Below are 52,496 nucleotides of genomic sequence, written 5' to 3'. Positions count from 1 at the left end.
CAACTTTGCGTCGTAGATCCACGGAATAAGCAGCGCCCATGATGGCCTCCTCAAGGTGGCGAAGCTCATGGTTAGACCGCTTTAATTCCTCTACATTCCTCCGTCTAGCATTCCGACAACCGCGTTAAGGCAGATCCAAACAATGAAGGCTGAGTTGGAGGTGGATGACGAAGACAGTTGCACGAGATGACGATTAATGGACCTTCATTTCTGATGAGCTATCGCATGAGCCTACAACTGTTACCACTTAGGCCGCTTGCCATCGGAGCTTATCGAACCGCTATCCCAAGCCGTATAGTGATAGACGTTACTCTTCTAATATTAAAGCGTGTCATCAATCAAGCCAGATGACGGCGGCAGCGATATGGATCGCACCGAGGAAATTGTAGGCGGTCTTGTCGTCGAGGGTGGCAATGCTGCGATATTGCTTGAGCTTGTTGAGGAATTGCTCAGTCAGGTAACGGGTCCGATAGAGGTGCTTGTCATAGTCGCGTGGGTGTTTGCGACAGCGCTTGAAAGGGATTACGACGTTCTTGCCAGCGTCGCACAAATGATTAATTACCTCACTTGGGCATCGTAGGCTTTGTCGGGAATGATTGTGGCCCTTGGCGTGTCGGGTAGTAAGGCATCGGCCCCTCCAGGTCATGGGCATGTCCCGATGTCAGGTGAAACTCGGTCGGATTGCCCAGCACAACAACAGTGGCGTGGAGTTTCGTGCTCAGCCCGCCACGGCTGCGGCCAATCGCTTTGGCTTGGGCGCCGCCTTTTTTGCGTCGGCGCTATGTTGATGCGCGCGCACGATAGTGGAATCAATCATGGCGTATTCATTGTCAGCATCAGCCGCCAGCGCCTCGAAAGTACGTTACCAGACGCAGCTCTTGCTCCAGCGAGAGTGCAGGGTATGGATCACTCGAAATTCACCGAAGCGCTCCGGTAAATCACGTCATGGGATGCCTGCAGGGTAGCGGTACAGAACCGCTTCCACAAACAGGCGATTATCTTTGGCCGTAGGGCCGACATGTCTTTCCTGACCGGGCAGCCAATCCTTGATTTGCTCCCACTACTCGTCCCGCACTGGCTAACGATGACCAAAAAAATAAATAAAGCGCTTTATGCGCTGAAAAAACTAATTCGACAGCACCGAACGAAGCAACGTTGGAGTCAAGCGCAGCCTACGTGCTGACTGTAGCAGTCACGTCATTGGAAATAGAAGCTGTTCGAGCAAGCCGCCATGACATAGAGCCGGCTGCAAAGCCGCCGGCTAGGTTATGCCGAAGATCGGGGCACCGGAATATGGCCACGGTTATATATGAATATGGGCTACGACTATTTAGTCGCACAAGACGGAGTTTGAAATGTGTATCTGGTGGCGCAGATATTTCCATGAGATAAGAATTGTCAGCAAAAGAGATGCCGTGGGGCAAGGCCCTCTTTCCTCGTGGCCCAGCGTTGTCAAAGATGACCAAATCACCTCCTTCACTTGGTGATCTCTCGCAAAAACTGCGCTCGTACAAACCTTGGCCTGCAGCACCCGTCTCCGGTCTCATCGTCTGCAGTACCGCGTTATTGCAATGATCGGTAAATAAGGTTTTGTATGCCTAGAGATACGTTGCGATGAGATTGTGGAAACTCCGGCGCTTGAGTTCCCCATTCATCATTGACCCTGCATAAACGTACAGGATATGGAACTTTCAAGCGCTGAAATTTAACTCAGGGCACGGTTGGCATTACAGTTGTTGCGGATGAAGGATTTCTCCTCCGTTTTCCCAGTGTGTTTGTCTTCAACGTAGTCCTATCCCGGAGAGGGATGATGAATGTTCAATTGAAAATCATCGGTGATCACTTATTCAATTCGATTAACGAACAGTTGCTGTCGTTAAATGAGGCATTCCGGAATATGTCCCGCCATATTAATCCGCTTGTCGTGCACTTAACGCCACTTGGGGAGCGTAGAAGTATCGCTGATATGATTTTGCAGAATGATGTCGCTTCAATTGTGTTGATGCAGGTTAGTAATATCTCTTCAATCGAAGCTCTTCAGTCATCAGAACGCAAAGAACTAATGGTTTTGCGCAGCGAGACCGGAACCTTGCTAAAGGTTGCCCCAGTTATCGTGGTTATGGAATCTGAGAAAGTTATTAGCGAAACGCGTGATATGCCGGAGATTGTTTCTGATTGGATTTTCAATCCCATCAGCGTTCCAGAACTAGCCCACCGGATTTATACCGTATTGAAAAGGAAAAACCTGCTGAAAGCTCGGCTACATTTTGGTGCGCTGACGCTTCTTTCGGAAGTGCGTACGCTGCTTTTCTTTGGTAAGTCCATACATCTCACACGTTCGGAATTTGCCCTTGCAGAGCTTTTTCTTAGTCAAATGGGCAGTGTAATTCCATTTTCCGATCTCGTATTGCTTTTCCGGTCGACCGGCAAGTCTACAGAGGGAAGCAATATCCGTGTAACGATTTTTCAGTTGCGTCTGAAGCTAGAGATGCTTACAAAAGGCCAGTACACCGTTGTGAGTGTCTATAAACAAGGCTATTGTTTAAAGCAGAAAACTCGTTCTACGCTCAAGGAGGTCTCGGACAGTTTCGAAGACCGGTTCGACAAAGAAGGAAGGTATGCATTGCGGTAAGGCAAAACGCAGGGAAATTTTCACCTTCCGTTTCTCACGCCTTCCAGTATAATTCGGCGTATCGTTGAGATTCGAGCTAGTTGTGGTGCAGTATCAGTCTGTCCTTCCTTACTTGGTTGAAACGATCCAACGGGCGCAAGCCTACTTTAACTAACAATAGGAAACATCATGGCAACTGGTACTGTTAAGTGGTTCAATGACTCGAAGGGCTTCGGTTTTATCACCCCGGACGAGGGCGGTGAAGACCTTTTCGCACATTTCTCGGCGATTCAATCGACCGGCTTCAAGTCTCTCCAAGAGAGCCAGCGCGTGTCGTTCGATGTGGTAACTGGTCCAAAGGGCAAGCAAGCCGCAAACATTCGTCCGGAATAAATTTTTTGGTTGCACCAAGCTACGGTGCGGCTGATTCCAAAACCCCGTCGCTAGACGGGGTTTTTGTTTTTTCTAGTATGCATCATTTTCTGCAGTGCTTCAAACGCTCACCAGCCCTCGCTTCATCCAGTTGGTATCAAGCTTCTCCGGCATCCCATGGCGGTTAGCGTACTTGATGAATATTGCAAAGCGGACCATTGCTAGACGAAAAGCTTGAGCTGTAGCGTCTTCCACAAGTGTTGTCGTCATCCACATTTTTAAATGTGGGAGAGTGAAAAGGTTGTGTGGCAGGAAGCTCAGCGACACTTCCCCTCATATTTATCTGCGAAAGGGATGCGCACCAATAACGCGTATTACAAGCGCTACATTTAGCTCTCATATCTCCGCTTGTCCGCGATTGACCCGGTATTTAGACAACGATGCCTTCCTCCGCATAACCCGGGGGCGCAACGACGAAGAGCCTCCTCCGGCAGCAAGGTTACCGTTGGTTGCAGATGGCAAAAGCGTGCCGATTGTCGTGCGTTTTGTGACGCGAGGCTAAGCCAGTTCATATGGTCAATAGTCAAGCTCTGGGAAAAACTGTGCAATTCCTGGCGACAGTTTCGAAAGCTTCGCACCCTGTGCAGTCTGACACATTACAAGACCTGTGCAAGCTCAAGCGCTGCCAAGTTAGTTGACCTTATTTGCTAGCGGCCTATCGAATCCTACCTGATGCCGTACCCGGTTCTTATCGTGCGCTGCATGCCCAGTACATCACCTATCTCTGTTCCGTCGCTATGCTGCGCCATCACATCGATCAAATCATCACTTTTTATACTTCATCGTTCTGGCTAGGTTAAGCACAAATTGTGTCCATCTGCTGGACATTGTCATCAATGCATTCGGCATTCGGAAAAGCGTAAGCCTACGCACACGCGCGATTCCGGCCCACGATAAATGCGTGGTTTCGAAAATCTAAAGGATGTTCGAAGACCTTTCTGTGAAGAATGTGGCCAGGAGAAAGGCAGGCTTCTTGCAGAAGTGGAGTGTTGCTACTGCGACACACTTTAACTAAAAATCGATATCCCAAGCGTTTGCCAAAATGAGATGTTGCTTGTTTTAAAACTTGCTCCTACACTTGGTGCGCGCATAAATTCGAGAGTATCAGAAGCGCTTAATCAATATTAATCCAGCATTTTGGAGGATGACCATGAAGAACTGGACAACAGCGTCTGTAGCCGCTGCATTGCTCGCCTGGAGTGCGGCAAGTATGGCAGCTGATGCCATCCGTATCGGCGTATCAGGACCATTTACCGGCGGATCAGCACCGATGGGTGTGTCTATGCGTGACGGTGCCAAGCTCGCAATCGCGGAAATTAATGCGCAAGGTGGAGTTCTTGGTCGCAAGCTCGAAGCGGTCGAACGGGACGATGAAGCCAAGAATGAACGGGGCGTTCAAGTCGCGCAGGAACTGATCAATAAGGAAAAAGTCGTCGCAACCGTCGGCTTCATTAATACTGGCGTTGCGCTGGCGTCCCAACGGTTTTACCAGGAAGCGAAGATTCCAGTTATCAACAACGTAGCGACCGGAACCGTCATCACTAAGCAATTCGCGGACCAGCCGGAGAACTATGTGTTCCGCACTTCTGCCAACGACCTGATCCAATCTTCAATGATCGTGGACGAGGCCGTAAAGAAAAACAAATTTACCAAAGTAGCCATTCTTGCGGACTCCACCAATTACGGTCAGCTCGGCCGCGAAGACCTGGAGCGTGCGCTGGAAAAGAATGGCATCAAGCCGGTAGTCGTCGAGAAATTCAATATCAAGGACGTCGACATGACCCCGCAGCTGCTGAAAGCAAAGTCGGCGGGGGCGCAAGCGGTTCTGACTTATGGTATCGGACCTGAGCTCGCACAAATCGCCAACGGCATGGAAAAGCTGAACTGGAAAGTTCCAATGATCGGCAGCTGGACCTTATCGATGGCAAACTTCATCGACAACGCCGGCAAGAATGGTGAGGGCACACTGATGCCGCAAACCTTCATCCAGGATCCGAACACCCCGAAGCGCAAGGCTTTCATTGACAACTATGTCAAGACTTACAAGCCAGCCGGCGGTCGTATTCCCTCACCTGTCTCGGCAGCACAAGGTTACGACTCCATTTATCTGCTGGCGGCAGCGATGAAGCAGGCAGGTAGCACCGAGGGCCCGAAAGTACGCGCAGCGTTGGAAAATCTGAACGATAAAGTCGACGGTGTCGTTACTTCGTACAGCAAGCCGTTCAGCAAGGACGACCACGAAGCAATCAAACCTGGCATCCCGGTCTTCGGCATGGTGAAGGAAGGCCGCGTGATTCACGCCGCCCAATAAAAGAAGAAAGCCGGCCAAAGCCTTGGTCGGCAGTAGGCCTTGCAAGGGCCGGTCCTCGCTTTGCGAGCGCCGGCCACTTTTTCTCGACGCTCGGACGAACTCATGGACATACTGCTGCAACTCGTTTTCAGCGGCATCGCGCTAGGCATGATTTACGCGGTGATCGCTTTCGGTTATCAACTTACGTTCGCCACCTCGGGCACCCTTAATTTCGGACAGGGAGAGGCCCTGATGCTCGGAGCGCTCGTTGGCCTGTCCCTTGTAGGGAATGTGCACGGCGGACCGTTTCTCAATTACTGGATCATGATCCCTCTAGTGATCGTCTTTGGCGCATTGCAGGGAGCGTTCGTCGAATGGATAGGCGTGCGCCCGGCTATCCGCATCAAATCGGAATTCGGCTGGATCATGTCCACGATCGCGCTGGCGATCATCTTCAAGAATGTCGCGGAAAACATCTGGGGTAAGGACGATCTGACCTTCCCGTCGCCGCTGTCGGCAGCGCCTTTTCAGGTGCTTGGCGCGAATGTTCAGCCCATGCAGGTGGTTGTTGTACTAGGTGCGCTGGCAATGATGTTTGCAGTGGAGCTGTTCAACCGCAAATCAATCTATGGCAAGGCGGTCGTGGCCACATCGAACGACCGTGATGCGGCAGGTCTGATGGGCATCAACACCCGCATGGTGATTACCTTTTCCTATGCCTTATCCTCGGCCACGGCTGCGTTCGCCGGCGTACTGGTCGCACCATTGACGTTGACCGGATCCACCATGGGATCTGCTCTCGGACTGAAGGCATTCGCCGTTGCGATCATTGGTGGCCTGACGTCCGGCATGGGAGCGATTGTCGGGGGACTGATACTCGGCATTGCAGAAACGTTGACCGGCTTCTATATCTCCACTGGATACAAGGAAGTGCCGGGACTGCTGTTGCTGTTGCTGGTACTTGCGGTTAAACCAGCCGGCCTGTTCGGCAAGACCGCCATCAAGAAGGTGTGACGATGAAGCTGAAATCGCTCGCGATATACGTCGCCGGGATAGCCGCGCTCGCCCTGTTCCCACTGGTGGTACACAATCCTTACTACGTACATCTGGCCGAGACCATCCTGATCTACGCGATCCTGCTGTTCGGTCTCGATATCGTGGTTGGCTATACCGGGCAGGTATCGCTCGGTCATGCCGGCCTGTTCGGCATCGGATCCTATGCCACAGGCGTATTGGTGTTCAAGCTGGGTATGCCACTCTTTGTGGCGCTGCCGGCAAGCATTGCCATTACCGCTGTCTTTGGCGCCGTGCTGGCATTGCCCGCATTGCGCGTGACAGGCCCATACCTCGCGATGGTAACCCTGGCCTTCGGCACCATTATCCAGATCTTGATCAACGAGATGACCTTCCTGACCGAAGGGCCGCTTGGCATCAAGATTCCCAAGCCAACGCTGTTCGGCATCAAGCTCGGTGAAGTCGGCTTTTTCTATGTCGTCGCTGTGTTGATGGTGCTCTCCCTGATCGTCGTACATCGCATTCTGAAGTCGCATCTCGGCCGGGCTTTCCAGGCGCTGCGTGACAGCCCGATCGCATCGGACTGCATGGGTGTATCGGTCTATCGTTACAAGGTCTATGCGTTCGTGATAAGCGCTGCGCTGGCTGGGCTTGCCGGTGGACTGTATTCCTATTCCGAAGAGTACATCTCGCCGAATACCTACAATTTCGAGCTGACTATCCTGTTCCTGCTTGCGGTGATCATGGGCGGGCGCAAGAGCCGCACTGGCTCCCTGCTGGGCGCCTTCATCGTCGTGATGCTGCCAAGCCTGCTTGCGGACATCAATCTGTTCCGTCAGCTTGCCACCGCCGCAGCAGTCGTCATGGTAATTTCAGCCATCGTGCTCGTCGCCCGCGGCCAGCGCACGCCGCGCGCGGTGGCAGTCCCGGTGCTGGCCACTGTCGGCATGGCGCTCTTCGCCTGGCAGCTGGAAAACATCGTCGATTGGCGCTTGACCATCTTCGGTCTGATGACGCTGTTCGTCGTGTACTACCTGCAGGACGGCATCGTCGGCTTCGTCAACAGCATCTTTGGTCGTAGCGGGCGCGTCGCGCATGGGGCTAGCGTTTCCGCCAGCGAGGGCAGCGCCTGGGCGGCGAACACCGAAGTCGGCGGCGACGCCCATCTGTTGCGGGCCAAGGGCGTGCTGATGCAGTTCGGCGGCCTCAAGGCGCTTAACCGCGTCGATCTCGACGTGGTGCGCGGCTCCGTGCATGGATTGATCGGGCCCAATGGTTCGGGCAAGAGCACGATGATGAACGTGCTGACCGGCATTTACCGGCCTACCGATGGCGCCGTCGAATTCGGCGGCAAGACCATCTCCGGACTGACGCCGTCGGCAATCGCTCTCGGCGGAGTAGCGCGCACTTTCCAGAACGTGCAGCTCTTCGGCGAAATGACCGCGCTGGAAAATGTGCTGGTCGGATTGCACCACACGTTCAGAAGCACGGTGCTGGACGTGATGCTGCATACGCCGCGTTATCGGCGCGAGGAAGCGCAAGCGCGTGAACGTGCAGCGGGCATCCTGCAGTTCGTCGGCCTGGCATCTCTTGCGGGAGAAGAGGCGCGCAATCTGCCGTACGGCAAGCAGCGCGTGCTCGAGATTGGCCGGGCGATGGGTCTGAATCCGGCGCTACTCCTGCTCGACGAGCCGGCGGCAGGCCTTACCGCACCTGACATTCGAGAGTTGGTGGCGATCATCCGCAAGATACGCGAGCATGGCATCACCATCATTCTGATCGAGCATCACATGGACGTAGTCATGTCGATTTCCGACACCGTAACCGTTCTCGACTTTGGACAGAAGATCGCTGAGGGCAAACCGAATGCGGTGCAGTCCGATCCAAAGGTCATCGAGGCCTATCTCGGCGGCAGCGCCGAGCAGACTGCGCCGGGCGCGCCCGGCGAGCCCGATGAATCCGACACCATCCTGGCGAGGAGCTGACATGCTGACCATATCTAATCTGCACGCCGCATACGGCAAGGTTGAAGTGCTGCATGGCATCTCGCTCGACGTACCAAAAGGCCAGGTAGTAACGCTGATCGGCAGCAATGGCGCCGGCAAGACCACGACGATGCGCGCCATATCGGGCATGATCCGGCCGAAGGAGGGAACGGTAAGCCTGAACGGTAAGGATGTCACCGGTCTCGATTCGCACCGTATCGCCCGCGCGGGTCTTGCGCATTCGCCTGAGGGCCGGCGTGTCTTTGCCACCATGAGCGTAACCGACAACCTGCTGCTCGGCGCTTTCCCGCGCTTTACGCGCTCCCGTCCGCGCGGCGATATCCGCGCCGACCTCGAGCGGGCGCTGGAGCTGTTCCCGCGCCTCAAGGAAAGGCAGACGCAGCTTGCCGGCACCTTGTCCGGTGGCGAGCAGCAAATGCTGGCGATGGCGCGCGCGGTAATGCTCAACCCCGAAGTCATTCTGCTCGACGAACCGTCCATGGGTTTGGCGCCGATTCTGGTCGATGAAGTCTTTCGCATCATCGAACGTCTGAAGGCGAGGGGAGTGACGATGCTGCTGGTGGAGCAGTTTGCCGCCGCAGCATTGAACGTGGCCGACTATGGCTATGTGCTGGAGAACGGTCGCATCGCGGTGCACGGTCCTGCGGAAAAGCTCAAGAACGATCCGGCGGTGCAGGCGGCTTATCTCGGGGGTGGACAGGCGCATTGACGGCACTGGGTAGCCTCGCCGTCGCTATTGACGGCGAGGCGTTTCGCGCATGCGGCCGAGTCAACCACACGCGCGAGACGCTATCCCTGTGCAAAACCTATTCGCACTTCACCGCGCTGCCTATGCGGCCAAGCCCCAGCGACGGCGCCAGTAATCCGGCGCCGCATAAGCGCGGCGAAGAAATTCGACAAAGGCCCGTATGCGCAGTGGCAGATGCTGGCGCTGCGCAAACACCGCATAGATCGCATTGCCCGGCGCCGCATATTCATCCAGCACGGTCACCAGTCTGCCCGCCTCGATTTCCGCGCCTACCTCCCACATTGACCGCCATGCCAGGCCCTTGCCGGCCAGCGCCCAAGCATGCAGCACCGCGCCGTCATTGCAGGCCATATTGCCAGTGACTTTCAGCGTGACGTTGCGGCCGTTCTGACGAAAGCTCCAGCCGCGTTGACTGCCTTCATTGTTGATTGCCAGGCAGTTATGCATCGCCAGGTCATCCAGAGACTGCGGCTTGCCGTGTCGCTGCAGATAGTCGGGAGAGGCCACCACGACGCGGGTGTTGTCCGCAAGCTTTACGCCAACCAGCGCTGAATCCGAAAGAGAAGCGATGCGGATGGCCACGTCCACGCCTTCGCCTATCAGATCGACGATGCGGTCATTCAGATTCAGTGTGGCAGTCACATCGCGGTGCTCGGCGAGGAAGGACGGCAACAGCGGCGCGACATGCTGCCGACCGAAGCCAGCCGGTGCCGAGATCGTCAAGGTGCCGCTGGCCTTGAGACTGCGTTCGGCGACTGAGGCTTCCGCGTTCTCGAGATCGGCAAGGATGCGCTGGCAGCTTTCCAGAAAGGCGGTGCCTTCGTGCGTCAGCGCGATCTTGCGGGTGGTCCGCTGCAGCAGCTTCACGCCCAGGCGTCCTTCGAGCGCATCGAGGCGGCGGCTGATCATTGCCGGCGCGACGCCTTCCGCGCGGGCCGCCGCCGAGAGGCTGCCCTTGTTGACGACATCGACGAAAGTGGAAATCTGCTTGAACTGGTCCATCCTGCGGTTTCAGTAGGGGAGTGGGAGGCGGGCTGGCAAGGATAGCGCCGCGGATCGTTGCCGCGCAAGCATGGCGAAAGCTTGCGCGGCAACGATTCTGAAAGCAGGGCCGATGACGCGATACGGCTGCTTACGTAGGGTGGGCGTAGCCCACGCGTTGCACATACAAGGTGCTGCCGCGTGGGCTGCGCCCACCCTACGCATTCGAGACGGCGCGGACTTGGACCCGGCTAATCGGCAATGGGCGCGCCATGCGCATCGAAACGCCGCATCACGCCGTCGCGCCCCAAGGCGAGCCAGCCGCCGCGCACGGACTCGGTGTCGCCATCCCAGTCCGGCAGCACGTAGCGCAAGCCGCCAACATGCTGATGCAAAGCCGGGCGGTGTGTATGCCCATGCACCATGATCTGCGCACCAGTCGAGGCAAACAGCGCGTCGATGGCCTGCGTGTTCACATCCATGATCTCCATCGTCTTGACCTGCTGCGCTGCACGACTCCCTTCGCGCATGCCTTCGATGATGGCCTTGCGCTTTTCCAGTGGCTGCGCCAGAAAGGCCGCCTGCCACATGGGTTGCCGCACCTGTGCGCGAAACGCCTGGTAGTCATGGTCGTCGATGCATTGTGCATCTCCATGCACCAGCACCAAGCGCTTGCCCGCGATCTCTTCGACATGCGGTTCTGCAAGCAAGGTAAGTCCAGATGCTTCGGCAAATCCGCTGGCTACAAGGAAGTCGCGATTTCCGCCGAGCCAGTAAAGCGCGACACCGGCATCGGCCACTGCACGCAGAGCCGCGACGATGCGAGCGGGGAAGGGCGAGCTCAGATCATCGTCGCCCGCCCAGTATTCGAAGAGATCCCCCATCAGATACAGTCGCGGCGAGCGCTTCGCATGCTGATCGAGGAAGGACAGGAACAGCTCGACCGTACCCGGCATGGCCGCCTGCAAGTGCACATCCGATACGAAAAGCGCAGCCGCTTCGGGCTGCGCCTTGTCGTGCGGATGCGAGTTGGTTTGCGCATCCATGGGTAAATCGTCAGACCACTTCGGCCTTTTCGATCACCACGTCTTCTGCAGGCACGTCGGAGAACATGCCCTTGCGCGTGGTCTTCACCTGGCGGATCTTGTCAACCACGTCCTGGCCTTCAACGACCTTGCCGAAGACTGCATAGCCCCAGCCATCCTGGCCCGGGTAGTCGAGAAAGGAATTGTTCTTCACGTTGATGAAGAACTGCGCGCTGGCCGAATGCGGATCCGAGGTGCGCGCCATCGCGAGGGTGTACGGCTCGTTCTTCAAGCCGTTCTTGGCTTCGTTTTCGATCGGCGCATTGGTAGGCTTCTGCTGCATGCCCGAAGTGAAGCCGCCGCCCTGGATCATGAAGCCGTCGATCACGCGGTGAAAGACGGTGCCGTTGTAATGGCCGCTCTTCACATAGTTGAGGAAGTTCTCGACTGTTTTCGGCGCCTTTTCCGCGTCCAGTTCGATCTTGATGTTGCCGTGGTTGGTGGTAAGAAGAACAGCCATGATGATTCCTTGTTGATGGTGAAAAATCTGCCCGCATGCGGGCGCTTGCCTTACTTGACGACCTTGGCCGATTCGATGACGACCGGAGTATTCGGCACATCGCCGGGGCCGGTCTCGACTGCCTTGATCTTGTCGACCACTTCCTGACCCTTGATCACCTTGCCGAACACGGCATAACCGTAACCATCCTGACCCGGGTAATTGAGGAAGGCATTGTTCTTCACATTGATGAAGAATTGCGCGGTTGCAGAATTCGGATTCGAGGTGCGTGCCATTGCGACCGAATACGGCTCGTTCTTCAAACCGTTCTTCGCTTCATTCTCGATTGGCGCGCGGGTCGGCTTCTGGCGCATGCTGGCGTCAAAACCGCCGCCCTGGATCATGAAACTGTTGATGACGCGATGAAAAATCGTGCCGTCATATTGACCGCTCTTCACATACTCGAGAAAGTTCTCAACCGATTTGGGCGCCTTCTCGGGATACAGTTCCATCGTGATGTCGCCCATGCTGGTTTTCATCAATACTTTCGGCGCATCGGCCGCGAAGCTGCCGGCAACGGCGCCGGCGAAGGTGGTTCCTATGATGAGGCGCAGAATGGTGCGACGGGTGAATGCCATGGGGATGTCCTGTGGTTGCGATGAGATTGTCGGAGGTGGCTGGAACTGCTGAGCCCTGCATGCCTTGCTTGCGATTACGGCGGCGCCGCTCGGACCTGATGCTATACTGCCGCGCGACGCATTTTATCAAAAAGACTCAAACAAGCTTTCTGACGGCCTTGTCGCATCGTCGCGATGCATTGCTCTCCCGGCCGCGGTCGGCATGCGCAATGCGCGGCGGCATGCGGCAGTTCCGGCATCTCTCGTTTCGCTCATGACTGACCTCAGGATCTACAACACGCTGACGCGTGAAAAGCAGAGCTTCGCTCCCATCGAACCCGGCAAGGTGCGCATGTATGTATGCGGCATGACGGTCTACGACTATTGCCACCTCGGCCATGCGCGCGTGATGGTGGTGTTCGACATGGTGCAGCGCTGGCTGCGCGCAAGCGGCCTGGAAGTCACCTATGTGCGCAACATTACCGACATCGACGACAAGATCATTCGTCGCGCGGTCGAGAATGGCGAAACGATTGCGCAGCTCACCGATCGCTTCATCGACGCGATGCATGAAGATGCCGACGCGCTCGGCGTGCAGCGTCCCGATCACGAACCGCGCGCCACCGCGCATGTGCCGCAAATGCTGAACCTGATCGGCATGCTCGAGCGCAACGGCCTGGCTTACCAGGGTGGCGATGGCGACGTGAATTACTCGGTGCGCGACTTCAAGGGCTACGGCAAGCTGTCGGGCAAGTCGCTCGACGATCTGCGCGCCGGTGAACGCGTCGAGGTCGGCGGCGGCAAGCGTGATCCGCTCGACTTCGTGCTGTGGAAATCGGCCAAGGAGGCTGAGCCGGAAGAAGTGAAGTGGGAGTCGCCGTGGGGGCGTGGCCGTCCCGGCTGGCACATCGAATGCTCGGCAATGTCCTGCGAATTGCTCGGCGAACATTTCGATATCCACGGCGGCGGACAGGACCTGCAGTTCCCGCATCATGAGAACGAAATCGCGCAAAGCGAAGGCGCGTTCCAGCAGCCCTTCGTCAATGTCTGGATGCACAATGGCTTCGTGCGGGTGGACAACGAAAAGATGTCGAAGTCGCTCGGCAATTTCTTCACCATCCGAGAAGTGCTGCAGACGTACGATCCCGAGGTGGTGCGCTTCTTCATCCTGCGCGCTCACTATCGCAGCCCGCTCAACTATTCGGATATGCACCTGGACGATGCCAAGGCCGCGCTGACCCGGCTCTACACCGCGCTGAAGGAAGTGCCGGCCGACGACGCCGAGCTCGATCAGTCTGAGCCCCATGCGCAGCGCTTCGCCGAGGCGATGAATGACGACTTCAATACGCCGATCGCGATTGCCGCGCTGTTCGACTTGGCCAACGAGATCAATCGTGGCCGCGATGCGGCGCTGGCTCGGCAATTGAAGCGCCTCGGCGGCGTGATCGGACTGTTGCAGCGTGCGCCGCAGGAATTCCTGCGTGGCGCTGGCGGCGGCGACGATGCGGCGATCGAAGCCAGAATCGCCGCGCGCGTCGAAGCCAAGCGCGCGAAGAATTTCGCCGAGGCCGATCGCATCCGAGCCGAACTGCTGGCCGAAGGCATCGTGCTGGAAGACCGGCCCGGCGGCGTCACTGAATGGCGCAGGGCTTAAGCGCATGGCAAAGACCAATTTCGGCGATGGGCCGACCTTCGTGCCGCCCTATTGGGAAGACGCAAAGATCGAGCTGATGAAGCGCGACCGCATCATGAAGCGCCTGATACCGCAGTTCGGCGACATGCATCTGGTCGGGCGCGGCGATCCGTTCACCACACTCGCGCGCTCGATCGTCGGGCAACAGATTTCGGTGAAGGCGGCGGAAACCGTGTGGCAGCGGCTGCTTGCGCTGTGCACCCGCTGCACGCCGGCCCTGGTGCTGAAAGCCGGGCCGGAACAGCTTGCCTCGTGCGGGCTGTCGCGGCGCAAGGCCGAATACATTCTCGACCTTGCGGATCATTTCAAGGCGAAACGGGTCCATGTCGACAAGTGGGCGGACATGGACGACGAGGAAGTGATCGCGGAACTGCTGCAGATCCGGGGCATCGGCCGCTGGACCGCGGAGATGTTCTTGATCTTTAACTTGCTGCGGCCTAATATCTTGCCCCTTGACGATGTGGGATTGCTTCGCGGCATCAGCATCAATTATTTTTCGGGAGAGCCGGTTTCTCGCAGCGATGCGCGCGAGGTGTCCGCAAACTGGGAACCCTGGCGTACTGTCGCCACCTGGTATTTGTGGCGCAGCCTCGAACCGACGCCAGTGGAATACTGAGCGTTTCGACATCGCAGTCATCCCGACCATCCACGTGTTGCACCCCAAAGGAGGCACGGTGAGCAAAATAACGTTTCTGAATTTCGAGCAGCCGATCGCGGAGCTGGACTCCAAGATCGAAGAACTGCGTTTCGTGCAGGACGATTCCGCGGTCGACATCTCCGAAGAGATCGACCGCCTGTCGAAGAAAAGCCAGCAGCTGACCAAGGACATCTATGCGAAGCTGACCCCCTGGCAAGTCGCGCAGATCGCGCGCCATCCGCAGCGGCCCTACACGCTGGATTACGTGAATGAAATCTTCACCGACTTCCATGAGCTGCACGGCGACCGCAATTTCGGCGACGACCTTTCCATCGTCGGCGGCCTGGCCCGTTTCAACGGCCAGTCCTGCATGGTGATCGGCCATCAGAAGGGCCGCGACACGAAGGAGCGCGCGCTGCGTAACTTCGGCATGCCCAAGCCCGAGGGTTATCGCAAGGCCATGCGCCTGATGAAGCTGGCAGAGAAATTCAATCTGCCGATCTTCAGCTTTGTCGACACCCCTGGCGCCTTTCCCGGCATCGACGCCGAAGAGCGCGGCCAGTCCGAGGCGATTGGCCACAACCTGTATGTCATGGCGGAACTCAAGGTACCGTTGATCGCCACCATCATCGGCGAGGGCGGCTCCGGCGGCGCGCTGGCGATTGCGGTCGCCGACTCGGTGCTGATGCTGCAATACTCGACCTACTCGGTGATTTCGCCGGAAGGCTGCGCATCGATCCTGTGGAAGACCGCCGAGCGCGCTTCCGATGCCGCCGAGGCATTAGGCCTGACCGCGCATCGCCTGAAGGCGCTGAACCTGATCGACAAGATCGTCAACGAACCGCTAGGCGGCGCGCATCGTGATCCGAAAGGCATGGCTGTGATGCTCAAGCGCGCGCTCGCCGACAGCCTGCGCCAGTTCCAGGGCATGAAACCGCGCGAACTGCTGGATGCGCGCCATGCGAAGCTGATGAGCTATGGCAAGTTCAAGGAAATCTCGCAACCCGAGTAATCCGTCCGATATCGCGAGCGCATTCGAACGCGCGCTGGGAGACATCCTGGCGCGCGTTCGCGCTTTGGGGCGGGATCCATCGCGTATTGCCATCGCCTACAGCGGCGGGCTCGACTCGAGCCTGCTGCTGCATCTCGCATGCCGCTATGGAAAGCAGAACGATATCGAAATCATCGCTTGCCATGTGCACCATGGCTTGTCACTGCATGCCGATGCCTGGCTGGCGCATTGCGAGGCGCAAGCGCTTCGGCTTGGCGCTGCCTTCGATTGGCGTCGCGTTGCTCTCAATCTCGAAGGCGGTCACGGGGTAGAGGAGGCTGCGCGTCTCGAGCGTTACCGCGCTCTGGCGCAGATGTGTGAACGCAGCGGCGCGTCACTCGTCCTGACCGGCCATCATCAGGACGACCAGGCGGAAACCGTGCTGTTGCAGCTCATGCGCGGCGCCGGCCTGCCGGGCCTCTCGGGCATGGGCGTATTCCAGGAGCGGCATGCCTTGCTTGGACCGAAGGTCGCGCTCGGCCGGCCCTTGCTTGGCATCTCGCGCGCTGCCCTGGAGACGGCGGCGCGCGCGATTGCCCTGTCCCATGTCGACGATGAGTCCAATGCCGATGTGCGCTATAGACGCAATGCGGTCCGCCACGCGGTCGCTCCGGTGCTGGAACGGCACTTCCCCGGCTATGCCGCCGCGCTGTCGCGAAGCGCTGCCCATGCGCAAAGCGCGCAAGCGCTGCTGCGCGACCTTGCCGAACTCGACCTTGGGCACTGCGGCGCTTCAGACTGGAATGCGCCGCTCGATGCCAACAGCCTTGCGCGTTTGCCCGCGCGCCGCGCAGACAATCTGCTGCGTCATTGGCTGCAGCACCAGGGCGTGAGCCTGCCGAGTACGGCGCGCATGGACGAGATGCGTGCACAGATGCTGAATGCTGCTTCGGATGCGCATCCTGAAATCGACTTCGGCGGGAAGGTGCTGCGTCGCGTGCGCGGCGACCTGATCATTGCCGCGCGGCGTGATGCGCCGCCGCAGGACGACATGCTGTTGCGGTGGCAGGGCGAAGATGAGATCGCGGTGCCGCAGTGGGGAGGGAGCCTGCAGTTCCTGCGCGACGAGGGTTGCGGCATTCCAATCGAACTGCTGCATGAACATGGTCTGCTGCTGCGGCCGCGTCGCGGCGGCGAGCGCTTGAAGCCGGCACGTTCGCGGCCATCGCGCAGTCTGAAACTGCTGTACCAGGAAGCAGGAATTCCGCCTTGGCGCAGGCTATGGTCGCCGCTGGTCTACCTGAATGAAAGTCTGGTGTTCGTCGCGCAACTGGGCATGGATGCAAGGCATGCGGAGGAGGGCGGTATCGTGCTGCGCTGGCGTGAAAACCAGGACGGTCGCTATGCCTAGTGGTAGCGCCGATATGGCCCGGGTGCTTGCGCATGGCGGTCGCTTACCATTCCTTCGACTTCTTGTCACGTCTTGTTGCGGCATGTAAAATCCCGCGTTTGTTTGCCATCCCTTCCTTTTCCCTCCCATGGCCCTGATCGTACATAAATACGGCGGCACTTCGATGGGCTCGACCGAGCGCATCAAGAATGTCGCCAGGCGCGTCGCCAAATGGCATGACGCCGGTTATCAAATCGTTGTGGTGCCGTCCGCCATGTCGGGCGAAACCAACCGCCTGATCGGCCTGGCCAAGGAAGTGATGGCACAACCGGATCCGCGCGAGCTCGACATGCTGGCTTCCACCGGCGAACAGGTGTCAGTAGCGCTGCTGGCGATGGCATTGCAATCCCTGGGCAAGGACGCGGTGTCCTATGCCGGCTGGCAGGTGCCGATCAAGACCGATTCGGCCTACACCAAGGCACGCATCCAGTCGATCGACGACGCCAAGGTCCGCGCCGATCTCGATGCCGGCCGCATCGTCATCATCACCGGTTTCCAGGGCGCCGACGAAGCGGGCAACGTCACCACGCTTGGTCGCGGTGGCTCGGATACTTCCGCCGTTGCGGTAGCTGCGGCGATGAAGGCGCAGGAATGCCTGATCTATACCGATGTCGATGGCGTCTACACCACCGATCCGCGCGTGGTCAGCGAAGCGCGTCGGCTGCGCACCGTGACCTTCGAAGAAATGCTGGAAATGGCATCGCTGGGTTCCAAGGTGCTGCAGATCCGCTCCGTCGAATTTGCCGGCAACTACCGCATGCCGACCCGGGTGCTGTCCTCGCTGACCGACCCGATGATCCCGCTGGAAGAAGAAGCCAACTCCGGCACCCTGATTTCGTTTGAGGAAGACACGCACATGGAACAAGCCACCATCACCGGCATCGCCTTCAGCCGTGACGAAGCCAAGATCACCGTCATGCAGGTGCCGGACCGCCCCGGCATCGCGTTCCAGATTCTCGGCCCGATCGCCGAAGCCAACATCGACGTGGACATGATCGTCCAGAACCAGTCCGTGGATGGCAAGACCGACTTCACCTTTACCGTGCCGCGCAACGACTATCAACGCGCGCTGGACGTAGTCAACAGCAACGTGAAGTCCCTGATCGGCTCGGGCAATATCGTCAGCGATTCCAGGGTGTCGAAGGTATCAGTGGTTGGCGTTGGCATGCGCAGCCATGTCGGCATCGCTTCGCAGATGTTCCGCACGCTGTCGGAAGAGGGCATCAACATCCAGCTGATCTCGACTTCCGAGATCAAGATTTCGGTGCTGATCGATGAGAAGTACATGGAGCTCGCCGTGCGCGTGCTGCACAAGGCATTTGGCCTCGAGAAAGCCTGATATCGGATTGACCTATTCCCCGACAGCAGTTAATATTCGGGGCCTCGCAACACCGGGCTTGTAAAGCCGGAAACGTGTGGAGACGTGGCCGAGTGGTCGAAGGCACTTCCCTGCTAAGGAAGCATACGGGCTTAAACCTGTATCGAGGGTTCGAATCCCTCCGTCTCCGCCAAGGACACAGTAAACAAGCGGCTTTCGGGCCGCTTTTTCTTTTCTACCCCCAAATCTACCCACAAACCGGTTCTTCTACTGGCCATACGTCTCATCTGGCCCTTTCCTCTAAGTCTACTGATCTAGACGCTGCTTGGTCTCTGAATTGCAGCGACTTGGCTCCGTTGATATTTGGCGTTCTATCACGCCAAGCGCCGCGCGAAGCGCTTGCCGAGTGCACGAAAGAGCGTGACTAGAACTTGGCCGAAAACGAGGCCCTGCGCTACAAGAACGAAGTCCTGCGCGCGCAGATCGAGGTGGAGAAGCAGAGCACGGCCTGCTCGCTGGCTGAACTGCATTAGATAGCAAGGTCCAACCGCGTGAACGCAGGCGCGCCAAGCTCATCGCTGATATCCGCTTTGGCTAACCACCAGCATGCCCGCCATCAGTAAAGCGTGCGTCAGGTATCACAGCCGATAGCCATCGACCTTCGAATTTCCCTTTCGCCTGTCCTCAATCATGAGCCGCGTTATGTGATGCGTCTGCGTCACGGCGCATATTGCTTTAGGCAATCACATTATTTCCATTTTCGTGCGGGGCCGAATTGCTCCACGCAGCTTACCTTTCTCCGCAATCGTCCAACGCGACGCACGTTAAAGGAGAAAACGATGTCCACCACGCTTCTGAAAATTACGGAAGTCGAAAAGCGCGTCGGTAAAAAGAAGTCGAGCATTTATGCGGCCATCCAGGCCGGCATGTTCCCGGCACCCGTGTCGCTCGGCCCACGCTCGAGCGCTTGGGTCGAAGCCGAAATCGAGCAGTGGGTCCAGGAGCGCATTCAGGCCAGGCAGTCCGTCATGAAAGGCCAAGCATGAGCGTACTCGCCGTCAAACAAAGCACGAGCGGCAATGTTCTGCACGAGACCGCCGCTCAGTGCCTGGAAGAACAAAGTGCAGCACGCATCACTTTGAGGGAGTGCCACTAATGAATGCAATGCATCATCCCCAGGTAACCGTTGTTCGCAGCCACACCGTGCTGCTCGGTGACCCTGCAAACGTTTCCCAAATCCTGTGCAAGGTTCAGCAGCGCTGCATACAGGTCTGCATCAAGTTCCCGCCCCCGATCGCCGTTGTCACCAAGGCGCTGACGGCCTCGCCTGATCAGCAGTTCCACCGCCAAAAACGTGACTATGCATTGGCGCTTGCCCGTCGTGGCTTCCATGTGTTCCCGTGCAAGCCGGAGGGCAAAAAGCCACTGACTCTGCACGGTTTCAAGGATGCGTCCGTCAATCCCGAACAGGTCGATGCCTGGTGGGATAAATGGCCCGAGGCGAATATCGGCATGGCAACCGGGATTGTCGACGGCAATAAGCAACTGATCGTTGTTGACGTGGACCCGCGCAATGGCGGTGAAGAGGGCCTCTTTGCCTTGGAAAAGCGTTTCGGAGCATTGCCCGATACCGAAGTCGTGCTGACCGGCGGCGGCGGCTGGCATTATTACCTGTGGGCGCCCGCTGGTATCACCTTCAAAAGCAAGATCGCAGACGGCATCGATCTGAAATCGAGCGGCGGATATGTCATCGGAGTCGGATCTACTCATGCTTCGGGTAAGGATTACACCTACCAAGCATCGTGCGATCCGGAGGACGGACAAGCAATCGCCGATGCGCCGGAATGGCTCATTGAACATTTCGCGAAACAGAACAAACCGGTCGACGCGCCGGCTGTGGCGTCACAAGCCAGCGAGCTGGCCGGTGAGGAAATTCAAGAAATCCAGCGTTTTCTTCATATGCTGCCGGCATCTTGCTCTCGCTCCGAGTGGATCGAGATCCTCATGGCGGTGCACTCCCGCGGTGACGATCCCATGTTGCGTCAGGCCGCAAAGGAGTGGAGCCAAACCTGTCCGGAAAAATATGATGAAGCGGCTTTCAACAAGGCGTGGGATAGCTTTACCGGCGATGGCGGCATCACAATCGCGACACAGGCTTGGAGGGCGAATGAGGCAGGACTAAAGCAGAGCGACGTGTCCGACTTCGACGTCAATGCCATCGATTTCGCTCGGCCTTCGATCGACCCGCAAAAGGACGATAAGCATGCGGAAACCGGCATTGCCACAGCAGGTGCGGGACGAACTAATGATGCGCCACCCGCCCATCTCCTTACCATTCCGGGCGCTCTTGCTGCTTTCGTCAACTGGTACAACGATACGGCGACGCGTCCTCAGCCGTACTTCGGTGTTGTTGCTGCGCTCGCTTTCGCATCGGTTGTAATGGGACGCTTGTATCACACCACGGGGAACAATTATTCCAGCCTGTACTTCCTCATCTTGGGAAAAAGCGGAAGCGGCAAGGAACATCCGAAATGGGCCATCGAGGAAGCACTAGAGGCCGCGGGATTGGGTTGGTTAGTTGGACCGAGCGAGTACTCGTCTGCGAATGCGGTCGATAATATGTTGCGTACGAAGCCGACCCATATCGCTATCATTGATGAGATCGGACTGATCCTCCAAGCCGGAAACGCGAAAAATAACCCTATTCCGGGCACCGCCAAGCGCCGTCTGATGGAAGTGTTCGGCCGTTGTCATGGCGAGTTGCAATCCAAGGCATTCAGCCATCAAGGTCTCACTGCAAAGCAGCTCGCTGCATTGACGATAATCCAATTCAGAATCCCGGACTGACAATTTTCGGCATGAGCACGCCTGAAACGTTTTTTACTGGGGTCGGATCGGGAGCAATGAAGGATGGCTTTTTGAACCGCCTAATTATCGTCCAAACTGACATTGGCCGACAGTTGAGCCACTTCCGCCCACTTGTCGCACCGCCCGAAGAGGTAGTCAACTGGGCAAAAAAAGTCCGACCAATCAATTCTTTTTCGGCCCAGGCCCTCATGGTGAAGCGGCCTATGACAAGCGTCCTGAGCTTATACAAATTGAGTTCACCGAAGCCGCGAGGCAGCTCTGCGAGGAATTTGAACGCTTCTGCCATACTCGCCAGGACCAACTTGAGGTTTTCGGGATCAGCGAGATGTTCAGCCGCGTGCGTGAGGTTGCCATGCGCCTGTCCCTCATCGTCGCGGTGTCGGACGGCAAAGATGCTATCGAAGCGTCGCATGCTCAATGGGCAATAGACTTTGCGCAATATTGGGCGGACAGGGCAATTTCCGAGTTGATCGCTAAGATTGCCGACACGCCGTTCGCCGCGTTGCGCAACGAGGTAGCGGAGCACGTCATGAAAGCGGGCCTGAGAGGGCTCACCCATGCCGAACTGGCGAGGAAATCGGCACGATTCAAAGGAGCCGACATGAAGCTGCGCAATAGCGTTTTTGAGGTGTTGACGGTGGACCAAGACATGCGATGGGTGACGTACCCGTCGCGAAGTGGTCGAGCTAGGCCTCGCATCGCGTTTGTTCATGTGCCGAAGACTGGCGACGAGGACGATTCCTAAAGTAAGAGACGCTTGTCGTCGGAAACCTAGGCCCGGCGCGGCTTCCCGCAATAGCAGCAATATGAGCGGGGTGGCTAGCCGGGCCATCCTTTTTGTATGAATTAATAAAGAGAAGATAGGTATTTTTTTATTGCCTTTATCGAGGAAAGCCTTTGCTGGCGTGGGTTTTAACCGACAAGGACGATTGTTCTTGTTTGCTTTTGGTTCCAGTTGAAAATTTGAAACTAGGCATTCCTTATGAAAAGCGTTAGTGAGCAACTTTAGCTCAAACGGTAGCGGCGGCAGTTTTCCGTGCGATGAAGAAGGATGATGTGCTAAGTGCGGAAGTGCGGGTCGAATAGCAGCTGCCTGCCTAAACTGGTGTGACAAGGAGGCACATCATGAGCAAATGGACAATGGCCATCATCACGGCAAGGAAGCAGAAGCTGAATGACTCAGCGGCGGGATCAGTATCCCGAGTGAAGGGGGCGATCGCGCATTACTTGGCATCGGTACTTCAGTCCCGGTCAACAGAAACCAGCCGACAACCATCCCCGCCAAATCCTCACCGCAAACACACGTGGATTTGCATCGTTTTTCTGTATCTGTACTTCACTAGGAAGTGAACCATCTTCTTCTATACCGTGACGCGATCTGAGGCGATCGACATGGCCGCCGACGTGTTGAGCGCGTGGGATTTGGAGCGCGATTGTTTTACCTTTACCTACACGTTTGGTAAGGGCTTGCCCCGGATGTCCAATGAGGAGCTGGAAGACTTCCTCGTTATGCTTGCTCGCATCGAGGAGGAGGAAAGCGGATGGGAATCCGGGCTGCTTACCTGCGTTCGATTCAAGGTCGTGCGGGATCATGATGTGACGCGTGGCTGTCAATTCTGCGCGCACTGCGCGAAGACCAAGCGTTCCCGCTCTGGAATCAAAGCGGCCACTGCTTCGTCGAAGAAACAGAAAATCGGACGAGATTTCGAAAAACTCCGGGAGTAAGCAATGGGCGGGATCGGTTCGGGTCGAAAGCTGAAGAAGGCGCTTACCGTCGACGCTGCCTTGCGACTCGATCTGCGGGCGGTTCGGGATCCAGTGGCAAAGCAAGGTGGCATGGGTTGCAGCATCACTTGGTCCATCGGACAGGTGACAACCACTGCGGCCGTTTTCCTGCAGCCTGACGAGGTGGCCGTCGTCCATGATGGTCGGGCGTGCCGCGCGGCCTTGGCATGGCGTGATGGGCGGCTGGGAGGACGATTCCCGGCTCTCCTATGCCCGGGTTGCGCGCGCGAGGAGAAGCTTGTATCTGGCTCCTGACCTCCGCTGCCGCGAATGCCAGGAGCTCGGCTATGCGAGCCAACGAAGCGGGCCAAGCGGCCGGGCGCAACTCCGTATGGCAAAGGTTATGAGCACCCTCGTTGTGGAGACCATTTCGGATCTTGATCTCATTGCCCGGCCGAAGTACATGCGATTGCGCCGTTATATAGCGCTGCTGGACGCGTTGGGCAGCGTATCCGCGTTGAGCTTTCTGTCGGCACGGGACGCGGTCCGGAAAATCGGCGAAAAGCTGGTGGCTGAAGCTTAAAGGAAGAACGGGTTCTGCTGGTTTCAGAACGTCGATGCGGGGGGGGGGCGGCAAGAGGGCGGGGCCTTCCTGAAAGCGGGCAAGTAGATCCATATCTTAAAAATTTCCGCGTCAACTTAAGCGCAAATTTTTCCTGATTCTGTCTTATGGCCTGTCGGTTGCGCTTCCGTCAAAAGATTTTCAGAAGACGGAAAAAGGATTGCGCGAAGTCACAGCTTCGTCGAGGACGCGTCCAATCGTAGGTACTCTCCCCATCGACAAACGCAGCGCATGAGGCAAAGATTTTCAGCAGTACACGGCACGGCGGGTTCATCAACGGCGCGCAAAGACAAGAGGATGAGACATGCACAAAATGTACGGGTATTTGCATAGCTGTGCTGCAGCTGCGCTGTCGTCAGCGCTGCTCTTCGGCTGTGGCGGCGGTGGCGACGGCACCGTTAGCCAGAACGCAGCTGCGACGGGAAGCAGTACCGCACAGGGACAAGCACCAGCGGCGTCTTCAACTGCCAACTCCTCCGGGACCTCCACGGCACCGTCTGCCTCCACCGGGTCTTCCGGCGCCACGGGCACAAGTTCGAGCGGCACGACCACTACTGCGACGCCGGATCCAACCGGCACCGCGACAATCAGCAACGGTAGTGGCATCGATACCCGGGACACCAGCGGCACTGATCCGACAGCCACCCCGGCGCCCGCTGCGGCGCCCGCGAGCGTGACGCCGGCCTATCCCGGAAGCGGATCGGGTCGGGTGCAGGCCGTGAACTAGGCGCGCCTGGCTGCGCCAGGCTTGCGCGCATCGGTATGGGCGGCGCGGATGGGGAAAGATCCCCATCGGCAAAGTAGGGATTCGCCTGATGCCGCAAGGGTGCTCGCCTGTTTATAAAGGGCGGCGGAGCCACGAATGAACCCATGCCGCAAGATCCTTTTCTACACCATGCTTGCCGTGTCGGCTGCGGGAGACGCGCGCGCGCAGATCTACGGCGGCGTCGGCGCGGGCGGCTCGGTCGTTCTATCCAACTTCAGGAGCGATGCGAGCAGCGCGGTCATCGTGGCCGCGCCCGGGCCGGCGGCCGCGCCGCGTCCAGCCCGCGCTCGCAGCGAAGATAAACCAACGCGGCAGATGCGCCGCATCGTCGATGAAATCGCGCAGCAGTTGCATGTCGATGCGCGGCTGCTGCACGCGGTGATCCGGGTCGAATCGAATTACAACGCGGGCGCGGTCTCATCCAAGGGCGCCAGCGGGCTGATGCAGCTCATGCCCGCGACCGCGCAACGCTTCGGCGTGAAGAACCTGTTCGATCCGCGCGATAACGTCGAGGGCGGCGCCCGCTATCTCAAGTGGCTGCTAGGTCAGTTCGGCAACGACCTGGAGCTTGCGCTCGCCGCCTACAACGCCGGCGAGCAGAACGTCGTGCGCGCGGGCTATCGCATCCCGGATTTCCCCGAGACCCGCAGCTACGTCCCGAAAGTGCTCGGCATCTACGAGGCCGGCGACACCGATTGATTCCTGCCATTCGCTTCTTTCACCTGGCTAACACCAGTAGGGAAGTTCCTACCCTGAAACGGGGGGCTTCATGCAGTGCGCTGCTTTGTCAATTAGCAAATACTTTTTGACAACAAGCCGGGAAGGTAAACCCGGAGGGAGAGCGCGCGTCTACGGCGGCGCGTATGGACTCGTGCACGCAACCCTCCGCCTGACCGGTCTGACCATTCATCAACCGCGCCGCAAGCAGCATGGAGGGAAAAATGCGTATCAGTCGCGTATTGAAGTTCGGCTTACCAGCGGCTTTGCTGGCGCTTGTCGCGCTGCCTGCGGCGGCGCAATCGTTCTCGGTGCAATGCCCGACCAGCACGCCGCTGCATCCGGCCAAGGGCGGCGCCGCAGGTGCAATCAAGTGCCAACACATCTCCGGCGGAGACGGTTTTGCCACGATGGGCGACGGCACCCAGACCTACCTGTTCGCCTTCGGCCCGCTGTCTGGCCTGGATCGGATCGCCAAGGGGCTGCCGGGCACGCAGGATGCGGTCTCGTTCAACCGCGAATACGACGCAGCCAAGGCGCCGAATGCAGCGATCAAGGATCCCCAGCTGATCATGGGCACCGGCGTACTGAACGGCAATTTCCCGGCGCCGCTGATGGCCATCGACGAGGACGATGAATTCTTCCTGACGCTCTCTAACGTCGGCATGATCATGCGTCCGGACCTGTTCGAGCAGCACACGGTCCACTTCCACGGTTATCCGAACGCCTCTTCGTACTTCGACGGCGTGCCCGATGCGTCGGTGGCGATCAACATCGCCGGCAGCTTCACTTACTACTACAACGCGCCCGACGCCGGCACCTATTTCTGGCACTGCCACATCACCCCGCCCGAGCATCTGCAAATGGGTATGGTCGGACAGCTGTACGTGCGTCCGCGGCAAAACCGTGTGCCGGTGGGGCAGAGCCTGTACCAGGCGCTGATGAAGGCGAACCAGGCGGTTTCCTTGAGCACTGCTGCAGCAAGCCAGGCCGGCGCCTGCGGCGACCTCCTGTGCACCGGGCAGACGCCGCTGCCGGCGGCCGATACCTCGGCCAAGCAGCCCGCAGCCGGCATCACCTATGCCTACAACGACGGCGACGGCAGCACCCGCTACGACGTCGAATACCCGATCCAGATGATGGGTTTCGATCCCGATTTCCATTTCGTCGGCATGACCTTCAATGCCGAAAGCTTCGCTGGGCTCAAGGACAAGTACTTCATGCTCAACGGCCGCAGCTATCCGGATACCGTCGCTGCCGGGCCGATGGAAACCCAGTCGTCGGACGGCAAATCGCGCCAGTCGCAGCCGATGCCCGCGACGATCACGATCAACAAGACCGCCGGCCAGACGCGCGCGCTGCTGCGCATCAGCGACCTGAGCGTGTCCGAGCACACCACGCTGGCCACCATCGGCGTGCCGATGACCGTGATCGCGCAGAACGCCCGGTTGCTGCGCGATATGGCCGGCAACAACCTGTACTACAACACCAACTCGGTCACGCTGGGCGGCGGCGAATCAATGGATGTACTCCTCGACGTGAGCAACATCCCGGCCGGCACCTATTTCCTGTACAGCACCAACCTCGATCACCTGTCGAATGACGCCGAAAACTTCGGCGGCATGATGACTGAGATCCGCGTCTTGTGAGGACATCAATGATTCCAGCAAGGATATCCGCTGCCGTATGCCGGGCCCTGTTTGCCGCGGCACTCGCGGCCCTGCCGGCGACGGCGCCGCATGCGGCGGTGCCGGGCATCGCCGGCCCTACGTTCAACCTGGTCGCCAGCGAAGGCCGCAGCAGCCAGCCCGACGGCAATTCGATCTACTCGTGGGGCTACGGCTGTGACGGCGCCGCGACCACCGTGCCCTACGCCGGCGGCTGCCCGCTGATGCAGATACCCGGACCAACGATGATCGTCACCGAGGGCCAGACGGTGACGGTGAACCTGGTGAATCGGCTGCCGGCGGCGGCCGGCAATGCCTCCATGGTGTTTGCCGGGATGGACGTGAGCGCCAGCGGCGGGGCGCCCGGCATCCTGGCCCAGGAAGCCACGCATGACGCGGCCACCGGCAAGGTCACCTATACCTTCGTCGCAGGCAAGCCGGGCACTTACGCCTACTACAGCGGAACCCGACCGGACCTGCAGATCGAGATGGGCATGTACGGCGCACTGATCGTGCTGCCAGCCACGGCCCAGCCCGGATGCAAGAAGGGCAGCCTGTCGCATGCGGCCTCGGCCTACGACCATCCGGCGACGTGCTACGACCGGGAATACCTGTTCCAGTTCGCCGAAATGGATTCGCGCATCCACGAGGCCGCGGAAGCGGCGGTGCTGGCCGGCGCCGCCGGTCCCGTCTCAGTGAAAACCGAGCCGTATCAGCCTAACTATTTTCTGATCAACGGGCGCTCGATGCCGGACCTGATGGATACGTCGTACGCGCCGAACTATCCGAACCAACCGTACAACGCCAATCCGCACATGCACCCGGGCGAGCTGCTGCTGATGCGGGTGATAGGCCAGGGGCGCACCCAGCATCCGTTCCACTTCCATGGCAACCATGCACGGGTGCTGGCGCGCGACGGCAACCTGATCACAGCGATGGGCGACACTGCGAATCCGCCGCGCCTGGCCGGGCCGCTGCTGTTCACGATACCGACCGTGCCGGGGCAAAGCGTCGATGCGATCTTCACCTGGACTGGGCAGGGTCTGAACTGGGATGCCTACGGCGCCAACAACGGCCACAAGTGCAACGGCAAGGATGCGCCGTCACCCGGCTTCGACCCGGACACCCGTGAATACTGCCCGGACCACAACAAGGCGATACCGGCAACGCCGGCCGACCCCAACATCGTCGCCAATGGCCTGTGGTACGGCGGCACGCCTTACCTCGGCCTGCAGAACGCCAACAACACGCCGCTGCCGCCGGGCCAGACAAGGATCAATCCAGGCGCCGGTTATGCCTACATGTGGCATTCCCACAATGAGCGCGAGATCACGACGAATGATGTCTTCCCCGGCGGAATGATGATGATGATGATCATCGACCCGCCCGGAAACACGATTGACGAAAAGCTGTAATCGGGACAACAGGGAACAACACCATGAAAAGAACAGGCGCATGGAAGTCCAAAGGCAGGCTGCGTATCAACCTGAGCATGCTGGCTTGCGGTGCAGCGTTGACGGCGGCTTTGCCAGCGCTCGCCAAGGACGTGAGCATCAATTTGACCGCGGCACGCGGGATGAGTTTTACGCCGCCGAACGGCCAGCAGGCAGTGCCGATGTGGGGTTACTGCACCACGCCGGCCAGCGGCGGCTGCGGCAATACCTGGGCACCGGGGCCGACTATCGTCGCTGCGCCGGGAGACAACCTGAGCATCACGCTCAGCAACGGCTTGCCGACGCCGACGTCGATCGTGATCCTTGGCCAGGTCGGCGGCTCGGTTGGCCAACCGACGATGCAGCCGAGTCCGGTCCATCAGCCTAGTGGACTGACGTGGCCAGCTCCGGCGCCGGCGAGCAGTGATGCCACCTTCACGCCACCAAAGCAGCCCGACCGTGCGCGCGCCTTCACAAAGGAAGCGCAGCCAGGCGGGAGCATGACCTATACCTGGACCAACCTGAAGCCTGGCACCTACCTGTACGAGACCGGTTCGCATCCGTCGCTGCAGGCGCCGATGGGCTTGTACGGTGTGCTGGTCGTAACCCAGGATCCAGTGTTGCAAGGCACCACGCTTACGCCCGGACAGGCCTATCCCGCCCCGTATGCTGGACGAGGTGCGAACGGCAGCGTCGCGCATGACGCCAGCGCGGTGCTGCTGCTCTCGGAGATCGACCCCGCGCAGAACAGCGCGGTGGACGTGGCTGCCCAGGCCAAGGCGCGCGAGGATCTGCCGGCCAACAGCCCGGCCTGCGGCGCGAGCTCGCCCTGCTATCCATCGGCGGTGAACTACAACCCGAAGTATTTTCTTCTCAATGGCCAAGCCTATGACCGGACCGCGCCAGGCATCGTCGCGCCGCCGATCGCCCCAGCCTCGATGAGCGGCAACGTGCTCCTGCGCTTCGCCAACGCTGGCCTGCGCAGCCACACCCCCGCGGTGCTCGGCCAGAACCTATATGTCGTCGCCGAGGACGGCAACCTTGCACCTGGCAATCCGAAGGTGCAGAGCGAAGTGCTGCTTACCGCGGGCAAGACGCATGACGTGCTGGTCAAGCCTAAGCTGGCATCCGGTGGCTTTGCGCCGGGCATGCTCGCTGTCTTTGACCGCCAGCTGAGCCTGTCCAACGACAACATCGCCGACGGTGGCATGCAGGGCTACATACAGATCGCCGGCGGCGCGCTGCCGGCGGCAGCCTTGCCCAAGGCGGTCGACGACAGCTATGCGGTGCCGCCGGGCAGCTCGACCTTCGGCGCAAACGTGCTGGCCAACGATGTCGCGATCGCCAATCCTCAGATCAAGACCGCTCCAACCAAGGGTACGGTGACGCTGAATGCGGATGGCACCTTCGTCTACACGCCCAACGGGCAGGGGACGTCGGTGCAAAGCGACAGCTTTACCTATTACGGCAACGGCAAGCCGGAGCTGTCAGCCACCGTCACGCTGACCGTGGATGCCGGCAAGGTCGGCGCCGCACCGGTCGCCAACCCGGACAGCTACGCCAGCAATGCGGCTTTCAGTGCCGGACTGAAGGTCGGCGGCAGCGGGGTGCTCGGCAACGACACCGATCCCAGCGGCTACCGGCTCACCGCGCAGCTCGTGCCGAATGCGAACCAGCAGGGCGGCCTCGTGGTGAACCTGAACCCGGACGGCAGCTTCAGCGCTCAGGCCGGCGCCGCGGGCACTTATTCGTTCCAGTATGTGGCGGTGAACTCGCAGGGAACGAAAAGCGCGCCGGCCACGGTAACGCTGTCCTTCGGCCAGGCCAGTGGCGTGAAGATTGCGCTTGCCGACGCCAGTACCAAGGCGTCCGTTGGCGGCGACACGCCTGACTACCGCTGGGTCATCGAGGAAGACCGCACCTTCCACAATTCGACACAGCTCACGCCGAACGGCGCCGACGGCATACCGAATGCACTTGCGACCAACTTCCACGCCAGCCACATGCCGGTCGTGGCCACCGGCTGCACCGGACCGATCAGCTGCGGCGACAGCCAAACGGTGAAGGGCGCCGCGGTGGCGCCGCGACCGCGGACGACGCCGGACAGCGCGGCGCTGGATCCGAACAAGTACTACTACTTATCTGTGCTGCCTGCGGACGCAATGACGGTCGACTCCGGAACCCCGAACTCGGGCCATACGATGGGCGGCGTGCCGATCACGCCGGCGGACATCGCCGCAAAGGGGACGCTGCAGGTGCTGCTGCCGCCGACGCCGATGAAGCCGGCGCAGCTGTCGATCTTTGTGTTCGAAGACAATAATCCGACCAACGGCGCCATCGACACCGCCGAGATCAACGCCGGCCTGGGCGGCTTCGCGGTCACCATCAACGACACCGCCGGCCGCATCGGTGACGTTGCCGGCCAGACCGTCTACGACGTCTACAACATGCCGCTGACCAATGCGCTGTTCGAGCTCGATCCGACGAATTGCCCGCGCGGCCCAGGCGCGCAGAACGGACCGGCCGGCGCGGAGAACCGCGTCGGCGTGATCTATACCTGCCCCGAATACGATGAAGTCAAGGATCCGCAGCATCGCAACCGGCTGCCGCTCGCCGGCCACGCGCTGGTGCAGAACATCAATCCCTCGCGCTACGACGTGCTGGTGGCGCCGGGCGCGGACCGGGCGCAGAAGGGCGAGACCTGGCTGCAGGTGTCGACGCTGGAAGGCACCCGCGCCAACGACGCGTTCGCCAAGTCTGGCGAGCCGGGCTACTTCCAGGAATTCGGCCCGCCGGGCTTCCATGCCTTCGTCGGTTTCGTGAACCCGGACCGCGTCAACAAGCTGATCGATCCGAGCACCAGGGCGCGCGACGGCGGCTTGTGCTCCGCGCAGGGCAGTTGCCAGTCCTCGGTCATCGGCCGCGTCACCAACCTGCACATGTCGCGGCCCTGGCAGACCGAACTGTTCGACAGCAATTCGAACGACGTGTTGTCCGCTTCCACCTGCTACGTTGGCCTGAATTCGCAGGGCGGCACCGGCGCCAACATCGCTATTCAGGCATGCCAGCCCGACGGTAGCTTCAAGTTCACCGGCATTCCCGAAGGCGACTACGAGCTGGTGGTCTGGGACGAATGGCTGGACCAGATCATCCAGTACAACGCGGTCCATGTCGCCGGTCCACTCACCGACATGAAGAATGTGCCGGTGATGAGCTGGTTCACCAACATCGAGCAAAACGCTTTCATCGACAGCAACGGCAACGGCGTGCAGGACGACGGCGAACCCGGCATCGCGCAGATTCCGATGCGGGTACGCTACCGCGACGGCAGCATCGGCTACACCTCGCCCACCGATACCAGCGGCAGCGGCGCGATCAACGAGCTTTTCCCGCTGTTCAACTGGTACGTAGCCGAGTCCGATACCACGCGCTACAAGGCCACCAAGGTCAACATCGTCGTCGACGGCGGCGGACCGGTGGACAGCACCGGGCCATACAAGGGCATCCTGTCCAGCACCTACCCGGCCGCCCCGGGCCAGACGCCGCGCTCGACCATCGAGACCTTCGATGGCAGCGTCATCAGCATGGGCATCCAGGGTTTCATCAGCCAGACCAACATCATCAATTGGGGCAAGCGCCAGTACCTGCCCGGCGAGAACGGCGGCATCACCGGCATGGTGCTGTACGCGGCGACCCGCGGCCTGGACGATCCGCGCATGCATGCGCAGCTGAACTGGGAGCCCGGCATTCCCAGGGTGAAGGTGCGCCTGTACCGCAAGACCGTCGCGCCGGACGGCAGCGAAGGCCTGGTGTTCGTGAAGGAAACCACCAGCAGCAGCTGGGACGACAAGCTGCCCACCGACTGCCCGGGCCAGCGCCCCGACGATCCATTCCTGGCATACACGCTGGGCGTGGCCAACATCGGCAAGTGCTACGACAGCATGCACAACTTCAATCAGACGCGCCCGGCGGTCTATGACGGCCGCTACACCTTCGATGACATCCCGGCCGGCCGCTACGTCGTCGAGGTGATCGCGCCGGAGGGTTACGAAATCGTGAAGGAAGAGGACAAGAACGTGCTGCTCGGCGACGCCTTCGAAGCCCCCGTTGCGCAGCAGTTCGCCGGCGTCGGCAACATCTTCATCCTGCCTGACCAGGCCACGGTGAACGCTGCGGCGCGGCAGGAGCCGGGCATCGCCTTTCCGCCGTGTGTCGGCGAGCCGCACCTGGTGCCCGACTTCATGAGCCTCTACCCGGACAGCGGCCAGGTTGCGCCGTTCGCTGGCACGACACGGCCTCTTTGCAACCGTAAGGAAATCGTGCTGAACGACCAGATGCAGGCCACGGCCGACTTCCAGCTGTTCACGCCGACGCCGATCGCGGCGCACTACACCGGCATGATCCTCGACGACGCGGCTTCCGAGTTCAATGCCGCCGCCCCGGACTTCGGCGAGAAGTTCGCAGTGCCTTTCGTGCCGATCGCGATGCGCGACTTCAACGGCAACGAACTCGGCCGCGTCTATGCCGACCAGTGGGGCATGTACAACGGCCTGATCGCCTCGACCTGGCAGGCCAACATACCGAACCCGAGTGGCTATGCGCCGAACATGGTGACGAACTGCATGAACGACCCGGGCCCGATCAAGGACCCGGCCACCGGCAAGATGGTGACCGATCCGAACTTCAACCCGATGTACAGCAACTTCTGCTACACCAACCCGTTCATGCCGGGCAGTACGACTTACCTCGATACCCCGGTGCTGCCGGTGGCGGCCTTCGCCGCGGGCTATTACCCGGCCGACTGCTCGTATGAAGACACGACACCGGCGATTCGGCGCGTCGATGACGCGGCCGGCAATTTCGGCCCCTATCTGCCGTCCACCGGCGGCTCGCTGGTCATCACCGCGCGCGGCGACGTGGCCGTGCCGAACCCGGCCTATGCCGGCCCGGCCGAAACTGCCGCGCCGTACAACCAGAAGACCATCACCCGCCATTACGGCTTCGGCAGCGTCGCCGGCAAGGTCATGCTGGGCAATGTCGAGCTCGAGGTCACCAGCTGGGCCGACGACCGCATCGTCGCTACGGTCAAGTCCGGCACGCCGAGCGGCCAGCTGGCCATCACGGCGGCCAACGGCAAGTCCACTGTCGATGCGGTCACGGTCACGGTTGACGACTCGCAGAAGAACAACCGGCTGATCCGGGTCCAGGCCAGCGCTGGCCAGACGATACAGGCCGCGATCGACCGCGCCAATCCGGGCGACCTGATCCTGGTCGACGAGGGCAGCTACGGCGAACTGGTCATCATGTACAAGCCGGTGCGGCTGCAGGGCGTCGGCGCGGCCTCGGTGGTCATCAACGCCGCGAAGTATCCGAACCAGAAGCTCGCGGCATGGCGCACCCGCATCAACGACCTGTTCGGCATCGATGCCGCCGGCAACCAGACCCGCCCGGCTCAGGTCGATCCGCTGCCAGGCCAGGAAATCACCGGCGGCGTGGTGCTGCTCGAGCCGACGGTGATGAGCACCGAGGAAGGCGCGGGCATCACGGTGCTGGCCAAGAACTATCCGGCGAACCATTGCCGGGCACTGAATGGCGACCCGAGCGCGACCACCTGGCAGAGCAACTTCCTGTGCGGCACCTCGCGCATCGACGGCCTATCCGTGACCGGCGGTGATTCAGGCGGCGGCGTGTACGTCAACGGCTGGGCACACAACCTGGAGTTCTCCAACAACCGGGTGTACGGCAACGCCGGCACATGGACCGGCGGCGTGCGCATCGGCCAGCCGAACCTCGAGGCACTGACCGACCTGCCGGTGCCGTATGGCTTCAACCGGAACGTCAGGGTGCACAACAATGCCATCACCACCAACGGCACCGTCGAATCGCAGCTTGCGGCTTCGGGCGGCGGCGGCGGCCTGTCGCTGAACTCGGGCACCGACAATTACGCGGTCACCTCGAACTTCATCTGCGGCAACATGAGCATGGCCGACGGCGGCGGCGTGGCACACCTGGGATACAGCGGCGGCAACAACACGATCAGCAAGAACAAGATCGTGTTCAACCAGAGCCTGAACCAGGGGTCGACCAATTCCGGTGGCGGCCTCGCGGTCGAAGGCGAAGCGCCGGTGCCGACGGGCACCACGCGTGGTCCGGGCAACCTGGTCGTCGACGCCAATCTCATCCAGGGCAACCATGCGGCCTCGGGTCACGGCGGCGGTGTCTATCTGCGCGATGTGGCCAATGCCGGCGGCCGCGTGTCCGAGCGCAACAGCGTCGGCGTCACCAACAACATGATCGTCAACAACGTGGCCGGCTGGTCCGGCGGCGGCATCTCGCTGCAGAACTCGGCGGCGACGACGATCATCAACAACACGGTGGCGCGCAACGACTCGACCGCTACCGTCGGCGCGGTGTTCGGTAACAATCCGACCACCTCGACGCCGCAGCCGGCCGGCATCAGTGCCGACCGCGATTCCCGCACCGTGCTCCTGCGCAACAACATCGTGTGGGAAAACCGGGCCTTCTTCTTCAGCCCGGTGGCGAACTCGACCGGCTTCCAGCTCAATCCGGTCGTCAGCGGTTGCGGCGGCAACAGCGTCAATGCGAATTACTGGGACTTCGGCATCCTGGGCCAGCCGCAGGCCAGCCCGGCGCTGCGCCTCAATCCGACATCCAGTCTGATGACATCGGTTACCGACTATACCGACAACGGCAACGTCAGCGGCGATCCGCTGTTCGCCAGCACCTACTGCAACGCGGCGCGCTTTATCTCGCCGGCGCCCCCGATCACGCCAGCGCCGACGGTGCCGTTCAGCATGCAGGCGGCGGGTTCGCTCGATGAAGGCGGCAACTGGGTGGACGTGCGCTACGGTCCGCTTTCGCTGAACGATCCGGCAAAACCGGGCCAGCCGAACACGGTCAAGCCGCTGCTCGGCGACTACCACATCGCCGCGAACTCGGCGGCGCTAGGCAAGGGCGCAGTGCAGGGCGCACCGGCCGCCGATTACGACGGCGATGCGCGCGGTGCGCAAATCGATATCGGTGCCGACGAGTACGTAAGCGCACCGCCGCAACCGGTGCCGCTGCCCGCGCTCGCTGCGCTCGACAACTTCAACCGGCGTAATGCGACCAACCTCGGCAGCAGCTGGAGTCAGGCGAACCTGCTCGGCATCGCATCGATCCAGGTGAACGGCAATCTCGCCACGGTGCCCGCGCTGACGCTGCCCGGGTATGCATTGTGGAACGTGCCCGCCACGGGCTACGGCGCGAACCAGGGCGCGGCATTCCGTTTCGTGAATGCGCCGATCGTCGGCAGCGCGCTGGTCCTGAAGGCCAGCGGCGGCGTCACCCTCGGCGCGCCGCAGCACATGCTGCGGGTGCGCGTGGCCAGCGCGCAGGCCGCGGGAGCACAGACCAGCGTGACGCTGACCGTGGAAACGTCCGACAACTACGGCGTGAACTTCACCCCGTGGAGCACGACGAGCCCGGCCAGCTTTGCGCTGAACGATGTGCTGAGCGCGGTGGCATACGGCGATGGCACGGTGCGCATTTACAAGACCAGCGGCGCTACAGCGACTCAGATCGGCGCGGTACAGGTAGCGTGGCCCAATGCCACCAGCGGCGGGCGCATCGGCATGTACCTGTCCGCACGCCAGCAGGTGGACGACTTTGCCGGCGGTAACGTGCAATGAGGGCGGCCATGAACATCTTCGCAAGGCAGGCGCTCCTGCCGCTGTGCACCGCGCTGCTCTGGCTGCCGTCGCCGTCCTGCCGGGCCGGCGATGCGGCGGCCGGCGCCGATGCTGTTGCTCTGGCAGTCCCGGCCGCCCCGGCAGCAGCATCGCGCGAGCTCGACGCGCGCCTGGCCCAGCGCTTCAAGCGTCACTGGGGCGTGGACATCGAGGGCGTGCGCGCGGTGTCCTCGGGCTACATGCTGGCCTTTCGCTACCGGGTGCTGGACGCGGACAAGGCCAGGCTGCTCAACGACAGGACGGTACGGCCTTACCTGATCGATGAAGCCACCGGCATCCGCATGGCTGTGCCGGCGATGGAAAAGGTCGGCGAACTGCGCCAGAGCACCGAGCCGGAAGTCGGGCGCAGCTATTTCATCGTCTTCGGCAATCCGGGCAAGACGGTTGCGCCGGGCAACCGGGTCAGCGTCGTGATCGGCGGCTTTCAGGTCGACGGCATCGTCGTGAAATGAAACGACACAAGAATATTGTTTGCGAAAGGGAGGCAGGAATGACTGGAGCGAATGGCATGGATAGCGCAGTGCGCGCTGCGTTGCTGGCGGCGGGCTTGCTATGCGCATTTGCGCACAGCCCGGCACAGGCGGCGCTGCCGAGCATGAGCGCCGAGCAGATCGTGCAGAAGAGTATTGCTGCGCGCGGCGGGCTGGACGCCTGGCACAAGGTGGCGGCGCTGTCGATGACCGGCATGCTGGACGCGGGCCGGATCCGCACCGAAAAGCCCCAGGACACCGTACCCGACCCGCGCCGCAAGAAGGCGCTCAAGGTGCGCGACGCCAGGCTCGCTGCGCGCGCGCAGCCGGAGCCGGGTGAAATGGTGCAGTTGCCCTTCGTGATGGAACTGAAGCGGCCGAATCGCATGCGACTCGAACTGAAGTTCAACGGCGCGACCGCGGTCCAGACCTTCGACGGCAGCAGCGGCTGGAAGCTGCGGCCCTGGCTGGGCAAGGGCGCGGCGGAACCCCAGCCGCTGGACCGCGAGGAATTGCGCCAGGCCGCGGCGCAGCAACAGCTCGACGGCTTCCTTGTCGACTACACGGCCAAGGGCTCGCGCATCGCGCTGGACGGCGTGGAAGCGGTCGACGGTCGCGAAGCCTACAAGCTGAAGGTCACGCTGAAGTCCGGCGAGGTGCGCCATGTCTGGGTGGACGGCGCGAGCTTCCTCGAGGTGCAGGTCGACGGCCAGCGGCGCATGGATGGCAAGCCGAAGACCATGCTCACCGCGTTGCAGGATTACCGCCGGGTCGACGGCCTGATGATGCCGCACCGGCTGTCCACGCGCGTGGCCGGCGCCCGCGATGCGCAGACCATCGTCGTCTCCCGCGTCGATATCAACCCGGCGCTGCCCGATGAGCGCTTCGCGAAACCATGAACACCGGGGGCACCATGCGACGCAGAACCTTTCTCCTGGCACCGGTCGCGCTGGCGGCCGCCACTCTCTTGCCGGCCGGCGTGGCGTTGGCCCATGACCCGGAACACGGGCACGAACAAGGCCACGGGCACATCCAGGGGCATGAGCATCACCACTCTGCGCCGGACCAGTCCCGGCCCAGGCGCAGCCTTGCGCGCTATACGCTGCCCGACGTGGCGCTGGTGCGCGACGATGGCAGGCAAGTCACGCTGCCCGGCGAGCTCGACGACGGCAAGCCGGTGTTCCTTGCCTTCATCTACACCACCTGCACCACGATCTGCCCGGTGACCAGCCAGGCCCTGGCGTCGCTGCAGGAGGCGCTGGGCGCGGACAGCATCCGGGTGCACATGGCTTCGGTATCGATCGATCCCGAGCAGGACACCCCGGCGCGGCTGCGCGCCTATGCGCAGCGCTATGGTGCCGGGGAGCAATGGCGGCACTACACCGGCACGGCGCAGGCCAGCGTGGCGGTGCAGCGCGCGTTCGACGCCTATGGCGGCGACAAGATGAGCCATAACCCGGCGTTTTTCATCCGCCCGGCGCCTGGCGCGGCCTGGATCAGGCTCGACGGCTTCGCCAGCGCCCAGGACTTGCTGCGGGAATACCACGCTTTCGCGCACGGCGGATGAAGGCGCACCTGATGCGCGGCGCGGCATGCCTGGCGCTGTGCCTGGCCGCGCTCGCCGCGCGCGCCGAGCCGGACGCCGGCGAAGACCTGTACCGGCGGGGTACGCTGGGTTCTGGGGCGCCGATCAAGGCGGTGCGCGCCGGCGGGGGCGAGATCGCGGGCCGCGAAGCCGCCTGCGTGAACTGCCATCGCAAGAGCGGCCTGGGCGGCGCGGAAGGGCGCTTCGTGATTCCGCCGATCACCGCGAAATACCTGTTCCGCCCGCGCGGCATGGAGATATCCGGCGTCGACCAGCGTTACGGCACCGCATGGCAGCCCGGGGCCGAGCCATATGACGAAGCCGGTCTGGCGCGCGCGATACGCGAAGGCCGCGGCAGGGACGGCCGCGCGCTGAATGCGCTCATGCCGCGCTTTGCCATCGATGACGCCGACATGGCGGCGCTGACGTCCTACCTGCGCGGTCTTTCGGCGGCGATCTCGCCGGGCGTGAGCGCGGACACACTGCATTTCGCGACCATCGTCACGCCGGATGCCGATCCGGCTCGGCGCGCAGCCATGCTGTCGGTGCTGGAGAACTTCTTCTCCGACAAGAACGCCTTCATCCGCGGCGGCATGCGCCCGATGCACACCGCCAAGACCTTCTCCTATCGCGTCACCCGCAAATGGGCGTTGCATGTCTGGCAGCTCACCGGCGCGCCGTCGGATTGGGAAGACCAGCTCGAGCGGCACTTGGCCGAGGAGCCGGTGTTCGCCGTGGTCTCGGGCTTGGGCGGCCGCGAATGGGCGCCGGTCCACCGATTCTGCCAAAGGCAGGCCGTGCCCTGCCTCTTCCCGAACGTGGACTTGCCGGTGGTAGCCGAAGGCGATGACTACAACCTCTATTTCTCGAAGGCGGTGCTGCTGGAAGCGCAACTGCTTGCGCGCGCCGTCGCCGGTAACGGCGGCGCCGGGCGCCTTGTGCAGGTGTACCGCGACGGCGACATCGGCGCGCAGGCCGCCACCGTGCTGGAAGCGGCCGCCGGCGTCGCGCAGGCGCTGCGGCCCATCGCGGCCGGCGCCGGCGACGAGGCGCTTGCGCGGGCGCTGGCCGATGTGGGGCCGGATGACGCGGTAGCACTGTGGCTGCGTCCGGAAGACATGCGCCGTCTGCCGGCGCGCTTTCCCGGTCGCCTGGCGCTGGTGTCCGGCCTGATGGCCGGGCTCGAGCATGCGCCGCTTCCGGACGCCTGGCGCGCAAGGACGCTCATGGCCTATCCGTTCGACCTGCCGGAACAGCGCCGGGTGCGCATGGATTTCCCGCTCGGCTGGTTTTCGGTGCGCGGCATTGCAGTCACAGACGAGCGGCTGCAGTCCGACACCTGGCTCGCCTGCCGCATCCTGTCCGAAAGCCTTGGCGACATGGGCGACAACTTTTACCGGGATTACCTGGTGGAGCAGACCGAGGCCATGCTGAGCCGTCGCCTGGTGAACGCCTATTACCCGCGCCTGGGCCTGGCCCCGGGACAGCGATTCGCCTCGAAGGGAGGCTACCTGCTGCGTTTCGACGGCGCCAGGCCGGTGCCTGCCGGCGAGTGGATCGTGCCCTGAGCGTGTCGCGCCGCGCCGGCCCGCCGGGCCGGCCGCGCCCGGTCATCCGACCCGCCGGGCATCCCCGCGGTAAGCCGGCGTGACTTCTTTCTCGATCAGGCCAAGGTCCAGCGCGGCCAGCACCAGTTCGGCGGCATTGCTTAGGCCAAGCTTGCGCATCAGGCTGGCGCGGTGCTTCTCCACCGTCTTCGCCGAAATCGAGAGAAACTCGCCGGCCATGCGGTTGGTCCTGCCTTCGGCGACCAGCTTCAGGATGCTGCGTTCGCGCGATGTCAGCGCGGCGCTACCCGGCGCCTGGGCCGGCATCCGGCTGAAACCGATGTAGCTGTCGATCATCTGCATCGATATCTCCGGCGGCAGATAGCGCCTTCCGGAGGCCAGTGCATGGATCGCGACGCGCATTTCTTCGTTGGTCGTGCTCTTCAGGATGTAGCCGTCCGCGCCGGCGACCAGCGCTTCGCGCACCTGGGTCTCGGAGTGGGCGTTGGCCAGCATCAGTATGCGCACCTGACGCAGCCGCTGGCGTATCTGCACCGTCGCCTCGGTGCCGTTCATGCCCGGCATGCCGATGTCCATCAGAATCAGGTCCGGCTTGAGCGCGCATGCGGCGTGCACCGCTTCCTTTCCTTCGCAGGCTTCGCCGACGGCTTCGTAGCCCGGCATGCCTCCGACCAGGGTGCGCAGGGCGAAGCGCAGCAGGTGGTGATCATCGACGACGAGCACGCGACAGGTCATGGTTTCGCTCCGAGTGAAAAGGGGGTGGAATGGGTTGAGGGCGCCGCACCGGCCAGGGGGGCGCGCGGCGGGGAATGTTGCGCCGGCGCGGTCGCCCGCGCGCGCGGCGGCGGCCGGAAGACGAATTGCCATTCGGCGTAGCTGTCCTTGTCGTCGAAGCCCGGCGCATCGAAGCCGGTGCGCTTGAACGGCCGGCCACTGGATGCGCTGGCCACGCCGATGATGTCGAGGCCGGACTGCACCGACGTGAACTCGCCGCCGTTGATCGGGTCGCGGTACAGCCGGCGCAGATGGTGCTGCGGCACCAGGCCCCGACGGTCTTCCAGGAGATCTTCCAGGCGCGTCGGAAACGCCTTGGCCGCGCCGGGAGTGGCCCAGTAATAGCGCTCGATCGCCTTGCGGTACTGCTCGCCCACCCACAGCAGCTCGCGCTCCGCTTCGCGCTGGCGCAGCAGCGACCAGGACTGCGCCTCGCGCAGAAGCCCGATGCCGAGCAGCGCGAGCCCCAGCAGCAGCGCCAGCAGCGCCAGGCCGCGCTCATTGCGGCTTCGGCTCTTCATGCGCGCTTGCGACGTCATACACCATGCCTTTCTGCGTATCTTCGGGCGGACGCACCGTCCAGTCGGGTTTGCCCGTCAGCGGGTCGACCGGGATGCTGCGCAGGTAGTGCTGCTTCACCAGGTCATCCAGGGTGTCGGGATAGCGACCGCGGTCGCCGAAGTACTTGTCGATCGCATCGCGCAGCGTCGCCAGGTTCTGCTGCTGCACCTGCGCCTTCGCCTGGTCCAGCGTATGGAAATAGCGCGGCACCGCGATCGATAGCAGCAGCCCGATCAGCGCCACCACCATCACCATCTCGATCAGCGTAAAACCGCCACGTGGTTTCGCAGGATGCATCGTTACCACTCCCGGTAAGGTATGCCGTTCGAACCGACGCGGGTCGAACGCGACATGACGTCATACACATCGTTGCCCGGCTGCGGAGCGTCGGGCGCGCTGGCATAACTGCGCAGCGCCCACGTGTCTTCGGCAGGTTGGCCCGGGTCGGCGGCGAACGGGTCGCGCGGGATGCGGCGCAGAAAACGGAGCTTCGGCTGGTCCGGATTGCCGGCGCTCTGCACGCCGTCCGCCAGCGCCCGCAGCGAAGGCGGATAGCCGGACGCGCCGGGGTCGGCCGGTTCGCCCGCATCCCTGCCGATCAGGCCCCTTGCCGATGCGTCCCGGTAGGCGTCGAGCGCATCGCGGATCTGGCGCAGCGCCTGCCTGAGCTCGCTTTCCTTGGCGCGCGTGGCGACGACCTCGTACAGCGGCAGGGACAGCAGCGCCAGCAATCCGACCAGTGCGGTGGTCACCACCATCTCGATCAGCGTGAAGCCGCGCCCGCGCTTCATGGATCCACCTTCAATGTCAGTGCCTGCGGTCGCGGCAGCGCGCGCAGCGTCGCTCCTTCCTTCAGGTCGACCCTGGCCAGGGAGAGTTGCGTCGAAGGCCGGGCCAGCTTGGCGGTGAAGCTCAGCCGCAGCAGTTCGCCGGAGCCGGACAGCGCCGCATCCTTGGCCGCGTCCACGGTCACGCTGATGCGTCCGGCGTTCTGGTTGATCAGCGGATCGTTCTTCACCGCATTCGCGCGCGCGCCGAGCTCGCCGAGGCTTGCGTCGACGAAGCTGAGGATGGCCGGGTCGTACTGGATGATCAGCGGCACTGACGACACGCCGTTCAGGCGCGCCGCATCGATGCTCACCGAAAAGGTGTCGCCCTTGCGGGCGGACACTGGAGGGCCCCAGGCGAGCTCCGGTCCGCCGCCCGCATCCGATCGCGGCGCGGTCGAGGGGGCTGCCGGCGGCGCGGCATGCTCCTCGGCCGCGGCCCCGGCCTCGGGCGCGGCCTGCGTCGGGGCAAGGCTCGCGGGAAGCATCGCGGGTATGGCCTGCGCCGATGCCGAGGGCGGCTGAGTGGCGACCGCGGGAGTTGCCCCCGGCGCAGTGGACGTAGCGGGCGCAGCGAGAACCGCGGGCGCCGGGGCAGAGGCCGTGGGGCGCATTGCCGGTGTACCGGCAGCTGTCGCCGCGATCTGCGCCGGCGTAGCGCCGCCGGTCGGCGCCGACACGCTGGTGCCCGAACTGGGCGCATCGCCGCGCACGCTGTTGATCGGATCCAGGCGCAGCGGCCTGTCTTTCAGCCGCGACTCGGTGCCGGACCAGGCATCCGCCGAGCTGTCGTCGAAGCTGCCGTGGTTGCGCACGATGTGCGGCGTGACCGACAGCACGATCTCGGTCTTGATGTGGTCGCCGGTGGTGTTCGAGAACAGCCTGCCGAGCACGGGCAGCTGGCCCAGGCCGGGTATCTTCGAGGCGCTGCTGCGGTCGGTGTCGCTGATCAGGCCGCCGAGAATCTGGGTTTCGCCATCGCGCAGGCGCAGGCTGGTGGACGCGGCGCGTGTGCCGATCTGGTAGGCGAGCGAGCTTTCCACCTGCACCTGCTTGACGATGTTGCTGACCTCAAGGTTCAGCTTGATGCCGACATCGCCTTCCTCGTAGATATGCGGCTCGGCTTCGAGCTTGATGCCGACGTCGAGGTACTGCACCGATCCGGTGACCACCGAGGCGCCGGTGGCCAGCGGCGTGAGCGAGTTGGTGAAGGTCGGCACCCGGTCGCCGATCAGGATCTTGGCCTTTTCCCGGTCGCGTACACGGATGCGCGGACTGGCCAGGATATTGGCGTCGCTGTCGTCGAGGCGGAAGTTGGCGGTAACACCGAGTGGCGTGGTCACGTACAGCTTGTCGCGATTGATGCGGTTCAGGTCGCCGATGGTGATGGGTGTGGTGCCGCTCTGCGGCGTCACGCCGAAGCTGTAAGGCCATTCGATGCCGAGGTTGGACAGCCTGTCGCGCGAGACTTCCATCACCTGCACCTCGAGCATCACCTCGGCATCGGCGACGTCATGCGCCGCGATCACCCTGGCGGCCACGTTCAGCGCTTCCGGCGTGTCGCGCAGCACGAGGGTATTGCTGCGCTCGTCCATCTGCACTTCCTTGATCTTCAGCACCGACTTCAGCATGCCCTGGATGTACTTCGCGTCACCGTTGGAGACGCGGAAGGTGCGGACCTTCAGTTCCTGGTATTCCTTTTCCTTGGCCTGCGTGGCGGGGTAGACCAGCATGGTGTTGCCATTGAGGACTTTCTTCTCGAGCTGGTTCTGCAGCAGGATCAGGTCCACCGTGTCTTCCACCGAGCCATCCTTGACGAAGATCGTCGTCTTCAGGTCCGGCCGCACGTCGCGGTCGAAGACCACGTTCAGGCCCGTGGTGCGCGCGAGCGCCTCGAACACCATGCGCAGGTTGGCGTCGCGGAACTGCAGCGTCACCGGCCGACGCAGCACGGATTGCGCATTCGCCGCCGCTTCCTGCGCCCGTCGGCGCGCTTCAAGGCCCGCGTCGATCTTGCGCAGCGTTTCCTGCGAGCGCGCATTGCCGGGGTGGGCGCGCCGCACGGCGCCGGCAATGTCGCGCGCCGCGTCGTAGTTGCCTGCGGCAAGCAGGCCCTCGGCTTCGTCCAGCATGCTGTTGTCGCGCAGATTTTCGTCCAGGTTGACCAGGCCTCGCCGCGCCGCTTCGCTGTTGCGGTCCAGCGCCAGCGCCGACTGGTAGGCGCCGCGCGCGCCGGCGATATCGCCCTTCTCGCGCCGCACTTCGGCGTCGGCGATGATGCCGCCGACGCGTTCGGTGAGCCGCTGGCGATACTCGATGCGGAATTGCGCATTGCCCGGCTCGAGGCGCATTGCTTCGCGCAGCTTGTTCATGCCCTCGTCATAGCGGTTTTCGGCGAAAAGCTGGTCGCTCTCGCGGTGGGCGAGCTCGGCGGCGCAGCCGCCGAGCAGGCAGCAGAACAGGAGCGCGACCAGGCGTGCGGGCAGGCACCACAACCCGCGCCGCATCATGACGACGCTCCCGACACCGGCAGCGTCTGGCGCTGGCGCAGCGGCAAGTAGGTGATCACGATCTCGGTCGGCGTCACGCTTTCGATGCGATAGACATCGTCGAGGACCTGGCCCGCGCTCACCACGTGCAGCGCATCGCCGCGCGACAGGAAGGCGGTGGGCCTGGCCTGATCTTCGAGCAGGCCGACGAAGCGGAACGGCAGCGGGGGCGCGGAAGGCGGCGCCGGCGGCGGCGCCTTGGCCGGGGGCGGCGACGGTGGCGTCGGCGGCAGCCAGCTGGTTGCGGCGAACGGGTCCGCCTGCGGCGATTGTTCGAACGCCTCACGCCGTGGCGGCGCGATTTCCGCGGGTGCTTCCATCGCTTCCGGGGTCGCAGCAAGGGCGCGCGAAGCGCGCTGTACTGGCATCGCCACCCCGCCGTCGTCCCCGATGCGGTGCATTGCGCCATAGGCCGCGCCGCAGAGCAGGGTCAGCAGGAGCAGATGGCGCGTCGTGGATCTTGGAATTGCCATGTCATTTATCCCGGTAAGTGAAACGGAAATGGATGCGGGCATCGAGCGTGGTGTTGCGGGCGTTGGGCCGCTCCATGCGCAGCTCGGCCAGCGCCGCATGGGGAGCGGCATTCAGCACCGCACCGACGAAGCCGCGCAGCGCCGGATAGCTGGCCTTGACCGGCAGCACCACGTCGTATGCGAGCAGCGGATTGCCGGCGTCGCGCTGCATCTGGTATTCCCCTTTGTCCAAGGCTACCTTGTGCGCCTGCGCCTGCTCGGCGACCAGGCGCAGGTCATCCACGGTCTGCGTGGCCGGCGGAAACCAGTCATGAAATCGCCTGATCTGCTCGGCAGGCGCCAGCGGCCCGGGACCAGCCGCCGGCCTGGCTTTCCATTCCTCGGCAAGGCGCAGGCTCTCGTTCTGCAGCGCATGCTGCCGCGCCTGCCAGGCCGGTGCCGCATAGCCCGACAGGAGCATTGCGACGATGAGCAGAGCGATGCCGGCCGCGCCCGATGCGCCGAGTAGGCGCCGCGTCTCATGCCGCGCGGTCAGAGCCAGCGAGGCGAAGGCCTTCATGGCTGCCCCCAGTGCGCCTGCAGCGCGAAGCGCAACGGCGCGCCCGGCGCCTGCCGCTGCAGCTGGTGGGCGGTGAGTACGACCCGGTTCAATTCCGGCTGGCGCTGCAGGTAGGCAAGGTAATCCAGCATCGCGCCATAGTTGCGCGCTTCGCCGGTGACGCGCAGCTCGTGCCCGGCCGGCAACGGCTCGACAGACAATAGGGCGACTTCGCCGGACGAGCCGGTTTCCATCACGCCGAGCAGATGGCCCCACGGCGCGCGCAGCGACTCGGTGAGCAGCGCGGCAGCGCGCAGGCTGCGCTGCTGCTCCGGGGTCGGCGCCGGGATGCGCGCATGCGTCGGCGTCTGCATGCGGATGAGCGCCTGCTCCTGTCGTTCGGCGGCGTCGCGCCAGCCGGCATAGTCCGTCCCCGCCTGCATCGCGGCCGCGCCCGCAGCGAGAATGCCCGCCGCGAGCAGCGCGATGCCGAGCCGCGGCGGCGCGGCTCGCCCGGCGCCGAAATCGAAGCCGAGGCGGCTCATGCCCGGCTCCAGGTCGGCAGCCGGTGCCAGTCGCGCTCCGCCTCCGGCATCGCGCCAAGCGGGGCGGCATCTAACCATACCGGGATGCGCGCCGTGTCCGGCGCGCCCAGGCGCAGACAGAATGCGCTGCACAGGCGACTGAACTCGGACCAGTCGCCCGCGCCCAGCCGCTCCCGCGAGAAGCCCAGCCAGTTACCCTTGCGGCGCAGCGCTAGCATCAGCTCGCTGCCGTCCTGCCTGGCGAGCACTGCGTCGTCTGCGTGGATGTCCTGCGCATGATGGTCCAGGAAATCCGCGAAAGCCGGGCGCGCATGCGCGAGCACGACGGCGCGCGCCTCGCAGGCCTGGCGCAGCGCCCGCAGCAGCGTGGCCGGCATGCCGCAGGCAAGAAGGCTGGTGCCGCGCCGCTGCGCGCGGGCACGCGCCACCAGCCTGCCCGAGGGCAGGCCAAGCGCCTCCTCCATCGCGCGCGCGGCCAGGTCGCACATGGCAGCCGACTTGATCGCGCGTACGTCGGCATCGAACACGTCATAGTGGACATGGATGTCGGTGATCTCGACTTCCAGTCTCGTCGGCATGCGCGCCACAGACGCCGCCATCTGCGCCAGTGCCTCCGAGAGTGCTTCGGTCACGGGCGCGTAATCGTCGGCGTCCACGGCGCCGATCCCCGCTTCGACAGGTTCCGCATGCGCAGTCCATAGCAGCACGCGCCGCGCTTCAATGCGCGCGCGCGCAGGCTTACTCCACCGGCGTAACACGATTGATCTCCTCCAGGGTGGTGATGCCTTGCGCTACCAGGTCCAGCGCCGCCTGGCGCAGGCTGACGAGGCCGGCGGCGCGCGCGACGCTCTTGATCTTCGACAGTGGGGCGCGCTCGGCCAGCAGGTCGCGCATCTCATCATCGATGCGCAGGGTTTCGGCGAGCGCGCGCCGACCCTTGTACCCGCTGCCGCGGCAGTGCGCGCAGCCGGCGCCGTGCGCGAAGCGGAAGGCGGTCGTGTCGACGCCGGCCAGCCCCGAGCGCGCAAGAAGCTCGGGCGCGGGCCGGTTCGGCCGCGTGCACTGCGTGCAGGCTATGCGCACCAGGCGCTGCGCCAGGATGCCGTTGAGCGCTGACACGAAGCTGTAGGAATCGATGCCCATGTTGGCGAAGCGGCCGATCACGTCGAACACGTTGTTGGCATGGACCGTCGTGAACACTTGGTGGCCGGTAAGCGCGGCCTGCACCGCGATCTGCGCGGTATCGGGGTCGCGGATCTCGCCGACCATGATCTTGTCGGGATCGTGGCGCAGGATGGAGCGCAGGCCGCGCGAGAAGGTAAGCCCCTTCTTTTCATTGACCGGTATCTGCAGCACGCCGGGCAGCTCGTACTCGACCGGGTCTTCGATGGTGATGATCTTGTCCAGGCCATCGTTGATCTCGTTGATCGCTGCATACAGCGTGGTCGTCTTGCCGCTGCCGGTCGGTCCAGTGACCAGCAACAGGCCGTAGGGCAGGGCCGCCATGCGCCGCACGAAATCCTTGGCCGCCTCGGAAAACCCGAGCACCTCGAGGCTGAGCGCGGCGCGGGTGCCGGACAAGTGATAGCGGTCCAGTACCCGCAGCACCGCATCCTCGCCGAACAGGTTGGGCATGATCGATACCCGCAGGTCGATCTCGCGCGATTCGGCGGAGACCTTGAACCGGCCATCCTGTGGGACGCGGCGCTCGGCGATGTCGAGCTCGGAAAGCACCTTGATGCGCGACAGTACCTGCGCGGCGAGTTCGCGGCCCTCGACGCGCTTGATCGTCGACAGCACGCCGTCGAGGCGGTATTTGATCGCCAGGCCGCCGGCATGGCTTTCCAGGTGGATGTCGCTGGCATTGGCGCGCAGTGCATCGTAGATGGTGGAGTTGACCAGCCGGACGATCTGGCTGTCTTCACTGCTGATATCCTCCATCGAGATCTGCAGCGCATCGCTGCCCGCGACGCTGCTATCGTCGGACAGGCCGACGCTGTCGATGGTGCGCAGCGTACGCCCGACCGCGGCGAGATAGGCGGCGAGATCCTCGGAGCCGGCCATGCGCCATTCCAGCCGTTCCAGCTCCAGGTTCCGGGTGCGCGCTTCGACCCAGGCGCGGCTACGCTGGTCGAGCGGATCGGCGGTGACCACCAGCAGCGCGCACGGCCCGGCGGCGAAGGCCACGCACTGCCGGCGCGCGGCGTCGACATACGGAATCACGTCGAAATCTGGCGCCATCGACTGCATCTCCGGCAGCTGCATCGGCCGCATGTCGAGGCTGGCGCCGGTAGCGGCTAGCCACGCTGCGGACGACGTTTCCGCCTGCGGGTTGTCGATCGTGCTTTCGCTGTCCATGCGGGTCTCCTATTGCAGGCTGGAAGCCAGGTCAAAGATGGGCAGGTACATCAACACCACGATGGCGCCGATCACCAGGCCGATGAACACCATCAGCGTCGGCTCGAACAGCCGCGCGGCGACATCGATGCCGCGTTCAAGGCTCGTTTCCTGGAAGGTGGCGATGCGCTGCAGGATCGTGGCCAGCTGGCCGGTGCGCTGCGAGACATTCAGCATGCGCCGGGCTACTGCGTCGGCCAGGCCGGCATCGGCGAGCACGACTGCGATCGGATGCCCCTGGCGCATTGCCGACAGCGCCGCGCCAAGCCGCACGCGGTCGGCCGGGGACAGCAGCGCGCCGGCGGTTTCGAATGCGCGCACCGCCGGGATGCCGCCTTCGATCAGCATGCCCGTGGTGCGGTAGAACTGCGCATGGCGGAAGGTGCGCGTCAGGGCGCCGACCATCGGCAGGCGCGCCATCCAGTCGGTATTCCAGCCGGCTGCGCGCGCGCGCAGCCCCACGATTACAAGCGACAGCGGCACGCAGGAAAACCCGGTGGCAAACAGCAGCGGATGGCGGTTGATCGCGCCGCCCAGCGCGAGCAGCATGCGCGAGGCGGCGGGGATGTCGCCCTTCGACGATTCAATCAGCAGCGAAAAGCGCGGCACGACTACGCCGAGCAGAAAGGCCACGACCAGCAGTCCGACGACCAACAGCATGCAGGGATAGACCGCCGCGCCGGTGACCTTGGCGCGTAGCCTGCGCAGCGACTGGGTGTTGTCGGCATAGCGGCGCAACGCGGCCACGACGTCGCCGGTTTCTTCGCTCGAAGCGACGCTCGCGGCCAGCAGCGGCGGAAACGTCTCGGGCATGTCGGCCATCACCGCCGACAGCCGGCGGCCTTCGCGCAGCGCTTCCGTCAGCGGCTGCAGCACCCGATCCATGCCGCCACGCGCGTCCTTTTCCGAGAGGGTCTCCAGCGCCTCGATGATGCCGAGACCCGCTTCAAGCAGCGAAGCGAGCTCCTGCGCGAACAGCGCGACGTCGATCCTCGGCCTTGTCGCGATACGGCGCAGGCCCGGGCCGGCAAGGCCTGCAGGTTCGCAGGACAGTACGGCGAGGCCTTCTCCCTGCGCCAGTCGCCGCGCGCCGGCCGCATCCGCCGCGCGCAACTTGACGATGCGCAGATCTCCGGACGCAGCGCGTCCCGCCACCCGGAAGTGGTGCATGTTGGTGCTGCTCATGGCGGGGGTTAGTTGATGGACCAGTTCACGACGTCGGCATTCTCGCCGCTGCCGCCGGGTTGGCCGTCGGCGCCGAGTGAGATCAGGTCGACTTCACCATGGTCTCCGGGAGATTTGTAACCGTATGCTCGTCCCCAGGGATCGGGAGGAACCGGCTTTTTGAGATAGGGCCCTTGCCAGCGATCTTCATCTCCCGGCTTGACGAACAGCGCCTGCAGACCTTGCTCGGTGCGGGGATAGTGACCGGTATCGAGGCGGTACTGATCGAGCGCCTTTTCCAGCGAATCGATCTGCGCACGCGCGATCTTTGCATTGGATTTGCCGAGTTGGTCGAAATAACGTGGACCGACCATGCTCGCCAATAGCCCGATGATAACGATGACGACGAGAAGTTCGAGAAGCGTAAAGCCGCGAAAACCGCCTGCGAAATAGAATGAGCCAACACGACGCCAACGCCGGTAATAGTTCATGCGATATCCCCTTATCCCATTTCAACTGGTGCGACTTTTGACGAACGCATCCAGACAGACTTGCCGACATCTTTATCTCTATTAATTTTGATATCAGTTTGTCATTTATTTTTTTGGGCGGCAATACCGATTGTTATTTTTTTTCAATTTAATTTTCTTATTTGGTCCAGTGGAAGTATGCATCTGTAAGGATTTCCAAATGGAAGCAATTCCCTCTGCTGGATATGAGGAACATCCTTTAATTATTAGTACTGCAAAATTCGAAAACTGAAAGTAAATTGGATTATCGGAAATCTATGGGAATGCGCTAGGAATTCTTGAGGCGAGATACCGATAGCGCACGATCACGCTTTACTCGCGAAATGCTTATTGGCAATGGTCACGTTTAATGGAATTGATTTTCATTCCCATAAGTCGGGATCGACTTGCGTTACGCGCCTGGATTTTTATGAAGGTGTATCGATATAGGTGTTTGCTGCCGGCACATCCTTGTTGACCTCAACAAGCTCGGGTGCAGCCAAATATGGGCAAGCCGTTATTCCTAAGGACTTGGAAATCGTCGTGGGAAACAAGACTAGATTCAAGGCTGACAAAATGCTGACGAAAGTTTTACGAATACCGTGGCGCGAGAATTAACGCATTTATTATCGTCAGCTCATCGAAACTCTAACCAATTCTCCCCCCTTGCATCTTATGTCTGGCGAGCTTTTCTCGGCATTCGGATTGACATAACTCGTGCGGCGATCTTTTTATTTGGTTATGCAATAGTTCGCCCAAGCCTCCATCAGTTGCCGGCGCTTCTCGAAAAGGTCGCTCCGAAAATACGCAGCTTCAGTCGCGTCCTTCCCCGATGCATGAGCCAGTGCTGCTTCGCATACCTCGCGCGGGAAAGCTGTTTGTTCTGCTGCCCAATTGCGAAACGTCGAGCGGAACCCATGAACGGTGAACGCATGCCCGAGACGCCGCAACAGCGCCGTGAAGGTCATATCGCTGAAGGAAGCTTTTCGGTCATTTGCAAAGATGAGTTCTGATTCGTTTTCGCGTTGGAATTCCAAGATCTGCATGGCACGAGGGGAGAGCGGAATGCGATGCTCTCGCTTCGCCTTCATGCGTTCGGCGGGAATAATCCAACGCTTGCCCTCAAAATCGATTTCGGACCACTTTGCGCCGCGTACCTCGCCCGAGCGCGCCGCCGTGAGGATGGTGAACTCAAGGGCGTTTTTGACCGCGCTACTGGCCGTGGAATTGATAATGGACTGCAAGGCCGCATTCACCTCTACATAACGGCACGCCGCAAAATGGCTTTCCTTTTTCAGATCTTTGGTTTTTGGCAGCGAGCGAGCAACTTGGTCCCGCAAATGCGGATCATGGCCATGGCGATAATCGCGAGCGGCTGCCCAGTCGAGGACGGCGCGAATGCGTTGCCGTACTCGTGACGCAGTTTCTGGCTTGGCGGCCCAAATAGGTTCCAACACGCGAAGAATATCGGCCTTCGACACATCGGAAACATCCTTGGTGCCGAATACAGGAAAAGCGTAGGCGGTGAGGGTGTTGATCCACTGATCAGCATGCTTACGGTTCTTCCAACCGTTGGCATGGAGCCAGTGGTATTCATGCGCACATTCCGCGAAGGTTCGACGGGTCGAAGCCGCTGCCAGATTTTTCTCGCGTTCGGCTTGCCGGTACTCTATAGGATCGATCCCTTCATCAAGGAGTTGGCGGCATTTGCGTACTCGGTCTCGCGCCTCGGCGAGTGTGTATGTTGAAACGGAACCCAACCCCATTTCGCGAGCACGTTTATTCCGCATGAATCGGAAGATCCAAGACTTCGTCCCGGAATTGGAAATTTGCAAGTACAAGCCATCGCCATCGGCATAATATCCGGGCTGTTTTAACGCCTTGATACCAACCGCGGTAAGCCTTGTGCGGACTTGCCTACCCATGAATGTACCCACAAATAAGAACCGGATGTTAATGTATCAGCTCGGATGTTCTTGGCCAAGGAGTATTGGAATATCCAGTAAAAACAAAGGATTAATAAGATGCTTAAGTATAAATGGATGTTGATGGAAGACAGTTATAAGGACTCCGTCTCCGCCAAATAAAACAGCCCCGTTAGGGGCTGTTTTATTTGGCGGAGCGAGCGATGCAAAGCCGATCGTGGCCCGCAGTATGTCGGTGAATCTCTCGTCTTCCCAAAAACCAGACTGCGTTATCCGAACTGTCCCTGGTTTGATCAGACAACGATATCGATCTCACAGTTTTTCATACCTTTCCCATGCGACACCAAGGTAGGTGTTCAGCAATCCGATACTGCTATGCAGATTGATGATGAAGCATCTCGTTCGTTGCGCGCCGTTACAAGAAATGGCACACGAGCCGTGCCCAAGGAGAAATTTATTTCCCTCAGTCATTTCCTGCATTAAACTTCCCATGTTTCTCCATCCCAACATGAGGAAGATATGCTCCTGCTAGTGTTTCTAATGGCTGCAGAGGCCTGTGCCGTGGTGGCCGCAGTAGGCTTTGGCGTAGTCCAGTTGTTCGCCTGACTGTCCTTGGCATATGTCCGGTTAAATCAAGCCCGCAGTGCACTCAAGCCTGCGGGCTTTCTCTTTGCCAGGGGGCCAGTCTGAGACCATGGTCGTGGGCTCATGCACTTCCGCACCTCATATGGTTCCAGCTCAAGGACAGGG

42 protein-coding genes, 1 tRNA gene and 1 pseudogene are annotated in these 52,496 nt (G+C 61.7%); 26 read left to right on the top strand and 18 right to left on the bottom strand.

Annotation, left to right across the window (positions count from 1 at the left end; translation table 11 throughout):
- Window positions 1-334: 334 nt before the first annotated feature.
- Window positions 335-1,051, bottom strand: a pseudogene (locus JJB74_RS14650) (IS5 family transposase).
- A 756-nt stretch (window positions 1,052-1,807) separates the two neighbouring features.
- Here JJB74_RS14650 and JJB74_RS14645 point away from each other — a divergent pair.
- From JJB74_RS14645 to JJB74_RS14620, 6 genes are all read left to right on the top strand, one after another.
- On the top strand, window positions 1,808-2,632 hold the full coding sequence (locus JJB74_RS14645) for a winged helix-turn-helix domain-containing protein (protein WP_200592672.1): 825 nt from the start codon (window positions 1,808-1,810) through the stop codon (window positions 2,630-2,632).
- Window positions 2,633-2,800: 168 nt separating this feature from the next.
- The gene (locus tag JJB74_RS14640) at window positions 2,801-3,004 is read left to right on the top strand and encodes a cold-shock protein (RefSeq protein ID WP_200592670.1); all 204 of its coding nucleotides are present in this window, start codon (window positions 2,801-2,803) and stop codon (window positions 3,002-3,004) included.
- 1,189 nt (window positions 3,005-4,193) lie between these two features.
- Entirely contained in the window at window positions 4,194-5,354 is a 1,161-nt protein-coding gene (locus tag JJB74_RS14635) for an ABC transporter substrate-binding protein (RefSeq protein ID WP_407672350.1), read from the top strand.
- Between the two features lie 102 nt (window positions 5,355-5,456).
- On the top strand, window positions 5,457-6,347 hold the full coding sequence (locus JJB74_RS14630; protein ID WP_200592666.1) for a branched-chain amino acid ABC transporter permease: 891 nt from the start codon (window positions 5,457-5,459) through the stop codon (window positions 6,345-6,347).
- Window positions 6,348-6,349: 2 nt separating this feature from the next.
- Entirely contained in the window at window positions 6,350-8,332 is a 1,983-nt protein-coding gene (locus JJB74_RS14625; protein WP_200592664.1) for a branched-chain amino acid ABC transporter ATP-binding protein/permease, read from the top strand.
- A 1-nt stretch (window position 8,333) separates the two neighbouring features.
- Entirely contained in the window at window positions 8,334-9,062 is a 729-nt protein-coding gene (locus JJB74_RS14620; RefSeq protein WP_200592662.1) for an ABC transporter ATP-binding protein, read from the top strand.
- A gap of 120 nt (window positions 9,063-9,182) precedes the next feature.
- Here the strand turns inward: JJB74_RS14620 and JJB74_RS14615 are convergent, their stop codons facing one another.
- The 4 genes from JJB74_RS14615 to JJB74_RS14600 all read right to left on the bottom strand — a co-directional run bounded on the left by JJB74_RS14615 (window position 9,183) and on the right by JJB74_RS14600 (window position 12,244).
- The gene (locus tag JJB74_RS14615) at window positions 9,183-10,103 is read right to left on the bottom strand and encodes a LysR family transcriptional regulator (RefSeq protein WP_200592660.1); all 921 of its coding nucleotides are present in this window, start codon (window positions 10,101-10,103) and stop codon (window positions 9,183-9,185) included.
- Between the two features lie 230 nt (window positions 10,104-10,333).
- Window positions 10,334-11,128: a UDP-2,3-diacylglucosamine diphosphatase gene (locus tag JJB74_RS14610; RefSeq protein WP_200592659.1), complete on the bottom strand. Its 795-nt coding sequence runs from the start codon at window positions 11,126-11,128 to the stop codon at window positions 10,334-10,336.
- 10 nt (window positions 11,129-11,138) lie between these two features.
- Complete coding sequence (locus JJB74_RS14605) at window positions 11,139-11,627, bottom strand: peptidylprolyl isomerase (protein WP_200592656.1); 489 nt, start codon at window positions 11,625-11,627, stop codon at window positions 11,139-11,141.
- Between the two features lie 50 nt (window positions 11,628-11,677).
- The gene (locus JJB74_RS14600; RefSeq protein WP_200592654.1) at window positions 11,678-12,244 is read right to left on the bottom strand and encodes a peptidylprolyl isomerase; all 567 of its coding nucleotides are present in this window, start codon (window positions 12,242-12,244) and stop codon (window positions 11,678-11,680) included.
- A gap of 253 nt (window positions 12,245-12,497) precedes the next feature.
- Here JJB74_RS14600 and cysS point away from each other — a divergent pair, with 253 nt between their 5' ends.
- The 20 genes from cysS (at window position 12,498) to JJB74_RS14500 (ending at window position 39,484) form a co-directional block, all read left to right on the top strand.
- Entirely contained in the window at window positions 12,498-13,877 is a 1,380-nt protein-coding gene (gene cysS / locus JJB74_RS14595; protein ID WP_200592652.1) for a cysteine--tRNA ligase, read from the top strand.
- 4 nt (window positions 13,878-13,881) lie between these two features.
- A complete protein-coding gene (locus tag JJB74_RS14590) occupies window positions 13,882-14,532 on the top strand; it encodes a DNA-3-methyladenine glycosylase family protein (RefSeq protein WP_200592650.1) in 651 nt (216 codons plus the stop codon).
- Window positions 14,533-14,590: 58 nt separating this feature from the next.
- Window positions 14,591-15,565: an acetyl-CoA carboxylase carboxyltransferase subunit alpha gene (locus tag JJB74_RS14585; protein ID WP_200592648.1), complete on the top strand. Its 975-nt coding sequence runs from the start codon at window positions 14,591-14,593 to the stop codon at window positions 15,563-15,565.
- A complete protein-coding gene (gene tilS / locus JJB74_RS14580) occupies window positions 15,531-16,955 on the top strand; it encodes a tRNA lysidine(34) synthetase TilS (RefSeq protein ID WP_200592646.1) in 1,425 nt (474 codons plus the stop codon). Before JJB74_RS14585 ends, tilS begins: the two co-directional genes overlap by 35 nt.
- A 127-nt stretch (window positions 16,956-17,082) precedes the next feature.
- Window positions 17,083-18,333, top strand: a complete 1,251-nt coding sequence (locus tag JJB74_RS14575; RefSeq protein WP_200592644.1) for an aspartate kinase — start codon at window positions 17,083-17,085, stop codon at window positions 18,331-18,333.
- Window positions 18,334-18,411: 78 nt separating this feature from the next.
- Window positions 18,412-18,505: transfer RNA gene (locus JJB74_RS14570), tRNA-Ser, on the top strand.
- A 646-nt stretch (window positions 18,506-19,151) separates the two neighbouring features.
- Window positions 19,152-19,358 carry a helix-turn-helix transcriptional regulator gene (locus JJB74_RS14565; RefSeq protein WP_200592642.1) on the top strand — a complete coding sequence of 69 codons (207 nt, stop codon included), beginning with the start codon at window positions 19,152-19,154 and terminating at the stop codon, window positions 19,356-19,358.
- A 109-nt stretch (window positions 19,359-19,467) separates the two neighbouring features.
- Window positions 19,468-21,159 (top strand): bifunctional DNA primase/polymerase, encoded by a 1,692-nt coding sequence (locus JJB74_RS14560; protein WP_200592640.1) that lies wholly within the window; start codon window positions 19,468-19,470, stop codon window positions 21,157-21,159.
- 346 nt (window positions 21,160-21,505) lie between these two features.
- Complete coding sequence (locus JJB74_RS14555; protein WP_234484183.1) at window positions 21,506-21,925, top strand: hypothetical protein; 420 nt, start codon at window positions 21,506-21,508, stop codon at window positions 21,923-21,925.
- A gap of 647 nt (window positions 21,926-22,572) precedes the next feature.
- Window positions 22,573-22,905 (top strand): hypothetical protein, encoded by a 333-nt coding sequence (locus JJB74_RS14550; RefSeq protein WP_200592638.1) that lies wholly within the window; start codon window positions 22,573-22,575, stop codon window positions 22,903-22,905.
- A 403-nt stretch (window positions 22,906-23,308) separates the two neighbouring features.
- On the top strand, window positions 23,309-23,488 hold the full coding sequence (locus tag JJB74_RS14545; protein ID WP_200592636.1) for a hypothetical protein: 180 nt from the start codon (window positions 23,309-23,311) through the stop codon (window positions 23,486-23,488).
- Window positions 23,489-23,831: 343 nt separating this feature from the next.
- Window positions 23,832-24,254, top strand: coding sequence for a hypothetical protein (locus JJB74_RS14540; protein WP_200592635.1), 423 nt, complete (start codon window positions 23,832-23,834; stop codon window positions 24,252-24,254).
- A 135-nt stretch (window positions 24,255-24,389) separates the two neighbouring features.
- The gene (locus JJB74_RS14535) at window positions 24,390-24,992 is read left to right on the top strand and encodes a lytic transglycosylase domain-containing protein (protein ID WP_234484182.1); all 603 of its coding nucleotides are present in this window, start codon (window positions 24,390-24,392) and stop codon (window positions 24,990-24,992) included.
- Between the two features lie 242 nt (window positions 24,993-25,234).
- Window positions 25,235-26,659 carry a multicopper oxidase domain-containing protein gene (locus tag JJB74_RS14530; protein WP_200592633.1) on the top strand — a complete coding sequence of 475 codons (1,425 nt, stop codon included), beginning with the start codon at window positions 25,235-25,237 and terminating at the stop codon, window positions 26,657-26,659.
- Window positions 26,660-26,667: 8 nt separating this feature from the next.
- Window positions 26,668-28,092, top strand: a complete 1,425-nt coding sequence (locus JJB74_RS14525; RefSeq protein WP_200592631.1) for a multicopper oxidase domain-containing protein — start codon at window positions 26,668-26,670, stop codon at window positions 28,090-28,092.
- A gap of 23 nt (window positions 28,093-28,115) precedes the next feature.
- Window positions 28,116-35,801 (top strand): Ig-like domain-containing protein, encoded by a 7,686-nt coding sequence (locus tag JJB74_RS14520; protein WP_200592629.1) that lies wholly within the window; start codon window positions 28,116-28,118, stop codon window positions 35,799-35,801.
- A gap of 8 nt (window positions 35,802-35,809) precedes the next feature.
- Window positions 35,810-36,313 carry a hypothetical protein gene (locus tag JJB74_RS14515; protein ID WP_200592628.1) on the top strand — a complete coding sequence of 168 codons (504 nt, stop codon included), beginning with the start codon at window positions 35,810-35,812 and terminating at the stop codon, window positions 36,311-36,313.
- A gap of 38 nt (window positions 36,314-36,351) precedes the next feature.
- The gene (locus JJB74_RS14510; protein ID WP_200592627.1) at window positions 36,352-37,230 is read left to right on the top strand and encodes a LolA-like protein; all 879 of its coding nucleotides are present in this window, start codon (window positions 36,352-36,354) and stop codon (window positions 37,228-37,230) included.
- A gap of 14 nt (window positions 37,231-37,244) precedes the next feature.
- On the top strand, window positions 37,245-37,898 hold the full coding sequence (locus JJB74_RS14505) for an SCO family protein (RefSeq protein WP_200592626.1): 654 nt from the start codon (window positions 37,245-37,247) through the stop codon (window positions 37,896-37,898).
- Window positions 37,895-39,484, top strand: a complete 1,590-nt coding sequence (locus tag JJB74_RS14500) for a c-type cytochrome (RefSeq protein WP_234484181.1) — start codon at window positions 37,895-37,897, stop codon at window positions 39,482-39,484. Before JJB74_RS14505 ends, JJB74_RS14500 begins: the two co-directional genes overlap by 4 nt.
- A 42-nt stretch (window positions 39,485-39,526) precedes the next feature.
- Here JJB74_RS14500 and JJB74_RS14495 read toward each other — a convergent pair whose 3' ends face one another.
- The 13 genes from JJB74_RS14495 to JJB74_RS14435 form a co-directional block, all read right to left on the bottom strand.
- Window positions 39,527-40,219, bottom strand: coding sequence for a response regulator (locus tag JJB74_RS14495; RefSeq protein ID WP_200592625.1), 693 nt, complete (start codon window positions 40,217-40,219; stop codon window positions 39,527-39,529).
- Window positions 40,216-40,779 (bottom strand): type II secretion system protein, encoded by a 564-nt coding sequence (locus JJB74_RS14490; RefSeq protein ID WP_200592624.1) that lies wholly within the window; start codon window positions 40,777-40,779, stop codon window positions 40,216-40,218. Before JJB74_RS14490 ends, JJB74_RS14495 begins: the two co-directional genes overlap by 4 nt.
- Window positions 40,757-41,116 carry a type II secretion system protein gene (locus tag JJB74_RS14485; RefSeq protein WP_200592623.1) on the bottom strand — a complete coding sequence of 120 codons (360 nt, stop codon included), beginning with the start codon at window positions 41,114-41,116 and terminating at the stop codon, window positions 40,757-40,759. The genes JJB74_RS14490 and JJB74_RS14485 overlap by 23 nt, the downstream gene beginning before the upstream one ends.
- A gap of 2 nt (window positions 41,117-41,118) precedes the next feature.
- Window positions 41,119-41,610 carry a type II secretion system protein gene (locus JJB74_RS14480; protein ID WP_200592621.1) on the bottom strand — a complete coding sequence of 164 codons (492 nt, stop codon included), beginning with the start codon at window positions 41,608-41,610 and terminating at the stop codon, window positions 41,119-41,121.
- Window positions 41,607-44,156: a secretin N-terminal domain-containing protein gene (locus JJB74_RS14475; protein WP_200592619.1), complete on the bottom strand. Its 2,550-nt coding sequence runs from the start codon at window positions 44,154-44,156 to the stop codon at window positions 41,607-41,609. Before JJB74_RS14475 ends, JJB74_RS14480 begins: the two co-directional genes overlap by 4 nt.
- Window positions 44,153-44,668, bottom strand: coding sequence for a hypothetical protein (locus JJB74_RS14470; protein WP_200592618.1), 516 nt, complete (start codon window positions 44,666-44,668; stop codon window positions 44,153-44,155). The genes JJB74_RS14475 and JJB74_RS14470 overlap by 4 nt, the downstream gene beginning before the upstream one ends.
- A gap of 1 nt (window position 44,669) precedes the next feature.
- Window positions 44,670-45,227, bottom strand: a complete 558-nt coding sequence (locus JJB74_RS14465) for a hypothetical protein (protein ID WP_200592617.1) — start codon at window positions 45,225-45,227, stop codon at window positions 44,670-44,672.
- Entirely contained in the window at window positions 45,224-45,751 is a 528-nt protein-coding gene (locus tag JJB74_RS14460; RefSeq protein ID WP_200592615.1) for a hypothetical protein, read from the bottom strand. Before JJB74_RS14460 ends, JJB74_RS14465 begins: the two co-directional genes overlap by 4 nt.
- Window positions 45,748-46,509, bottom strand: coding sequence for a hypothetical protein (locus JJB74_RS14455; RefSeq protein ID WP_200592613.1), 762 nt, complete (start codon window positions 46,507-46,509; stop codon window positions 45,748-45,750). The genes JJB74_RS14460 and JJB74_RS14455 overlap by 4 nt, the downstream gene beginning before the upstream one ends.
- Window positions 46,490-48,109 carry a GspE/PulE family protein gene (locus tag JJB74_RS14450; protein WP_200592611.1) on the bottom strand — a complete coding sequence of 540 codons (1,620 nt, stop codon included), beginning with the start codon at window positions 48,107-48,109 and terminating at the stop codon, window positions 46,490-46,492. Before JJB74_RS14450 ends, JJB74_RS14455 begins: the two co-directional genes overlap by 20 nt.
- A gap of 9 nt (window positions 48,110-48,118) precedes the next feature.
- On the bottom strand, window positions 48,119-49,333 hold the full coding sequence (locus JJB74_RS14445) for a type II secretion system F family protein (RefSeq protein ID WP_200592609.1): 1,215 nt from the start codon (window positions 49,331-49,333) through the stop codon (window positions 48,119-48,121).
- An 8-nt stretch (window positions 49,334-49,341) separates the two neighbouring features.
- Window positions 49,342-49,803, bottom strand: a complete 462-nt coding sequence (gene gspG / locus JJB74_RS14440; protein WP_200592607.1) for a type II secretion system major pseudopilin GspG — start codon at window positions 49,801-49,803, stop codon at window positions 49,342-49,344.
- Window positions 49,804-50,552: 749 nt separating this feature from the next.
- Window positions 50,553-51,746 (bottom strand): tyrosine-type recombinase/integrase, encoded by a 1,194-nt coding sequence (locus JJB74_RS14435; protein WP_200592605.1) that lies wholly within the window; start codon window positions 51,744-51,746, stop codon window positions 50,553-50,555.
- Window positions 51,747-52,496: the final 750 nt, after the last annotated feature.

The organism is Noviherbaspirillum pedocola, from assembly GCF_016632335.1.
Classification (GTDB): Bacteria; Pseudomonadota; Gammaproteobacteria; order Burkholderiales; family Burkholderiaceae_D; genus Noviherbaspirillum_A; species Noviherbaspirillum_A pedocola.
The sequence above is the reverse complement of the archived record's forward strand: the minus strand, read 5'-3'. Positions and strand labels throughout refer to the sequence as shown.

Coding starts and splice junctions, on each gene's coding strand:
- JJB74_RS14550 (WP_200592638.1), top strand. CDS start 22,573: ATGGCCGCCGACGTGTTGAGCGCGTGGGATTTGGAGCGCGATTGTTTT.
- JJB74_RS14625 (WP_200592664.1), top strand. CDS start 6,350: ATGAAGCTGAAATCGCTCGCGATATACGTCGCCGGGATAGCCGCGCTC.
- JJB74_RS14500 (WP_234484181.1), top strand. CDS start 37,895: ATGAAGGCGCACCTGATGCGCGGCGCGGCATGCCTGGCGCTGTGCCTG.
- JJB74_RS14535 (WP_234484182.1), top strand. CDS start 24,390: ATGAACCCATGCCGCAAGATCCTTTTCTACACCATGCTTGCCGTGTCG.
- JJB74_RS14515 (WP_200592628.1), top strand. CDS start 35,810: ATGAACATCTTCGCAAGGCAGGCGCTCCTGCCGCTGTGCACCGCGCTG.
- gspG (WP_200592607.1), bottom strand. CDS start 49,803: ATGAACTATTACCGGCGTTGGCGTCGTGTTGGCTCATTCTATTTCGCA.
- JJB74_RS14545 (WP_200592636.1), top strand. CDS start 23,309: ATGAGCACCCTCGTTGTGGAGACCATTTCGGATCTTGATCTCATTGCC.
- JJB74_RS14555 (WP_234484183.1), top strand. CDS start 21,506: ATGTTCAGCCGCGTGCGTGAGGTTGCCATGCGCCTGTCCCTCATCGTC.
- JJB74_RS14505 (WP_200592626.1), top strand. CDS start 37,245: ATGCGACGCAGAACCTTTCTCCTGGCACCGGTCGCGCTGGCGGCCGCC.
- JJB74_RS14460 (WP_200592615.1), bottom strand. CDS start 45,751: ATGAGCCGCCTCGGCTTCGATTTCGGCGCCGGGCGAGCCGCGCCGCCG.
- JJB74_RS14475 (WP_200592619.1), bottom strand. CDS start 44,156: ATGATGCGGCGCGGGTTGTGGTGCCTGCCCGCACGCCTGGTCGCGCTC.
- JJB74_RS14620 (WP_200592662.1), top strand. CDS start 8,334: ATGCTGACCATATCTAATCTGCACGCCGCATACGGCAAGGTTGAAGTG.
- JJB74_RS14635 (WP_407672350.1), top strand. CDS start 4,194: ATGAAGAACTGGACAACAGCGTCTGTAGCCGCTGCATTGCTCGCCTGG.
- JJB74_RS14615 (WP_200592660.1), bottom strand. CDS start 10,103: ATGGACCAGTTCAAGCAGATTTCCACTTTCGTCGATGTCGTCAACAAG.
- JJB74_RS14450 (WP_200592611.1), bottom strand. CDS start 48,109: ATGGACAGCGAAAGCACGATCGACAACCCGCAGGCGGAAACGTCGTCC.
- JJB74_RS14640 (WP_200592670.1), top strand. CDS start 2,801: ATGGCAACTGGTACTGTTAAGTGGTTCAATGACTCGAAGGGCTTCGGT.
- JJB74_RS14600 (WP_200592654.1), bottom strand. CDS start 12,244: ATGGCATTCACCCGTCGCACCATTCTGCGCCTCATCATAGGAACCACC.
- JJB74_RS14470 (WP_200592618.1), bottom strand. CDS start 44,668: ATGGCAATTCCAAGATCCACGACGCGCCATCTGCTCCTGCTGACCCTG.
- JJB74_RS14525 (WP_200592631.1), top strand. CDS start 26,668: ATGATTCCAGCAAGGATATCCGCTGCCGTATGCCGGGCCCTGTTTGCC.
- JJB74_RS14520 (WP_200592629.1), top strand. CDS start 28,116: ATGAAAAGAACAGGCGCATGGAAGTCCAAAGGCAGGCTGCGTATCAAC.
- JJB74_RS14485 (WP_200592623.1), bottom strand. CDS start 41,116: ATGCATCCTGCGAAACCACGTGGCGGTTTTACGCTGATCGAGATGGTG.
- tilS (WP_200592646.1), top strand. CDS start 15,531: ATGGCAAGTTCAAGGAAATCTCGCAACCCGAGTAATCCGTCCGATATC.
- JJB74_RS14590 (WP_200592650.1), top strand. CDS start 13,882: ATGGCAAAGACCAATTTCGGCGATGGGCCGACCTTCGTGCCGCCCTAT.
- JJB74_RS14630 (WP_200592666.1), top strand. CDS start 5,457: ATGGACATACTGCTGCAACTCGTTTTCAGCGGCATCGCGCTAGGCATG.
- JJB74_RS14530 (WP_200592633.1), top strand. CDS start 25,235: ATGCGTATCAGTCGCGTATTGAAGTTCGGCTTACCAGCGGCTTTGCTG.
- JJB74_RS14435 (WP_200592605.1), bottom strand. CDS start 51,746: ATGGGTAGGCAAGTCCGCACAAGGCTTACCGCGGTTGGTATCAAGGCG.
- JJB74_RS14645 (WP_200592672.1), top strand. CDS start 1,808: ATGATGAATGTTCAATTGAAAATCATCGGTGATCACTTATTCAATTCG.
- JJB74_RS14465 (WP_200592617.1), bottom strand. CDS start 45,227: ATGAAGGCCTTCGCCTCGCTGGCTCTGACCGCGCGGCATGAGACGCGG.
- JJB74_RS14480 (WP_200592621.1), bottom strand. CDS start 41,610: ATGAAGCGCGGGCGCGGCTTCACGCTGATCGAGATGGTGGTGACCACC.
- JJB74_RS14610 (WP_200592659.1), bottom strand. CDS start 11,128: ATGGATGCGCAAACCAACTCGCATCCGCACGACAAGGCGCAGCCCGAA.
- JJB74_RS14565 (WP_200592642.1), top strand. CDS start 19,152: ATGTCCACCACGCTTCTGAAAATTACGGAAGTCGAAAAGCGCGTCGGT.
- JJB74_RS14560 (WP_200592640.1), top strand. CDS start 19,468: ATGAATGCAATGCATCATCCCCAGGTAACCGTTGTTCGCAGCCACACC.
- JJB74_RS14490 (WP_200592624.1), bottom strand. CDS start 40,779: ATGAAGAGCCGAAGCCGCAATGAGCGCGGCCTGGCGCTGCTGGCGCTG.
- JJB74_RS14495 (WP_200592625.1), bottom strand. CDS start 40,219: ATGACCTGTCGCGTGCTCGTCGTCGATGATCACCACCTGCTGCGCTTC.
- JJB74_RS14445 (WP_200592609.1), bottom strand. CDS start 49,333: ATGAGCAGCACCAACATGCACCACTTCCGGGTGGCGGGACGCGCTGCG.
- JJB74_RS14510 (WP_200592627.1), top strand. CDS start 36,352: ATGACTGGAGCGAATGGCATGGATAGCGCAGTGCGCGCTGCGTTGCTG.
- JJB74_RS14575 (WP_200592644.1), top strand. CDS start 17,083: ATGGCCCTGATCGTACATAAATACGGCGGCACTTCGATGGGCTCGACC.
- cysS (WP_200592652.1), top strand. CDS start 12,498: ATGACTGACCTCAGGATCTACAACACGCTGACGCGTGAAAAGCAGAGC.
- JJB74_RS14540 (WP_200592635.1), top strand. CDS start 23,832: ATGCACAAAATGTACGGGTATTTGCATAGCTGTGCTGCAGCTGCGCTG.
- JJB74_RS14605 (WP_200592656.1), bottom strand. CDS start 11,627: ATGGCTGTTCTTCTTACCACCAACCACGGCAACATCAAGATCGAACTG.